Annotated in this window: 45 protein-coding genes (1 of these 45 running past the window's edge); 12 read left to right on the forward strand and 33 right to left on the reverse strand. The window is 69.6% G+C overall.

Translation table 11 applies throughout. The features are described 5' to 3' along the window. Window positions 1-181: 181 nt before the first annotated feature. From AMK18_RS32455 to AMK18_RS32470, 4 genes are all read right to left on the reverse strand, one after another. Window positions 182-388, reverse strand: a complete 207-nt coding sequence (locus AMK18_RS32455) for a hypothetical protein (protein ID WP_073865640.1) — start codon at window positions 386-388, stop codon at window positions 182-184. A gap of 23 nt (window positions 389-411) precedes the next feature. After that, window positions 412-978 carry a mobilome CxxCx(11)CxxC protein gene (locus AMK18_RS32460; RefSeq protein ID WP_073865641.1) on the reverse strand — a complete coding sequence of 189 codons (567 nt, stop codon included), beginning with the start codon at window positions 976-978 and terminating at the stop codon, window positions 412-414. Window positions 979-1,334: 356 nt separating this feature from the next. Then, window positions 1,335-1,754, reverse strand: a complete 420-nt coding sequence (locus tag AMK18_RS32465) for a hypothetical protein (RefSeq protein WP_073865642.1) — start codon at window positions 1,752-1,754, stop codon at window positions 1,335-1,337. Between the two features lie 128 nt (window positions 1,755-1,882). Then, on the reverse strand, window positions 1,883-2,140 hold the full coding sequence (locus AMK18_RS32470; RefSeq protein ID WP_073865643.1) for a hypothetical protein: 258 nt from the start codon (window positions 2,138-2,140) through the stop codon (window positions 1,883-1,885). Window positions 2,141-2,347: 207 nt separating this feature from the next. Between AMK18_RS32470 and AMK18_RS32475 the strand changes: the two genes are divergently transcribed. Both AMK18_RS32475 and AMK18_RS32480 read left to right on the forward strand, forming a co-directional pair. Beyond that, entirely contained in the window at window positions 2,348-3,313 is a 966-nt protein-coding gene (locus tag AMK18_RS32475) for a PIN domain-containing protein (RefSeq protein WP_073865644.1), read from the forward strand. A gap of 537 nt (window positions 3,314-3,850) precedes the next feature. Beyond that, window positions 3,851-4,234 (forward strand): VOC family protein, encoded by a 384-nt coding sequence (locus tag AMK18_RS32480; RefSeq protein WP_073865645.1) that lies wholly within the window; start codon window positions 3,851-3,853, stop codon window positions 4,232-4,234. Window positions 4,235-4,306: 72 nt separating this feature from the next. On the opposite strand, the gene AMK18_RS32485 is transcribed toward AMK18_RS32480, so the two are convergent. The 12 genes from AMK18_RS32485 to AMK18_RS34685 form a co-directional block, all read right to left on the reverse strand. Beyond that, a complete protein-coding gene (locus tag AMK18_RS32485) occupies window positions 4,307-5,398 on the reverse strand; it encodes a branched-chain amino acid aminotransferase (RefSeq protein WP_073865646.1) in 1,092 nt (363 codons plus the stop codon). A 46-nt stretch (window positions 5,399-5,444) separates the two neighbouring features. Further along, a complete protein-coding gene (locus tag AMK18_RS32490) occupies window positions 5,445-5,834 on the reverse strand; it encodes a nuclear transport factor 2 family protein (RefSeq protein ID WP_018106259.1) in 390 nt (129 codons plus the stop codon). A 9-nt stretch (window positions 5,835-5,843) separates the two neighbouring features. Further along, window positions 5,844-9,791 carry a non-ribosomal peptide synthetase gene (locus AMK18_RS32495; protein ID WP_241836703.1) on the reverse strand — a complete coding sequence of 1,316 codons (3,948 nt, stop codon included), beginning with the start codon at window positions 9,789-9,791 and terminating at the stop codon, window positions 5,844-5,846. After that, window positions 9,788-19,303, reverse strand: a complete 9,516-nt coding sequence (locus AMK18_RS32500; protein ID WP_073865647.1) for a non-ribosomal peptide synthetase — start codon at window positions 19,301-19,303, stop codon at window positions 9,788-9,790. Before AMK18_RS32500 ends, AMK18_RS32495 begins: the two co-directional genes overlap by 4 nt. A gap of 73 nt (window positions 19,304-19,376) precedes the next feature. Then, on the reverse strand, window positions 19,377-19,589 hold the full coding sequence (locus AMK18_RS32505) for an MbtH family protein (protein ID WP_073865648.1): 213 nt from the start codon (window positions 19,587-19,589) through the stop codon (window positions 19,377-19,379). 83 nt (window positions 19,590-19,672) lie between these two features. Continuing rightward, window positions 19,673-21,061, reverse strand: a complete 1,389-nt coding sequence (locus AMK18_RS32510; protein WP_073865649.1) for an amidase family protein — start codon at window positions 21,059-21,061, stop codon at window positions 19,673-19,675. Further along, on the reverse strand, window positions 21,054-22,334 hold the full coding sequence (locus AMK18_RS32515) for an MFS transporter (RefSeq protein WP_073865650.1): 1,281 nt from the start codon (window positions 22,332-22,334) through the stop codon (window positions 21,054-21,056). The genes AMK18_RS32510 and AMK18_RS32515 overlap by 8 nt, the downstream gene beginning before the upstream one ends. Continuing rightward, window positions 22,327-23,625, reverse strand: a complete 1,299-nt coding sequence (locus AMK18_RS32520) for a glutamate synthase-related protein (RefSeq protein ID WP_073865651.1) — start codon at window positions 23,623-23,625, stop codon at window positions 22,327-22,329. Before AMK18_RS32520 ends, AMK18_RS32515 begins: the two co-directional genes overlap by 8 nt. Then, on the reverse strand, window positions 23,622-24,638 hold the full coding sequence (locus tag AMK18_RS32525) for an asparagine synthetase A (protein ID WP_073865652.1): 1,017 nt from the start codon (window positions 24,636-24,638) through the stop codon (window positions 23,622-23,624). Before AMK18_RS32525 ends, AMK18_RS32520 begins: the two co-directional genes overlap by 4 nt. Beyond that, a complete protein-coding gene (locus tag AMK18_RS32530) occupies window positions 24,635-26,002 on the reverse strand; it encodes a methylaspartate mutase (protein ID WP_073865653.1) in 1,368 nt (455 codons plus the stop codon). Before AMK18_RS32530 ends, AMK18_RS32525 begins: the two co-directional genes overlap by 4 nt. Then, the gene (locus tag AMK18_RS32535) at window positions 25,999-26,406 is read right to left on the reverse strand and encodes a cobalamin B12-binding domain-containing protein (RefSeq protein WP_018106268.1); all 408 of its coding nucleotides are present in this window, start codon (window positions 26,404-26,406) and stop codon (window positions 25,999-26,001) included. The genes AMK18_RS32530 and AMK18_RS32535 overlap by 4 nt, the downstream gene beginning before the upstream one ends. A gap of 420 nt (window positions 26,407-26,826) precedes the next feature. After that, entirely contained in the window at window positions 26,827-27,012 is a 186-nt protein-coding gene (locus AMK18_RS34685) for a hypothetical protein (RefSeq protein ID WP_143202286.1), read from the reverse strand. Window positions 27,013-27,257: 245 nt separating this feature from the next. Between AMK18_RS34685 and AMK18_RS32540 the strand changes: the two genes are divergently transcribed. After that, entirely contained in the window at window positions 27,258-28,301 is a 1,044-nt protein-coding gene (locus AMK18_RS32540) for a helix-turn-helix transcriptional regulator (RefSeq protein ID WP_073865654.1), read from the forward strand. Window positions 28,302-28,613: 312 nt separating this feature from the next. On the opposite strand, the gene AMK18_RS32545 is transcribed toward AMK18_RS32540, so the two are convergent. Beyond that, window positions 28,614-31,367, reverse strand: a complete 2,754-nt coding sequence (locus AMK18_RS32545; protein ID WP_073865655.1) for an ABC transporter permease — start codon at window positions 31,365-31,367, stop codon at window positions 28,614-28,616. Continuing rightward, the gene (locus AMK18_RS32550; RefSeq protein ID WP_073865656.1) at window positions 31,364-32,155 is read right to left on the reverse strand and encodes an ABC transporter ATP-binding protein; all 792 of its coding nucleotides are present in this window, start codon (window positions 32,153-32,155) and stop codon (window positions 31,364-31,366) included. Before AMK18_RS32550 ends, AMK18_RS32545 begins: the two co-directional genes overlap by 4 nt. A gap of 162 nt (window positions 32,156-32,317) precedes the next feature. On the opposite strand from AMK18_RS32550, the gene AMK18_RS32555 reads away from it, so the two are divergent. Continuing rightward, window positions 32,318-33,478 (forward strand): sensor histidine kinase, encoded by a 1,161-nt coding sequence (locus AMK18_RS32555; RefSeq protein ID WP_073865657.1) that lies wholly within the window; start codon window positions 32,318-32,320, stop codon window positions 33,476-33,478. Further along, the gene (locus tag AMK18_RS32560; RefSeq protein WP_018106274.1) at window positions 33,466-34,137 is read left to right on the forward strand and encodes a response regulator transcription factor; all 672 of its coding nucleotides are present in this window, start codon (window positions 33,466-33,468) and stop codon (window positions 34,135-34,137) included. The genes AMK18_RS32555 and AMK18_RS32560 overlap by 13 nt, the downstream gene beginning before the upstream one ends. A 24-nt stretch (window positions 34,138-34,161) precedes the next feature. On the opposite strand, the gene AMK18_RS32565 is transcribed toward AMK18_RS32560, so the two are convergent. The 4 genes from AMK18_RS32565 to AMK18_RS32580 all read right to left on the reverse strand — a co-directional run bounded on the left by AMK18_RS32565 (window position 34,162) and on the right by AMK18_RS32580 (window position 36,419). Beyond that, window positions 34,162-34,590, reverse strand: a complete 429-nt coding sequence (locus AMK18_RS32565) for a hypothetical protein (protein WP_073865658.1) — start codon at window positions 34,588-34,590, stop codon at window positions 34,162-34,164. 25 nt (window positions 34,591-34,615) lie between these two features. After that, the gene (locus AMK18_RS32570) at window positions 34,616-34,840 is read right to left on the reverse strand and encodes a hypothetical protein (RefSeq protein WP_073865659.1); all 225 of its coding nucleotides are present in this window, start codon (window positions 34,838-34,840) and stop codon (window positions 34,616-34,618) included. 30 nt (window positions 34,841-34,870) lie between these two features. Next, window positions 34,871-35,563 (reverse strand): MerR family transcriptional regulator, encoded by a 693-nt coding sequence (locus tag AMK18_RS32575; RefSeq protein WP_073865660.1) that lies wholly within the window; start codon window positions 35,561-35,563, stop codon window positions 34,871-34,873. 187 nt (window positions 35,564-35,750) lie between these two features. Further along, complete coding sequence (locus tag AMK18_RS32580; RefSeq protein ID WP_073865817.1) at window positions 35,751-36,419, reverse strand: Type 1 glutamine amidotransferase-like domain-containing protein; 669 nt, start codon at window positions 36,417-36,419, stop codon at window positions 35,751-35,753. A gap of 342 nt (window positions 36,420-36,761) precedes the next feature. Here AMK18_RS32580 and pepN point away from each other — a divergent pair, with 342 nt between their 5' ends. Further along, complete coding sequence (gene pepN, locus AMK18_RS32585; protein ID WP_073865661.1) at window positions 36,762-39,332, forward strand: aminopeptidase N; 2,571 nt, start codon at window positions 36,762-36,764, stop codon at window positions 39,330-39,332. Window positions 39,333-39,525: 193 nt separating this feature from the next. Here pepN and AMK18_RS32590 read toward each other — a convergent pair whose 3' ends face one another. From AMK18_RS32590 to AMK18_RS32615, 6 genes are all read right to left on the reverse strand, one after another. Next, window positions 39,526-40,506, reverse strand: a complete 981-nt coding sequence (locus AMK18_RS32590; protein ID WP_073865662.1) for a GNAT family N-acetyltransferase — start codon at window positions 40,504-40,506, stop codon at window positions 39,526-39,528. A 113-nt stretch (window positions 40,507-40,619) separates the two neighbouring features. Next, window positions 40,620-41,588 carry a hypothetical protein gene (locus AMK18_RS32595; RefSeq protein WP_073865663.1) on the reverse strand — a complete coding sequence of 323 codons (969 nt, stop codon included), beginning with the start codon at window positions 41,586-41,588 and terminating at the stop codon, window positions 40,620-40,622. Between the two features lie 123 nt (window positions 41,589-41,711). Next, complete coding sequence (locus AMK18_RS32600; protein WP_073865664.1) at window positions 41,712-42,674, reverse strand: oxidoreductase; 963 nt, start codon at window positions 42,672-42,674, stop codon at window positions 41,712-41,714. A 32-nt stretch (window positions 42,675-42,706) separates the two neighbouring features. Then, window positions 42,707-43,249 (reverse strand): carboxymuconolactone decarboxylase family protein, encoded by a 543-nt coding sequence (locus tag AMK18_RS32605; RefSeq protein WP_018105838.1) that lies wholly within the window; start codon window positions 43,247-43,249, stop codon window positions 42,707-42,709. 7 nt (window positions 43,250-43,256) lie between these two features. Beyond that, entirely contained in the window at window positions 43,257-43,481 is a 225-nt protein-coding gene (locus AMK18_RS35730) for a carotenoid oxygenase family protein (protein ID WP_107422380.1), read from the reverse strand. A 56-nt stretch (window positions 43,482-43,537) separates the two neighbouring features. Further along, the gene (locus AMK18_RS32615; protein WP_234011960.1) at window positions 43,538-44,833 is read right to left on the reverse strand and encodes an MFS transporter; all 1,296 of its coding nucleotides are present in this window, start codon (window positions 44,831-44,833) and stop codon (window positions 43,538-43,540) included. A 254-nt stretch (window positions 44,834-45,087) separates the two neighbouring features. Here AMK18_RS32615 and AMK18_RS32620 point away from each other — a divergent pair, with 254 nt between their 5' ends. The 5 genes from AMK18_RS32620 to AMK18_RS32640 all read left to right on the forward strand — a co-directional run bounded on the left by AMK18_RS32620 (window position 45,088) and on the right by AMK18_RS32640 (window position 50,777). Beyond that, window positions 45,088-46,440, forward strand: a complete 1,353-nt coding sequence (locus AMK18_RS32620) for a condensation domain-containing protein (RefSeq protein ID WP_073865665.1) — start codon at window positions 45,088-45,090, stop codon at window positions 46,438-46,440. Further along, the gene (locus tag AMK18_RS32625) at window positions 46,440-46,706 is read left to right on the forward strand and encodes an acyl carrier protein (RefSeq protein WP_018105841.1); all 267 of its coding nucleotides are present in this window, start codon (window positions 46,440-46,442) and stop codon (window positions 46,704-46,706) included. Before AMK18_RS32620 ends, AMK18_RS32625 begins: the two co-directional genes overlap by 1 nt. Before the next feature lie 54 nt (window positions 46,707-46,760). Further along, window positions 46,761-48,098, forward strand: coding sequence for an ATP-grasp domain-containing protein (locus tag AMK18_RS32630; RefSeq protein ID WP_073865666.1), 1,338 nt, complete (start codon window positions 46,761-46,763; stop codon window positions 48,096-48,098). A gap of 96 nt (window positions 48,099-48,194) precedes the next feature. After that, window positions 48,195-49,844: an AMP-binding protein gene (locus tag AMK18_RS35405; protein WP_241836720.1), complete on the forward strand. Its 1,650-nt coding sequence runs from the start codon at window positions 48,195-48,197 to the stop codon at window positions 49,842-49,844. 69 nt (window positions 49,845-49,913) lie between these two features. Further along, entirely contained in the window at window positions 49,914-50,777 is an 864-nt protein-coding gene (locus tag AMK18_RS32640) for an NAD-dependent epimerase/dehydratase family protein (RefSeq protein WP_073865667.1), read from the forward strand. A gap of 152 nt (window positions 50,778-50,929) precedes the next feature. Here AMK18_RS32640 and AMK18_RS32645 read toward each other — a convergent pair whose 3' ends face one another. From AMK18_RS32645 to AMK18_RS32665, 5 genes are all read right to left on the reverse strand, one after another. Beyond that, window positions 50,930-52,144 carry a cytochrome P450 family protein gene (locus AMK18_RS32645; RefSeq protein ID WP_073865668.1) on the reverse strand — a complete coding sequence of 405 codons (1,215 nt, stop codon included), beginning with the start codon at window positions 52,142-52,144 and terminating at the stop codon, window positions 50,930-50,932. A gap of 170 nt (window positions 52,145-52,314) precedes the next feature. Beyond that, window positions 52,315-53,310, reverse strand: coding sequence for an aldo/keto reductase family protein (locus AMK18_RS32650; protein WP_073865669.1), 996 nt, complete (start codon window positions 53,308-53,310; stop codon window positions 52,315-52,317). A 73-nt stretch (window positions 53,311-53,383) separates the two neighbouring features. Further along, complete coding sequence (locus tag AMK18_RS32655) at window positions 53,384-53,845, reverse strand: SgcJ/EcaC family oxidoreductase (protein ID WP_073865670.1); 462 nt, start codon at window positions 53,843-53,845, stop codon at window positions 53,384-53,386. Between the two features lie 19 nt (window positions 53,846-53,864). After that, entirely contained in the window at window positions 53,865-55,043 is a 1,179-nt protein-coding gene (locus tag AMK18_RS32660; protein WP_073865671.1) for an acyl-CoA dehydrogenase family protein, read from the reverse strand. A 12-nt stretch (window positions 55,044-55,055) separates the two neighbouring features. Then, entirely contained in the window at window positions 55,056-56,237 is a 1,182-nt protein-coding gene (locus AMK18_RS32665) for an epoxide hydrolase family protein (protein ID WP_073865672.1), read from the reverse strand. A gap of 247 nt (window positions 56,238-56,484) precedes the next feature. Between AMK18_RS32665 and AMK18_RS32670 the strand changes: the two genes are divergently transcribed. Further along, on the forward strand, window positions 56,485-57,671 hold the 5' portion of the coding sequence (locus tag AMK18_RS32670; RefSeq protein WP_073865673.1) for an FAD-dependent oxidoreductase. 136 nt of this gene lie beyond the right edge of the window; only the first 1,187 of its 1,323 coding nucleotides appear in the window; it begins with the start codon at window positions 56,485-56,487; the stop codon falls past the right edge of the window.

A 57,671-nucleotide genomic window follows, 5' to 3' on the forward strand; every position in this document is an offset into this window, starting at 1 on the left:
ACAAAACCGAGAGATCGCAGTGGGAGGCATCCCACAAGCTGGCACTTCCCACAACTCGCGTAGGTCGGAGTCCAAGTGGCGGGGTGCTTCACCTGCGGGCCGGGACTTTGGCTGTGCCAGTCGAGCTGGTGCCGCTACAGCCGGGTCTACACATTCCGGGTTAGCGCCCGCTGCCCGACTTCTACTTGCCGCAGTATCGGCAAACCTGGGCAGTGGGGCCTAGATCAACCTTGGTGATACCGAAGTCTCTCCTGGACTCCCTGACGATCCTGTCCTTGGCCATCAGGTCGCCCTCGATGTACCTGTTGATGACCAGGATGAATTCGTTCCGTTGGGCGGGATTGAGCGCGTCGAAACCGAGCAAAAGTTCGGCTACCTTGCTGTCCATTCGGTGCTTTCCTTAACTAATTGTCAGAACTTGCCGCAAACGCCGCAGCCAGAGGGATCCATGGTGGTGGGAACCTGGCTGCAAGCTACGCACGGGCGCTGGTACTGCCGGAGCGCGGCCCGCATACCCCGTCGTCGTTCCTTCTCCGTCACAGCCTTCTCGTTGTCCATGGCTCGCCGGGCATGGTCCTCCACCTCAAGCATGTTGAACTGAGCCTGCATTGCTTGTATGGCAGGAGGGTTTGCAGCGAGTGTGGTAAACCGTCTGGCCAACGATTCGTTGGCGGTGTTCGAAGCCGAGGAGTAGGACAGCTCCCCTGGCCACTGTTTGATCAGGGCCCATAGACTCACGGCCATCTGCGCCACCCCAACCACAGCCGCCACAGCGATGCCGACACTCCAGAGGTCCGCCTGGCCGAATGTTCCCGCCAGCCCGCCGACAAGCACCGGAACTACGAGTCCGACGTAGGACAGTGCATCGTTCTTGCGTTTCAGCGCGACGGCGCGCCTTTGGAAAATGTGGGCAGTCCCGTAAGCGTGCAGGGCCGCTTCCCAGCACTTCTGCTGGAGATCGGTGATGCTCGCCGCCATACGTCACCTCTTCTGCTGATGTCTCGCCCCCAGCAGGAGACGGATATCGAGCAGTCTATGAGCTGCCTCAGCCACCCCATGCCGACGGTCACGAGACCTCAATGGAGGAACCGCACTGGGGCCGCAACAGCGAGGGCCGGCCGATCGCGTGGGTGGGCAGCGCGCCTGACGACTGGTGAGCGGCGGCAGGACCCCGAACACACGGGCGCCCGGGGTCCTTCGCTGTCAGGGGCCAGGGGCACCGAACCCAGGCCCTACACACACTGGGTGCGATGCCCGAAGGTTCTAAGCTGCGACATCACACTGGTGTGCGTGTAAGGCCTGGGATTCTGGACCGCCTGCTGGGTGTAGGGCGGTCAGACGGCGGACGCTATGACTCCCAGCCCTGTGAGCGCGTGGCGGAGATCGTTGTTGAGCCGGTCCATCCGGATGTCTCCATCAGGGGTGAGAATGTGCGGCTGGTGAGCTCCCATGTCGGCCAGCAAGTCTGATGCGAGAGCGCAAGCTACGCCAACAGCTTCCCGTTTGTCGGTGACGAGAGCTGTCAGGTCCGCCGTCACCTCTGCAGGAACTGCGGGGAACGGTAGCGCAGGGGCGCGCTGGAAGTAGCTGTCGGTCACAATCAGCCAGACGAGTTTGTCACTGCCGTCGTAGCGGTGCAGTGCGGCCGACAGCATCAGGTCACCGGCTGCTCCGGTCTCGGCGGCCCAGGCCGCGGCTGCTTGGACCAGCGTCACGACGTCGAGTTCGAAGCTGCGCTGGGACGGCAGCCTCACACACCATAGCCAACAGCACCTAGGAACATCCGTATGGTCGGACCGGCGATCACTCCTCGCCGGTCCGACATCCTCATTCGCCCAGTGTGGCGGCGGGCACCGACAAGCCGGTGAAAAGCGGCAGTAAATCAGGCGTGCCCGGTCGCCTTGGCTGGCCCGAAGAAGTCCCTCCACAGGCCCCTGACCGCCGCGATGATGTCGCGAGCACACCGGTAGGCGGCCTCGGCCTCCTGGGAAGTCCTGAGCGCTCCCCGAACCGTCTTCGTGGTCTTGTCGCCGAACTGGGCCCCACTCTCGAGCAGATTAAGCAGGACACTCCAATTCGAGGCGCGAGCCTTGCCAGCCCTCGTCTGATCGGTGGTACGGCGGGCACGGTTCTGGGCCATGGTCGACTCCTTGTTTTGGGGGTGTAGTGGTCGGCTGCCAGTCATAACTCATGGCGCTGGCGATCGGCCAAGAACCGACAGAAGACCACCCCCACCAGTGAACGGGCGCTCTTCGGGCCTCGGCAGGGCGAGCGGAATCCTGATCATGAGCCGTTGGCCTTGGGAAACGTGGTGAACACCAACCGGCATGCTGACAGGATCGTGAGCATGCTCATCACCCCGAGGCCCGGCGCTCACTCCCAGAACATCCGCGACGCGCTCAGCAGCGCTCACCTCGCAGCAGACAACCTCCGCAGTGCGCACAACACCAGCGCCTACCGCCGGCTCCTGCAGTACCTGGAGTGGGCCACGGATACCTCGGGCACCCTGCGGCACCAGATAAGCGACGGGGACATCAGCCGTCTGATCCTGACCCGGCGGTACGAAGCGCTCCTCGGTAGCTGCGGCACCCTCGCTGGGAGCTCCCAAGAGCGTCTCGTGAACGGTCTGGTGAACCTCGAGCTCGCTGAGCGCGTCGCCGATCTCGGCGCCACCGTACAAGCCTTGGACGACTGGTTGCGCCACTGGTTCGGCCAAGAGGTCTTCGTGGTCGCCGACTCCAGCTTCTACTGCCACAATCCAGAAAAGCTTGAGGACATCGACCTCCACACCATCCTCGACCTGCGTCCCGACAACAACGTCCGGCTGCTGTTCCCCATCGCAGTCGTAGACGAACTCGATGGGCTCAAGGAGACGAGCAAGCAGCATGGCCGCTGGCGGGCCACTCACACGCTCGGCCTTCTGGACGGGCTACTGAACGGTTCAACGTCTGGGGTCTGGCACAGAGCGGCAACGTTCCAGGATGAGAGCGGGCTTCCGAACGTCCGAGGTGACGTGCACGTCGAGATCGTCCTCGACCCGCCCGGGCACGTGCGGCTCCCGATCGCGGACGACGAAATCATCGACCGGGCCGTGCACATTCAGGCGTTGGCGAACCGGAACGTACATCTGCTGACCTGTGACACCGGTCAGCACACTCGCGGCCGGGCCGCCGGCTTGAAAGTCACCAAGGTCCCCACGAAGGACCCGGGACCGGAGCCGGACAGGGAAAGCGCGGGTAGGCCCGCGAACGGTACACGCGCGAAGCGTCGCGAGCGCCAGACCGCCGCAGCCATAGGCGACCGCGAGAGCTGAGCGACACCTATTGTTGGGCTATCGGTGCGGAGGATGTTGGCCAGAACCAAAGCATCGCCTGGGTAGAGCCCGATCCCGGTCGCCATCGAGACGTCTCGCGGAGGTCCACAGACCCTCGATGGGATGCCAACAGCCCTGCGGCCTGTTCGTAGCCGAACCGCTGGTCGGGAACCATCTCGACAACACGCTCCCGGCAGCACACACGTCCAACGCAGGAACGGGTGGTGCGCAGGTCACCCACACGTGCCGGTCGGTCCACTCCCGCGGGCACATCCCACTCGACGTCAGCGTAGACAGACCATAACGGCCAGGACTCTGCGTCCAGGAGCGCCGCGTAAACGACGGCGGCAGAAGCCGATGGGTACGAAGAGGCAGTCAACACAAGGGACGACACCCCCGACAAGGATAGGCCGCGTCTCATCACGATCGTGCCACCAGCTCCAAGGCTTACCCCGGCCACGAGGCTGTCCGGGTTCGGCCTGCTCGCCCATCGGGCACGAATGAGCCCAGGCAGGGGCACTGTGCCATCCTGGCGCGATGGCGCATATCCGTGACGTGGTCGTCGACTGCCGCCACCCTGCCTCGCTCGCCCGGTTCTGGGCCGCCGCGCTGGACGGTTACCAGGTCGCGCCCTACGACGAGCAGGAGCTGGAACGGCTGCGTGGTGAAGGGGTCTTCGATCCCGAGGACGATCCGAGCGTGCTGGTCGAGGCCGGCGCGGGGGTGCGGCCGCGTTTCTTCTTCCAGCTCGTGCCAGAGGCCAAGACCGTGAAGAACCGGCTTCACCTCGGCCTGAGCACGGACGACCGGCCCGCCGAGGTGCGGCGCCTGACTGCGCTCGGCGCCCGGGTCACCGGCGAGCACGAGGGATGGACCACCCTGTCCGACCCCGAGAACAACGAGTTCTGCGTCTTCGGCTGACCACATGCCGGAGCTGGACAGCCGCGACCGATGACCGCACTCCTCCCCGAGGAGGAGTGCGGTGACGAGTGCTCAGCTCCGAGTGCAGGCGTGCAGCCAGCCGTTCGGGTCGTCCGCCACGCCGTGGTGCAGGTCCGTCAGGCCCTTGCGTAGTGCCATGGTGACCTCGCCGGGCGTGCCGTCGCCGATCGTCCAGTCGCCGTCTCGGTCGTGGACCCGGCCGACCGGTGTGACCACGGCGGCGGTGCCGCAGGCGAACACCTCGCTGATGGTGCCGGAGGCGCACTCCGCACGCCACTGCTCCAGTGAGATCCGCTCCTCGCCGGTGCGGTAGCCGAGCCGGCGGGCCAGTGTGAGCATGGTGTCACGGGTGATGCCGGGCAGCAGGGTGCCGGTCAGCTGCGGCGTCACGACCTCGGCGTCCGCGCCCCGGCCGCGGACCAGGAACATGTTCATCCCTCCCATCTCCTCCAGGTAGCGGCCCTCCAGGGCGTCCAGCCAGACCACCTGCTGGCAGCCTGCCGCCTCGGCCTCGCGCTGGGCCAGGAACGACGGTGCGTAGTTGCCGGCGACCTTGACGTTGCCGGTGCCTCCGGGGAAGGCGCGGCTGTACTCGTGGCTGACGAGGACCGAGACCGACTCGACGTCCTCGCCGAAGAAGCCGCCTGCGACGAAGGCCATCAGCAGGAAGCGGTAGGAACGGGATGGCCGCAGCATCAGCGAGGTGTCGGTGCCGAACATCATCGGGCGGATGTAGATGCTGTGCGACGGGTCGGTGGAGAGGCTGCCCTCGTCCGCGTCGATCAGCTGGTCGATCGCCGCGACGAAGGCCTCGGCCGGCAGTTCCGGCATGGCCAGTCGGCGGCAGGAGCGCTGGAATCGCAGTGCGTGGTCGCCGGACCGCCAGACGCCCATCGCGCCGTCGGCACGGCGGTGCGCCTTCAGGCCCTCGAAGGCGACCTGGCCGTAGTGGAGGCCGATCATGCCGGGGTGGATGGAGAGGTTCCGCAGCGGGGTGATCTCCGGTGCGGACCAGCCCTCGCCCTCCGTCCAGTCCATGCTGATCATGTGCTCGGTGAACGCTTCGCCGTGGCCGGGGTCGAGCACAACCCGCGACTCGCGGGCGGCGGTGGTCTCGGCGGGGGCGTCGATGCTTATCGTCATGGTGGGCTCCTTGTGACGGGGTTTCGGTGGGTGGGCTGGGGCCGGATCAGACGAGGGGCGCGAAGAAGTAGGTGTCGCGGTCGGCGAACAGGTCGTCCGGGCGGACGGTGAAGCTGTCGGCGAACCGCAGGTCCACCGGGTCGCCGCTGTGCAGCACTCCGTGGAATTCGCCGAAGACGCCGACGAAGGCGCCGTCCGCCAGCACGTTGGTGAGCGTGTGGTTGCCGGCCCGGATGGTGCGGTCGCGGCCGTAGAAGCCGAGCAGTCCGGCCGGGCCGACCATCGGCGGGTAGCCGGGGCGGCGGTAGAGCGCGTCCGGGGCGAAGAGCGCGGCCACGCCGTCGGCGTCGCCGCTGTCCACCAGGTCGTAGAAGCGGCGCACCAGGCGGACCGCTGCTTCGGCGTCGACCGGGAGGAGTTCGGGGTTCGTGGTCATGGGGACCTCCTAGGGGTGTGGGGTGGGGTTCAGCGCGGCGCCGAGCACCCGCGCGATCCTGGCCAGCGGCTCGGGGCGGGTCATCGCGGCGTGGGCACAGTCGATCTCGTGCAGGTCGAGCCGGCCGCCGAGGTGCGGTAGCCATGCCTGTGGGGCGGGGGTGTCCGGCGTACGGTCGCGAGTGGCCTGGAAGAACAGCAGGTCGCCGTCGAAGCGGCCCGGTTCGAAGCCGGCGAGCAGGTTGAGGTTGGCGGCGAAGGCCCGGGGCAGGGCGGCGAGCAGCTCGGGGTCCAGGCCGGCGAGCGGACCGTCGGCGGCGTCGGCCGCGGCGCGGTACTGCGCCGGGGTCGTCGGGCCCGCCTGGTGGCCGGGCAGGTCGTAGCCGAGGGTGTCGAGCAGGGCGGCCAGGGTTTCGCCGTCCTCCGGATCCCAGTGGCGGGCATGCCCGGCGGCCGGCGGGTAGCCGTCCAGCACCGCCAGCAGCGACACCTGCTCACCGGCGGCCTGCAACTGCGCCGCCATGGTGTGCGCCACCGCTCCGCCGTAGGACCAGCCGAGCAACCGGTACGGACCGTGCGGCTGCACCCGGCGGATTTCGGCCAGGTAGTCCTTCGCCATTTCCTCGACGCTCGCCGGGCCGGATCCGGGCTCGGTGAAACCGCGGGACTGAAGGCCGTACAGCGGCTGCTCCGGGCCGAGGTGGGCCAGCAGGCCCGTATACACCCAGCTGATCCCGGCCGCCGGGTGCACGCAGAACAGCGGGGGTCGGCTGCGGTTGGTGGCGGCGCGCAGCGGCAGCAGCACGGCGAGCGCGTCGGATTCCTCGGGGGTGTCCAGGCGTCGGGCGAGTTCGGCGACCGTGGGCGTCTCGAACAGGGCCCGCAGACCGAGCCGTACGCCGAGCGCGGAGCGGACCCGGCTGACCAGCCTGGTGGCCAGCAGTGAGTGGCCGCCCAGGGCGAAGAAGTCGTGGTCGATGCCGACCGACGGCACGGCCAGCACCTGGGCGAAGATCTCGCAGAGGATCCGTTCGCGGTCGGTGCGCGGTTCCCGGACCGCCGTTTCGGCGCCGGTCCGCTCGGGTGCGGGCAGCGCCGGGCGGTCGAGCTTGCCGTTGGGCGTGAGCGGCAGCGCGTCCAGGGGTACGAAGGCTGCCGGGACCATGTAGTCGGGGAGCCACTCGGCCGCGTGGCGGCGCAGGTCCGCCGGATCGACGGGGCCCGCCGAAGGGACGACGTAGCCGATCAGGTCCTTGCGTTCGCCCGGTCCCTGGTGCACTTGCACAGCGGCCTGGCCCACGCCGGGGTGGCGGGTGAGTACCGCTTCGATCTCGCCGAGCTCGATCCGCAGGCCGCGGATCTTGACCTGGTGGTCGGCCCGGCCACCGTAGACCAGTGCGCCGTCGGGCCGCCGTCGTACCAGGTCGCCGGTGCGGTACATGCGTGCGCCGGGCCCGCCGAAAGGGCAGGCGACGAAGCGTTCGGCGGTCAGGCCCGGCCGGTGCAGGTAGCCGCGGGCCAGGCCGGGGCCTGCCAGATACAGTTCGCCGGTGGCGCCGACGGGCACCGGTGTCAGGTGCTCGTCCAGTACGTAGGCCCGGTTGTTGTCGATGGGCCGGCCGATCTCCGGCAGCGGCGCGCCGGGGGCCGGTTCCGGTGCCACGTCGGCGGATGTCGCGGTGACGGTGAACTCGGTGGGTCCGTACTGGTTGGACATCCGGAACGGGGTGTCACTGTGCGGTCGGCGGCGCAGTGTGTCGCCGCCGCATTGGACCAGCCGCAGTGCGCCGGGTCGGGCCATCAGGTCGTCGAGTGCGGCCTCCAGCCGTGGCGTCGGCATGTAGCAGACGTTGATCCGGGCGTCGGCGATCCAGGCGGCCAGGGCCTCGGCGTCGTCCAGTAGTCCCGGTTCGGGCAGGCAGATGGTGCCACCGGCCGTGAGCACGGACCAGAGTTCCTGCACCGAGCCGTCGAAGCCCGCCGTGGCGAGCTGGCTGGCGCGGTCGGCCGGGGTGAGCCGGTAGTCGCGGCGCAGCCAGCCGATCAGGTTGCGCAGGCCGCCGTGTTCGCAGACCACGCCCTTCGGCCGGCCGGTGGAGCCGGAGGTGTAGATCACGTAGGCCGCGTCGCGCTCGGTCAGGGTGACCGCGGGCGCGGTGGTGGGCCGGGCCGCGACGGCGGCGCGGGCGGTGTCCAGTCGCAGTACGGTGGCGTCGGTCTTCGGTAGCCGGACCGACAGTCGGCTGTCCGTCACCAGGACGGTGAGCCCGGCGTCCTCGGCCATGAAGGCGATGCGCTCGGTCGGATGCGTGGCGTCGAGCGGCAGATAGGCGGCGCCGGTCTTGAGTACGGCGAGCAGGGTGGTGATCTGGTCGGTCCCGCGGTCCAGGCAGACGCCCACCCGGGTGCCCCGGCCGGCGCCGAGGCCGATCAGGTGGTGGGCCAGCCGGTTGGCGCGGGCGTCGAGGTCGGCGTAGCCGAGGGTGGTGCCGCCGGACTCCACCGCGGGGGCGTCCGGGGTGGCGCGGGCCTGGGCGGCGACCGCCTGGTGCACCAGCTGTCCGTCGGCGGAGTCGGTGCCGGCACCGTGCCAGCGGTTGAGCAGCTCCTCGCGTTCGGTGTCGGTGAGCAGCGCCAGGCGGCTGACCGGGTGGCCGGGTTCGGCCAGTGCCGAGTCCAGCAGCCGCAACAGCTGGTCCAGCAGCCGCCGCACCGAGCCGGGGTCCAGCAGGTCGGTGGCGAAGTCGGCGTTGAGCCGCAGTCCGGCCGGTGTGCCGTCGGTCCGGCGCTCGCTGATGGCCAGCGTCAGGTCGAACTTCGCCGCGTCGGTGCCCACCGGCACCGGCACGGCGGCCAGCCCGGGGAACTCCGGGCCGGATCCGTCGCCGGACTGCTGGGTCAGCAGCATGATCTGGAACAGGGGGTGGCGGGAGAGGCTGCGGCTCGGGTTGAGCTCTTCGACCAGCCGCTCGAACGGCACGTCCTGGTTGGCGTACGCGTCCAGGTCCGATTCCCTTACCCGATCGACCAGTTGGCGGAAGGTCGGGTCGCCGGAGACGTCGGTGCGCAGCACCAGGGTGTTGACGAAGAACCCGACCAGGTCCTCCAGCGCCTCCTCGGTCCGGCCTGCGGTGGCGGTGCCGATCGCGATGTCGGTGCCCGCGCCGAGTCGGCTGAGCAGGGCGGCGAAGGCGGCCTGGATCACCATGAAGACGGTGGCCTGCTGCTCGCGGGCGAAGGTGAGCAGCCGGGCGTGCAGCTCGGGGCTGCTGGTTTGGGCGACGGCCGTGCCTTTGTAGGAGGGGGCGGCCGGGCGGGGCCGGTCCAGCGGGAGCGGGATCTCCTCGGGCAGGCCGTCCAAGGTGGTTCGCCAGAAGGCGAGTTGCTGGGCGAGCGGGCTCTGCGGGTCGTCCGCCTCGCCCAGCAGTTCGTGCTGCCAGAGGGTGTAGTCGGTGTACTGGACGGGCAGCGGTTCCCAGTCCGGTGCTGCTCCGGTGCCGGTGCGGGCGGCGTAGGCGGTGGCCAGGTCGCGGACCAGCAGGCCCAGGGACCAGCCGTCGGTGGCGATGTGGTGCATGACCAGCAGCAGCACCTGATCCTGCGGGCCGACCCGGAACAGGTGGGGGCGCAACGGCAGTTCGCTGCCCAGGTCGAAGGTGAGGTTGCAGGCGCCGGCGAGCTCGGCGGTCAGCTCCGCCTCGGCGCACTCGTGCATGGTCCAGACGGGCTGGGCCTCGCCGACGGCGAGCACGTGTTGCAGTGGCTCGCCGTCCACCTCCTGGTAGGTGGTGCGCAGCGCCTCGTGCCGGTCGATCACGTCGGCGAGCGCGTGCCGCAGCGCGGCGGCGTCCAGATCGCCGCGCAGTCGCAGCGCGTAGGGCAGGTTGTAGGCCGAGCTCCGCCCCTCGACCTGCTCGTGGAACCACAGACGGGCCTGGGCGTAGGACAGCGGGATCACGAGCTCTTCTCCTTCGACCGGGCGCGCAGCGCGGGCCGGGCGCGGCCGGCGGTGCCGAGGCGGGTGACCAGGGTGGCGACGGTGGGTGACTCGAAGACGGTCTTGATGGTCAGTTCGGCGCTCATGACCGAGCGCACCCGGCTGATGAGCCGGGTGACCATCAGTGAGTGGCCGCCGAGGTCGAAGAAGTCGTCATCGATGCCGACCGACTCCAGCCCGAGGATCTCGGCGAACAGGCCGCAGAGCTTCTCCTCGCGCTCGTCGCGCGGTGCCCGGCCGGTCTCGCGCGGTGTCGGACCGGGTACGGGCAGGGCGCGGCGGTCGAGCTTGCCGGTCGGCGTGAGCGGCAGCGCGTCGAGGACCACAACCGCGGACGGCACCATGTACTCCGGCAGGCGCTGGGCCACGTGGGCACGTACCGCGGACGCGTCGATCCGGACCCCGGACTCGGCCACCACGTAGCCCACCAGCCGCTTGTCACCCGGCCGGTCCTCACGTACCACCACCGCCGACTGCACCACACCCGGATAACCACCAACGACCGACTGCACCTCGGCAGGCTCGACCCGGAAGCCACGAATCTTCACCTGATCATCGGCCCGGCCCAGGAACTCCAACGTCCCGTCAGCCCGCCAGCGCACCAGATCACCGGTCCGGTACATCCGCTCACCCGGACCACCGAACGGGCAGGCCACAAACCGCTCAGCGGTCAGCCCCGGCTGTGAAACGTAACCATGCGCCAGACCGACACCGGACATGTAGAACTCACCCACCACGCCAGGCGCGACCAGCCCGAGCCTGTCGTCCAGCACCCAGAGCCGCTTGCCGTTCAGCGAGCGGCCGACCGGGATGGAGGGGCGCGAGCCGTCGGCCGGAGTGATCTCGTGCGCGACCGTGAAGATCATCGACTCGGCCGGCGAGTAGCCGTTCACGAGTCGGATTCGGGGGAAGTCCCGCAGCAGTCGCATCACGTGGGCCACCGAGGCGGCCTCACCGCCGGTCATCACCTGGCGCAGACCGGTGAACGCCGCCGGGTACTCGTCCAGCAGGAAGTTCAGCAGGCTGGCCGAGACGTGCATGGTGGTCACCGCGTGCTCGCGAACCAGGGCCGCGATCACTGCCGGTTCGGGGCGCTGGCCGGGTTGCAGCACGCAGGTGCCGCCGGACAGCAGCGGGCCGAAGAGCTCCAGGGCGAAGGCGTCCCAGGAGACCGGGGCGCACTGCAACCACACCTGCGCCTCGTCGAAGTCGGCGAAGTCCTGCCCCAGCAGCGTCCCGACGATCGCCCGGTGCGGCGACACCACCCCCTTCGGCAGTCCTGTGGAACCGGACGTGAACATCACGCACGCCGCGTCATCCGGACCGGCGACCGGGTCCAGACCGTGCGCAGGCCGCGCCGCGATCGCCTCGGCGTCGCGGTCCAGGACCACCTCGGCGACCCCGGGCAGGCGGCCGGACAGGCCGTCGCGGGTGATCAGCAGGCGTGCTCCGGTGTGTCCCAGCACGCTCGCGATGCGCTCGGCCGGGAAGTCCGGATCGAGCATGGTGTAGGCGCCGCCCGCCTTGAGCACGGCGAGCACCGCGACGACCAGGTCGATACCGCGCTCCAGATACACCCCGACCACGTCGCCACGACCGAGACCGGCCTCGGCGAGGTGGTGGCCGAGCCGGTTGGCGCGCTCCTCCAGCTCCGCGTAGGAGACGCGCTGCTCGCCGAAGACCAGCGCGGTCGCGTCGGGCCGTGCCTGCGCCTGCTCCTCGACCAGCCGGTGCACCGGTCGGTCGGCCGGGTGCCGCGCCGGTGCACCACTCCACTGCTCCAGCAGGGTCCGGCGCTCCGCTCCGGTCAGCACGTCGAGTCGGCTCATCGGCGTCTCGGGGGCGGCTGTCGCGCGGTCCAGGAGACGGATCAGACGGTTGGTCAGGTCGAGGACGGTGGACTGTTCGAAGAGGTCGGCGGCGTAGTCGACGGTGAACTGGAGCGCGCCGGTTGCGGGCTGTTCGGTGGCGGCGATGGTCAGGTCGAACTTGACGCTGTCGACGGCCGCGCCGAGCAGTTCGGCCTCCAGGCCGGCCAGGTGAAGCCGGGCGGCGCTGTTGTTCTGCACCACCAGCATGATCTGGAACAGCGGGTGGCGGGAGAGCGTGCGGACCGGGTTGAGCTCCTCGACCAGGCGCTCGAACGGCACGTCCTGGTTGGCGTACGCGTCCAGGTCCGCTTCCCGGACCCGGCCGAGGAGTTCGCGGAAGGTCGGGTCGCCGGACACGTCCGAGCGCAGCACCAGGGTGTTGACGAAGAAGCCCACCAGGTCGTCGGTCGCCTCGTCGGTGCGGCCGGCCACCGGAGTGCCGAGCGGGATGTCGGTGCCGCCGCCGAGCCGGGAGAGCAGCGCCGCCAGGCCGGCCTGGAGCACCATGAACAGCGTGCTCTGGTTCGACCGGGCGAAGGCCAGCAGCCGGTCGTGGAGCTCCGCGGCGACCGGTACGGCGACGGAGCCGCCGCGCTGGGTGGGCGCGGCCGGGCGCGGCCGGTCCGTGGGGATCGCGAGCTCCTCCGGGAGGTCGGCCAGCGCCTCGCGCCAGTGGGCGAGTTGCTGGGAGAGCAGGCTCTGCGGATCGTCCGCCGTGCCCAAGAGGTCCTGCTGCCACAGGGTGTAGTCGGCGTACTGCACCGGCAGCGGCTGCCAGTCGGGGGCCTCGCCGGTGCTGCTGCGGGCGGCGTAGGCGGTGGCCAGGTCGCGGACCAGGGGGTCCAGCGACCATCCGTCGCTCGCGATGTGGTGCATCACCAGGGAGAGCACGTGGTCCTGCTCGCCGAGGCTGAACAGGTGTGCCCGCAGCGGCGGCCGGGCCGAGAGGTCGAAGCCCTGGTTCGCCGCCAGGGCCAGCGCGCCGGCCAGCTCCTCCTCGGTGCAGGCGGCTTCCAGCCAGGGCAGGTCGACCTCGGCGGGTGCCAGGATCCGCTGGTACGGTTCGCCGGCCCATTCCTGGAACACCGTGCGCAGCACCTCGTGCCGGGCGGTGACGTCGGTGACGGCCGACCGCAGCGCCGCGGTGTCCAGTGCTCCGCGCAGCCGCATGGTGACCGGCACGTTGTAGGCCGCGGTCTGCTCCTCCATCTGCCCGAGGAACCAGAGGCGCCGCTGCGCGAAGGAGAGCGGCAGCCGTTCGGGCCGTACCGCCGGGCGCAGCGGCGGGCGGGCGCCGCGGGCCTGCTCGACCAGTGCGCCGAGCCGGGCCACGGTCGGGGCCTGGAACAGGTCGCGGATGCCCATCTCCACGCCGAGCACCGGGCGGATCCGGCTGATGAGCCGGGTGACGAGCAGGGAGTGGCCGCCGAGGTCGAAGAAGTCGTCGTCGATGCCGACCGACTCCAGTCCGAGGACTTCGGCGAACAGGCCGCAGAGCAGTTCCTCCTTGGCGTTGCGCGGCGGGCGGCCGTCTTCGCGCGGCCCGAAGTCCGGTGCGGGCAGGGCGCGGCGGTCGAGCTTGCCGGTCGGCGTGAGTGGCAGTGCGTCCAGGATGACGACGGCGGAGGGCACCATGTACTCGGGCAGGCGCTGGGCCACGTGGGCACGTACCGCGGACGCGTCGATCCGCGCTCCGGACTCGGCCACCACGTAACCGACCAGCCGCTTGTCGCCCGGCCGGTCCTCGCGTACCACCACGGCCGACTGCACCACGCCGGGATAGGCGCCGACGACCGACTGCACCTCGGCGGGCTCGACCCGGAAGCCACGAATCTTGACCTGATCATCGGCCCGGCCCAGGAACTCCAGCGTGCCATCGGCCCGCCAGCGCACCAGGTCACCGGTCCGGTACATCCGCTCACCCGGACCACCGAACGGGCAGGCGACAAACCGCTCGGCGGTCAGGCCGGGCTGTGCAACGTAACCATGTGCCAAGCCGACACCGGACATGTAGAGCTCACCGGCGACTCCGGGGGCGACCAGGCCGAGGCCGTCGTCCAGGACCCAGAGGCGTTTGTTGCCGAGCGGGCGGCCGACCGGGATGGAGGGGTGCGAGCCGTCGGCGGGAGTGATCTCGTGCGAGACGGTGAAGATCATCGACTCTGCGGGGGAATAGCCGTTGATCAGCTTCAGTCCGGGGAACCGCTCGACCAGTCGCATCACGTGGGCCACCGAGGCGGCCTCGCCGCCGGTCATCACCTGGCGCAGACCGGTGAAGGCGGTCGGGTACTCGTCCAGCAGGAAGTTCAGCAGGCTGGCCGAGACGTGAAGCGAGGTGACGTTGCGTTCGGCGACCAGGGCGGCGATGGCGGCGGGTTCGGGGCGCTGGCCGGGTTGCAGTACGCAGGTGCCGCCGGAGAGCAGTGGGCCGAAGAGTTCCAGGGCGAAGGCGTCCCAGGAGACCGGGGCGCACTGCAACCACACCTGCGCCTCGTCGAAGTCGGCGAAGTCCTGGCCTAGCAGCGTCCCGACGATCGCCCGGTGCGGCGAGAGCACGCCCTTCGGCCGACCGGTGGAGCCGGACGTGAACATCACGCACGCGGCGTCATCCGGACCAGCCACCGGGTCCAGGCCGGCTGCGGAGCGCGCCGCGATCAGTGCCGCGTCCGCCGCGATGTCCACCTCGCGGTGGCCGCCCGGCAGCCGTCCGGCGTGCTCGTCAGCGGTGACCACCAGCCGGGCGGAGGTGTGTCCCAGCACGCTCGCGATGCGGTCGGCCGGGAAGTCCGGGTCGAGCATGGTGTAGGTGCCGCCCGCCTTGAGCACGGCGAGCACGGCGACGACCAGGTCGATGCCTCGTTCCAGGTAGACCCCGACCACGTCGCCACGGCCGAGACCGGCCTCGGCGAGGTGGCGGGCGAGCCGGTTGGACCGTGCGTCGACCTCGGCGTAGGTCAGTTCGGTGTCCTGGAACACCAGCGCCGTGGCCTGCGGTGTGCGGGCCGCCTGCTGCTCGAAGAGCTGGTGGATGCAGAGGTCGGCGGGGAAGTCGACGGCGGTGTCGTTCCAGTCGACCAGCAGGGCCTGGCGTTCGGCCGCGGAGAGCACTTCCAGTCTGCTCACCGGGACGTCCGGATCGGCGAGCTGCCCTTCCAGCAGGCGGACCAGGCGGTCCAGGATGACCTCGACCGAGCTGCGGTCGAACAGGTCGGTGGCGAACTCGACCATGGCGGTCAGGCCGGCCGGAGCGCCGTCGGAGCCGAAGGTCTCGGTGAAGCCGAGGGTCAGGTCGAACTTCGCGGTGCCGGTGGTGACCGGGCTGATCTCCGCGTCCAGGCCGGGCAGGTGCAGCTTCGCCTCGGCGTTGTTCTGGACCACCAGCATGATCTGGAACAGCGGGTGGCGGGAGAGCGTGCGGACCGGGTTGAGCTCCTCGACCAGCCGCTCGAACGGCACCTCCTGGTGTGCGTAGGCGTCCAGGTCGGCGTCCCGGACCCGGGCCACCAGTTCGCGGAAGGTCGGGTCGCCGGACACGTCCGAGCGCAGCACCAGGGTGTTGACGAAGAACCCGACCAGGTCCTCCAGCGCGTCGTCGGTACGACCGGCGGTCGGCGTGCCGACGGGGATGTCGGTGCCGGCGCCGAGCCGGTGCAGCAGACCGGCGAGCGCCGCCTGCATCACCATGAACAGGGTGGCCTGGTTGTCGCGGGCGAAGGCCAGCAGCCGCCGGTGCAGGTGCGGGCCGAGCCCGACGGTGGTGACCTGGCCGCGGTAGGACGGGACGGCGGGACGGCTGCGGTCCGACGGGAGCCGCAGCTCCTCCGGGAGGTCGGCCAGCGCTTCGCGCCAGTAGGCCAGTTGCTGGGAGAGCAGGCTCTGCGGATCGTCGGCCGAGCCCAGCAGGTCCTGCTGCCACAGGGTGTAGTCGACGTACTGGACCGGCAGCGGCTCCCACTGCGGCACGGCACCGTCGCAGCGCGCGGTGTAGGCGGTGGCCAGGTCGCGCATCACCGGGCCCAGTGACCAGCCGTCGCTCGCGATGTGGTGCATCACCAGGAGCAGTACGTGCTCCTCGGCGTCGATCGAGAAGATGTGCGCCCGGATCGGCAGCTCCACCTTCAGGTCGAAGGCGTGCCGGGAGGCGGTGTCCAGCTCCAGCGGCAGCTCGGCGACGCCGGTCTCCAGCGTGGTGACCATCGGCCGTGCCACTCCGGGGGGCAGGACCCGCTGGTACGGCTCGCCGTCGATCTCCAGGATCACCGTGCGCAGCGCCTCGTGCCTTCCGACCACGTCGGAGACGGCGCTGTGCAGCGCTGCGACGTCGAGCCGGCCGTGCAGCCGGATCGTGTGCGCCACGTTGTAGGTGCTGTTCGGGCCCTCCATCTTGTTGAGGAACCACAGTCGCCGCTGGGCGTACGACAGCGGGATCTCCTCCGGCCGCTCCATCACGGACGATGCCTTCCTGGCTCGTTGGGCGTTGCGGATGCGGGGAGCGAGGCCCCCCGCGGTGGGTGCTTCGAACAGGTCGCGTACGGACAGCTCGACGCCTGCGGCGGTGCGGGTACGGGCGCTCAGGCGGGCGGCCAGCAGCGAGTGCCCGCCGAGGTCGAAGAAGCTGTCGTCCACACCGACCCGGTCCAGGCCGAGGACTTCGGCGAACAGGCCGCAGAGCAGCTCCTCCTCCGGGTCGCCGGGCGGGCGGTAGGCCGCGCCGGAATCGAGCTCGGGTGCGGGCAGGGCACGGCGGTCGAGCTTGCCGGTCGGGGTCATCGGGAGCGCGTCCAGGGGCACCACGGCGGCGGGCACCAGGTGGTCGGGCAGCCGTTCGGCCAGGAAGGCGCGCACGGCCCTGGGATCGATTCCCGTACCGCCGACCGCGTAGGCGACCAGCCGTTTGTCGCCGGGCCGGTCCTCGCGCACCACCACCGCCGAGCGGACCAGGCCGGGGTAGGCGTCCAGCGCGGCCTGCACCTCGCCGGGCTCGATGCGGAAGCCGCGGATCTTCACCTGGTCGTCCGCCCGGCCCAGGTACTCCAGGGTGCCGTCGGCGCGCCGCCGGGCCAGGTCGCCGGTGCGGTACATGCGGGTGCCCGGTCCGCCGAACGGGCAGGCGAGGAATCGCTCGGCGGTCAGCCCGGGCTGACCGGTATAGCCGTGTGCCAGCCCGGTGCCGGACAGGTACAGCTCTCCGGCGACACCGGGGGGCACCAGGCGCAGCGAGTCGTCCAGCACCCAGGACTGTTCGTTGTTCAGCGGGCGGCCGATCGGGATGGCGGGCCGGTCCCGGTCCGCCTCGGTGATCGGGTGCGTGGCGGCGAAGATCATCGCTTCGGCCGGGCCGTAGCCGTTCACCAGCCGCAGCTTCGGGAACTCCCGTACGAGCCGCAGCACGTGGGGCACCGAGGCCGCCTCGCCGCCGGTGGTGACCTGGGTGAGCGTGCTGAAGACCGCCGGGTACTCGTCGAGCATGAAGTTGAGGAGGCTGGCCGAGAAGAAGACGGAGGTGACGCCCTGCGCGGCGACCAGGGCGGCGATGGTGGCGGGCTCGGGCCGCTGGCCCGGTTGCAGTACGCAGGTGCCGCCGGAGAGCAGCGGGCCGAAGAGCTCCATCGCGAAGGCGTCCCAGGAGACCGGGGCGCACTGCAACCACACATGGCCGGGGCCGAATTCCGCGAAGTCCTGGCCCAGCAGTGTGCCGACGATCGCCCGGTGCGGGGAGACCACCCCCTTCGGCAGTCCCGTGGAGCCGGAGGTGAACATCACGCACGCCGCGTCATCCGGACCGGCGACCGGGTCCAGGCCGTGCGCAGGCCGCGCCGCGATCGCCTCGGCGTCGGCGTCCACGCAGACCACCGTGCGGCCGGGCCAGGCCGGCCGTGCGTCCGCCGTCGCGCGGCTCAGCACCAGCCTCGCGCCGACCCGGTCGACCAGCTGCGCCACACGCTCCGCCGGGAAGTCCGGGTCGAGCACGGTGTAGGCGCCGCCCGCCTTGAGCACGGCGAGCAGGGCCACCACCATCTCGATGCCGCGCTCCAGGTGGACGCCGACCACGTCACCGCGGCGGACCCCTGCCCGCACCAGGTGGTGGCCGAGCCGGTTGGCGCGCTCCTCCAGTTCCGCGTAGTCGACGCGCTGTTCGCCGAGGACCAGGGCGGTCGATGCCGGCGTCCGCCGCGCCTGGCGCTCGAACAACTCGTGCAGCGCCGAGTCGGCCGGGTACTTCTCGGACCGGCCGTTCCAGCTGCCGAGCAGGGCCCGGCGCTCGTCCGCCGAGAGCACTTCCAGGCGCCCCAGCGGGGCCTCGGGCCGGTCCAGGGCAGCGGCCATGAAGGCGAACAGGCGTTCCGTCAGTGCCGCCACCGTCTCCCGGTCCAGCACATCGGTGGCGTACTTCATGGTGACGCCGATGCCGTCCGGCGTGCCGTCCGCTCGGTGGCGCTCGGCGAGCTCCACGATCAGGTCGAACTTGGCGACGTCCAGGTCGATCACCTCGACCTCGGCGTGCAGACCGGGGAAGTCCGGACGGCTCGCCGCGTTGTTCTGCAGCAGCAGGAGGACCTGGAAGAGCGGGTGGCGGGAGAGCGAGCGGTCCGGGTTGAGTTCCTCGACCAGGCGCTCGAACGGCAGGTCCTGGTGTGCGTAGGCGTCCAGGTCGAAGGCCCGGACCCGGCCGAGGAGCTCGCGGAATCCCGGGTCGCCGGAGACGTCGGTGCGCAGCACCAGGGTGTTGACGAAGAAGCCGACCAGGTCGTCCAGCGCCTCGTCGGTGCGGCCGGCCACCGGAGTGCCGAGCGGGATATCGGTGCCGGCGCCGAGGCGGCTGAGCAGCCCGGCCAAGGCAGCCTGCACGACCATGAAGAGGGTCGCGTCGTGGTTCCGGGCGAACTCGGCGAGCCGGTGGTGCAGCTCGGGCTCGATCCGGTGGGTCAGCACCTCGCCGTGGTAGGACGGCGCGGCCGGGCGCGGCCGGTCAAGCGGCAGTTCGAGTTCCTCCGGCAGGCCGGCCAGTGCCTCGCGCCAGAAGTCCAGTTGGCGGGACAGCAGGCTCTGCGGCTGGTCCGCCGAGCCGAGCAGCTCCTGCTGCCAGGCGGCGTAGTCGGCGTACTGCACCGGCAGTGGCTGCCACGTCGGCCGCGCGCCCTCGCACCGCGCCGTGTAGGCGGCGGCCAGGTCGTGCAGCAGCGGGCGCAGCGACCAGCCGTCGGCGGCGATGTGGTGCATCACCAGCAGCAGTGCGTGGTGCTCCGGGCCGACCCGGAACAGCTCCGCGCGCAGGGGCAGTTCGGTCGCCAGGTCGAAGCCGTGGGCCGCGGCGGCGGCCAGCGCCTCGGGCAGCCGCACCTCGGTGACCTCGGTGACCGACCAGGGCACCTCGGCGTCGTGAGGGTCCAGCACCTGCTGCCGGGGACTGTCGTCCAGCTCCGGGTAGACGGTGCGCAGGGCCTCGTGCCGGGCCAGTACGTCTCCGAGCGCGGCGCGCAGGGCGTCGGGGTCGAGCGGGCCGCGCAGTCGGACGGTCAGCGGAACGTTGTAGGTCGGGCTCGGGCCCTCGACCTGGTTGAGGAACCAGAGCCGGGCCTGTGCGAAGGACAGGGGAATCATCGGGCCTCCCGGAGCAAGGGCGTTCGACCGTGCCCGGTCGCCCCCATCGGATGGACTGTCGGTGGTGTCGAGGTCAGTGCTGGGCGGTCTGGGAGATCAGGCCGGCCGGGCGCAGGTCGGTCCAGTGCTGCTCGATGTACGAGAGGCAGGCCGAGCGGGTGTCGCTCTCCTTCACCACGTTCCAGCCGGCCGGCACGTCGATCGCGGCGGGCCAGAGCGAGTGCTGGTTCTCGTGGTTGGTGAGCACCAGGAAGGTGCCGTCCTCGTTGTCGAAGGGGTTGCTCATGGTGACCTCCGTGGGGTGCGTTTCCTCGGGGTGGGATTGCTTGGGGTGGGTTTGCTTGGGGTGGGTTTGCTTGGGGACCGACGTCAGTCCGCCCATGCCTGTTCGATCCGCAGCGCCACCGGCAGCAGCCGGGACGTCTCGGGTGGGCCGAACACCGACACTCCGACCGGCAGCCCCCCGCGGCGGTCGAGCGGCAGCGTGACGTTGGGGTAGCCGGCCAGGGCCGCCGGGGTGGAGCTGCCGGGGGCGCCCGGGTCGCCGAGCTCGTAGTCGATCCGGGGAGCGGGCTCGTTGGTGGCCGCGAGCAGGGCGTCGATCCGGTGTTCGCGCAGTGTGCCGTCGATCAGCGCCCTGGCCTGCCGCTTCGAGCGGCTGCGGGCATGTACGGCGCGCTCGCGCTCCTCCTCGCCGAGCAGCTGGGCCTGCTCGAACAGGTCCTGGCCGAACAGCGAGAGCTCCACCGGATCGGCCCGGTTGCCCTCGATCAGCGCCGCCAGGGTCTGCGGGGCGCCGTCCCGGTCGCGCAGGTACGCCTCCAGGCTGGGACGGAACTCCGCGTACATCGCGAGCAGTCCGTCCTCCAGGGTCTGCCGCTCCACGGCGAAGTCGACCGGCAGGACCGTCGCTCCGGCGGCACGCAGTTCCTCGGCCGCCGACTTGAGTACGGTCTCGGTCTCGCCCGGCATCCGGGGCACCCGCCACAGGCCGAGCCTCAGTCCGTCCGGCGCGTCGTCCTGCGGCAGGGGCCGGCCGGTGAGGACGGCGAGGGTCAGCGCGGCGTCGGACAGCCGGGCGGCGAGCAGGCCGACGGTGTCCTGCACCTGCGAGATCGGCACGATCCCGTCCAGCGGCAGCAGACCGGTCTCGGTCTTCACGCCGACCACTCCGCAGAGCCCGGCCGGTGCGACGACCGAGCCGTCGGTCTCGGTGCCGAGGGCCAGCGGCGCCATCCCGGTGGCGACCGCCACGGCGGATCCCGAGGAGGAGCCGCCGGGGCTGCGGTGGGTGCCGTACGGGTTGCAGGTCTGGCCGCCGACTCCCGACCAGCCCTCGGTGGCCCGGGTGGAGCGGAAGTTGGCCCACTCGGAGAGGTTGGTCTTGCCGAGCATCACGGCACCCGCCGCCCGGAGTCTGCTCACCACCTCGGCGTCGCGCCGCGGCGGGCGCCCGGCCAGCAGCCGCGAGCCGGCGGTGCTGGCCAGCCCGGCGGTGTCGATGTTGTCCTTGACCAGGACCGGGATGCCGTCCAGCGGGCCGAGTCCGGCGCCGGCCGCGTGCCGGCGGTCCGAGGCGGCGGCCTGGTCCAGTGCGGTCTCGTCCACCGCGAGGACGGCCCGCACCAGCGGGTTGACCTCGGTGATCCGGTCCAGACAGCGCCGGGTCAGCGCCACGCTGGTGAGCCGGCCGGTCCTCAGTCCGGCCTGCAGTTCGGGTATGGCGGGGAAGGCCCTGGGGTGTGTGGTGTCAGTCAAGGCGGGCGCTCCTGAGCGGTGTGGTGGTGACGACGACCGCGGTCGCCGCGAGCGCCACGGCCGCGAAGGCGTACATCGCGGCGGCGAAGCCGAGCAGCTGGATCAGCAGGCCGACCAGCACGTTCGCCAGCGGCACGGCGGCGAAGATCATCAGCGACATCACCGACATCACCCGCCCGCGCATCTCCGGATCGGCCCAGCGCTGGATCATCGAGATCAGCACCACGCTGAACTGGCCGGTCACCGCGCCCAGTACGCCGTAGAGGAGCAGGCCGGCCGACAGCGAGCCGATGAGGCCGAAGCAGGCCAGGCAGATCCCGGCGGCCAGGGTGCCGAGGATCAGCGAGAGTCCGGCGCGCCGTTTGGGCGGCCAGGCCATGTTGATCAGCGAGCTGGCCACCGCGCCGACCGTGTACGCGGTGAGCAGCAGGCCCGCGCCGTCGGCGCCGGTGCCGAGCTGCCTGGCGAGCAGCACCAGCCCGATGTTGACGGGCGGCGCGCAGGCCAGCTCGGTCAGTCCGATCACCAGGATGACCGTCCGGACCCGGGAGTCGCGGAGCACGTAGCCGAATCCGCCAAGCAACTGCTTCCGGAAGTTGGGGCGTTCGCCCGTGCCACCGGCCGGGGGCGGTTTGTCCGCCGTGGTGGCCCCGGCCGTCGGCTCGCGCAGGTACCGGACCCGCCAGGAGGCCGCCGCCGAGACCACGTAGCTGACCGCGTTGGCCAGCGCCACCAGGGGCACCCCGCCGGCCACGATCAGCCAGGCGCCGAGCGGCCCACCGGCCGCCTGGCCGCCGCGCAGCCCGAGCACGTACAGCGCGTTGCCGCGGACCAGGTGCTCGTCCTCCAGCAGCAGTGGACGGACCACACCGGACGCCGGGACGAAGAAGGCGCCGAGGAAGGCCAGCAGGGTGGCGGCGACCACCAGGATCGGCACCGGGGCGTCGACCACCAGGGTGAACAGGGCGGCGCCCAGCATCACCGCGCAGCGCAGCAGGTCGGTCAGCACCATGACGCGGCGCGGCCCGTTCCGGTCGGCGATCACGCCGCCTCCGAGCAGCCCCACCAGCCGGGACAGGCTGGACAGGGCGAGCACCGCGCCCGAGGTGGCCGGGCCGGCCTCCCGCACCAGGGTCCAGGTGAGCGCCACGTACCAGGCGGCGTCGCCGAGCTGGGAGAAGCCCATGGCCCCGGTGAAGGAGAGGTAACGCAGGCTCAGGGGGCCCCGGTCGCGGCGGGCTTCGGTCTTCTCGGGAATCAGGGCGTCAACCACGGGCGAGCACCTGCTCGCGGTCGTCGACGGACGGGCCTTCGGCCGTCCGGCCGTTGGCTCCGGGCGTCGGCCAGAGGTCCTCGGTGCCGAGTGCGGCGGGCGCGTACTTGCCGAGCGCGCTGGTGAGCAGCCGCAGTTCCAGTGCGAGGCACTCCACGAGCCGGGTCAGGCCGGCTTCCGGGTCCTCGTCCACGGCGACCAGGGCCGCCCGGCCCAGTCCGACGGCGGTGGCGCCGAGCGCCAGGCTCTTGACCGCCCGGGTGCCCTCCCACATCCGTCCGGAGGCGAGCAGGCACTGTCCTCGGTTGCCGATCCGGGCCAGGCACTCGCCCAGCGGCAGGCCGAGCTGGGCGATCGTGGCGGTCGGCGCCCAGCCGGTGCCGCCCTCCGCGCCGTCCACCGTGACCGCGTCGGCGCCGGCCGCCCAGGCGGTGGCCGCCGCGTGGGCGACGTCCCGGCCGGGGTGCAGCTTGACCCACACCTTGACCCGGGGGAAGTTGTTGCGCATCAGCCGGATCTGCTGGCGCAGGATCTCCTGGGTGAAGGTGCCGGGACTGCCGCTGCGCAGCACCAGGTCGGTGTCGGCGCCGAAGACCGGGTCCAGGGCGAACTGCTCGTCCACCCGGGCGGCGGCGGCGCGGTCCAGCACGGTCATGCCGCCCAGTCCCGGCTTGGCGCCCTGGCCCACTTTGAGCTCGAAGGCGAGCCGGCCGCTCTCCAGCAGCGGCTGCGAGGACGGGTCGCTGTAGACCAGGTTCCAGACCTCGGCGTCGGCGTCCTCGGTGCTCTGCTGCACGGCCACGCCGCCGACCTCGTCCGGCAGTTCGTCCAGGTAGGCGGTGATCCGGCCGAGGACCGAGCGCTGGGTGGTCGCACCGGAGCGGTAGCCGGTCATCGGGACGATGTTCTCGCCGATCACCAGCGGGATGCCCAGCCGGCCGGCCTGCCGGGCGGCCGCGAGGACCTGTTCGGTGCCGGCGGCCCGGGTGGAGCCGAAGGCGGAGAGGTAGACCGGCAGGGTGGAGCGGAGGCCGCCGATCACGGTGTCGAGGGCGACGTCGGTGTGGAGCGGTTCGCGGCCCAGCTCGATCAGCTTCTCCAGCCGTTGCGGCATGAAGATCGGGGGCACCAGTCGCAGTTCGTCCAGCGGGTCGCGGCCGACGGTGCCGGTCTCCGCGCCGAACAGCACGTGGCCGTAGTCCTGGCGGGGTGGGAAGGCGGCCGCCGCACCGAGCCGGGCCCGTTCGCGGACCTGTTCCTCCGGGAAGCCCCTGGTGCTCAGGCCGGTCACGGGGACACCACCCCGGGCAGCTTCGGGAAGGCGTTGGCCTGCCAGGCGCTGTCCAGACCGGCCAGGTAGCGGGTGAAGCGCTCCACACCGATGCCGAACCCGGCGCTGGCCGGGATTCCCTCGCGTACCAGCTGGAGGTACCAGCCGTACTTCGCCGGGTTCTCGCCGGTCTCCCGCATCCGGGTGACGATCCGTGAGTAGTCGAACTCCCGCTCGCTGCCGCTGCACAGCTCGCCGTAGCCGTCGGGGGCGAGCAGATCGAAGTTGCGCAGTACGCCGGGTTCGGTGGCGCTCTCCCGGTCGTAGAAGCCCCGGGAGCCCTTGGGGTAGTCGGTGATGAAGAACGGCTGCGGCGAGCGGCCGGAGAGCAGCGCTTCGCCGGTCCAGTCGATCTCGGCGTCCTCGCTCTGCGGGTGTCCCAGCTCGCGGAGCTCGGCCACCGCCTGGGCGTGGGTGCGGTGACCGAATGCCTGGGTGAGCAGCGCGGTGAAGGCGCTCGTGTCGCGTCCGAGTCGTTCGAACTCGGCCGGCGACTCGGTCACCACCCGCCGCACGATGTGCCGGACCAGCTCCTCCAGCACCTGGGTGATCTGTTCGCGGGAGGCGCCGGCCATCTCCACGTCGATCTGGTGGAACTCGGCCAGGTGACGGCTGGTGCTGGCGGTCTCCAGCGGCTCCAGGCGGACGTTGGGAGCGATGCAGAAGATCTTGTCGAAGGCCAGCAGCGAAGCCTGCTTGTAGAGGATCGCGCTCGTCATCAGCTTGTACTTGTGGCCGTAGTAGTCCACTTCGACCTGCTTGGAGCCGCGGATGCCGGGGTCGGTGACCGGGCCGATGATCGGCGGCAGCATCTCGGCGAACCCGGCCCCGGTGAGGTATTCGCGCGCGGCAGCCAGCATCCGCTGCTGGATCCGCAGCACCGTGGTCGTGGTGGGGGAGGTGAGGTGCAGCCGCGGATCGGCCGGCGGCAGCAGGCCCTGCGTGCCCGGGGTCGGGGGCATGGTGGTGGTCATCGGGTGTACTCCTCTGACGGGTGAATGATCTGCCGGTGAGTCAGTGCGTCCGGGCGGTGATGTACGCGCGGTGCGGTCTCCAGGGCCCTGCGGTCGTAGGTGCGCTCGACGTAGGAGAGCGAGGTCAACAGGTCCGCGGAGGTCATCCGACGGCCGTCGGCGCTCCGGGCTGCGCCCCGGACCGGCATCGCGCCGGTGTCGGACCAGTGCAGGCGTCCGGCGGAGTCCAGGTAGCTGCGGGTGCGGCCGGCGTTGTCGGGGTGCAGGCAGTACGGGACGTCCAGCAGGCCGCGCGCGAAGGCGCTGATCAGGGCCTGCCCGATGTCCGGGTCCAGGTCGAGCACGGTGTCGATCAGGGCCCGCGCCTCGGCGTGGACGCCCGTGTCCTGGACGGGGCCGCCGATCGGGGCGAGCCGTTCGGCGTCGGCCGCGGCCGAGGCCGCCTCCAGCGCGGTGACGTTCTCCGCGATGGTCGGGATCCGGTGCGCCTCGGCGGCGGTCTTGACGATGAGCCGGGCGGCTCCGGTCCGCACCGCCAGCCGGGCGGCCTCGTCCAGGAGCAGTCGTGCGCCGCCGGGTGAGCGCGGATATACGCCCATGTACGTGTAGATGACGATGTGCCAGTCGAGGCCTGCCAGCAGCTCCCCGGCGATCCGGCCGAGCGCGGTGACCGCCTCCTCGTCCTGCCCGGGATGGGTCTGCTGGGCGTAGCTGAGCGAGACGCTGCGCAGTCCGTGCTGCCGGAAGAAGAGCGCCTCCAGCACGCTGATCGCGATCAGCAGCGAGGGCGGGCAGAGCTGTCCCATCATGCAGCCGCCGAAGGTCTCCAGGTGCGGCTCCTCGCCGGACCCGCGCAGCCCGGCCAGCACCTCGCAGCAGCGGCGCCAGTTGGCGACCGACTGCGTCAAGGGGGTGCGGCTGTAGGGCAGGCAGTAGGAGACCGGGCCGCCCTCGGTCGCGGTCAGGCCGACCGCCACCAGGGCCTCGAAGATGTCCTGCGGGGCGGCCGAACCGTGCCGCACCTGCACCGGGAAGCCCGCGCCGGCGATTCCCTCGGTGACCGCGCCGGTGGTGGCGGTGTTGTAGGCGACGATCGGGTAGCCGTTCAGCGCGACCCCGTCGGCCAGTGCCCGGCGGGCCGTCTCATGGGCGCCGACCCGGGTGTAGCTGTCCAGCGTGATGGTGCCGACGGTGGTCGCGGCGGCCTGCCGGGTGGCGAGCAGGCCCTCCCGCATCACCTGCGGATCGCTCATGCCCATCCGGGGCTGCACCACCAGGCGGCCCGAGCTCCGGGCGGCCCCGACGAAACCGCCGAAGCCGTCGCGGGTACGGCTTCGCGTCAGGGCACCGCTCGGGGCGTTCACCGGGGCGCACCGGCGGGCAGCGCGCGGACGAAGTCGCGGAAGCCGACGATCCCGGCGCTCTCCTCGAACACCGCGTCGAACCCGGCCGCCACCAACTCGTCCACGTGCACGTCGTGTTCACCGCCGGTGATGCCGAGCTTGCCGCCGATCACGATGGGCGTGGTGCGCAGCTCGGCGCAGTCACGCAGCCGGCGCACCACGCGCCGCCCGTCGTTGGAGCCGTGGCCGTTGACGGTCGAGATGACGATCAGGTCGGGACGCCGGGTGCGGCACTCGTCGACCATCAGCTGGTCCGGTACGCAGGCGCCGAGGTTGGTCACCCGGTGCCCCGACTCCTCCAGCAGGAGCTGCAGGTAGATCAGGTTCCAGGTGTGCGCGTCGGACGCCACGCTGGTGACCAGCACGTCGAGGCGGGGCGGCGCCTCGGGCGGAGCCTCGGCTGGGGGTGGGCAGGGCGGGGTCGCCAACTCCATGATCGACTCTCACTCGTGGTTTCGGGGCAGGCCGGACCGGCGGATCGCACCGGCGCGGGTGGCTTGGTGGTGTTGCCGGCGCGACGGCCGGAAGGACGGCGTTCGTGTGTCAGCCGGAACGGTGTTCGCGTGTCGGGCGGAACGGCGTTCGCGTGTCGGCCCGAACGGCGGTCGTGTGTCGGCCCAGTGGCGGAGAACCGGACGGAATTCAGGTCGTCATCCGTGTTTCCGCGCTCGCCTGTTCCGGTCCGTCAGTTTCTCCGCGGTGCCCGGCGGCGGCCGGCCGGGCGGTGGGCCCGGCGGTGCGGGGGCGGGCATGGGCCGCTCCCCGGTGGCTGTGGTGCGGGGCTGTCAGCCCCAGCCCAGATCGCCGCTGGGGCTGGGGGTGGCCGTCGGCTGGACGGTGGCGGTGGGGCCGGGAGTGCTGTCGGCGCTGGTCGGGTGCTGACCGGCGAAACCGGCGGAGAAGACGAAACCCAGCACGGCGAATGCGGCGACAATGAATAGGGCGACGGCAACGGACATCCTGCGGTTCATCGTTTCCCCTCGGCTTCTCGGTGGCCGTTCGGCTTGTTCCCGGCACATTTGATTTTTGGCCCGGCCGGAATGCCTGTGAAGGGGAACAGAGGCTCGTGAGTGCGCCATGACGCAGATGCGAGGGCCCCGTAGCACGACAAAACAGACATACTGCTTATTCTTCGTCAACCTGTATAACCGAAGCGTGCGCGATATCATTTGACGCTGCTGCCGCCGCAGCGATTCTCGACGTTGAGTGGGGAGTTATGAAATTCAGCCACGCGGAGTCCGGCGTCACCTCCATACTCCACAAGCTCGGCGCCGAGGCGCTCGAGGTCTTCCAGCACGTGGTGGAACACCAGCAGGTCGACGGCGACGAATTACGCGACCGCTTCGCTCCGGCCGACGGACCGGACGGCGAGGCCGTCGTCGACCGGCTCCTCGAACTCCGACTGCTGAAGCGGTCGGTCACCAGGCCGGGAATGCTGGTCGCCGGCATCCCCGAGGCCGCGTCCGGTGAATTGCTCGCCCCCGTCGTGCGGAAGCTCAACGAGTGCGGCAGCCAGGTGGAGGCGGCCAGGGAACGGCTGGCCGCCTTCCAGCGGATCTACGACCTGGCCCGCCCGGCGGCCGGGGGCTCGGGCGGCGTAAAGGCGCTGAACGACCTCGACGAGGTGCGGGCGGTGATCACCGAACTGGCGGCCGGGGCCAAACACGAGATCCTCACCTCGCAGCCCGGCGGCGCCCGCAAGGACGAGGTGCTGAAGGAGTCGCTGGCCAGGACCGAGAGCGTGCTGGACCGCGGTGTGCGGATGCGCACGCTCTACCAGCACACCGCCCAGTTCAGCACGGTGACGGTCGAGTACGTGGAACACGTCTCGCAGCTCGGCGCCGAGATCCGCACCCTCGGCGACGGCTTCATGCGGATGCTCGCCTTCGACCAGACCGCCGCCGTCATCGCCATGCGCGACAGCGAGGTCGGCGCCCTGCTGCTGACCGACCCCGGCCTGCTGGACTTCGCCATCGGCGCCTTCGAACGCGCCTGGACCAGCGCCACTCCGTTTCCGGAGAGGTACAGCCAGGAACGGGTCCTCGCGATCTCCGACGACATGAAGCTGGCCATCGTCCGCATGCTCATCCAGGGCCTCGAGGACCGTGCCATCGCCCGCCGTATGGGCATCTCGCTGCGCACCTGCCAGCGCCATGTCTCCGACGTCATGGACAAGATCGGCGCCCGCAGCCGCCTCCAGGCCGGCTTCCTTATCAATGAGATGGGGCTGCACCTGGAAGTGCCGTCCGAACAACAATGACGTCCAGTCGCAAGGGATGACCGACCGGGTAATTGATCATTCTCTCCATGGCCTCTACACCCTCTGCCAAAGGAATGCGACGAACCCGCTCTTTCGCCGGTGGAATGGCCGGATGACTCCTGCTCCTTTCCTGGTCGTCCCGCGGAACCAGTTGCTTTCCGGCCATCCGATGGCGGATTCGGCGCGGGGTGAGGGTCGCGGCGAGAATTGCGCAGGCCGGTGAACAGGTCCAACGGCGGCACTTAGCGCGGTTGGCGGCCCTCGCAACAGGGCTGGAACGCGCCGCTGCGGCTCACGCGATGTGACGGTGAGTCAGTTACGTCGCAGGGCTCCCGGACGACGGCGACGCAGCGCCGGACGGGCCGGCAGGAGGACGCCCGCGGCCACGGTCACCACGACGACCAGGACGATGGCCGCCACCTGGACCGGCGGCAGATAGGGCAGCGACCCGGTGACGGACAGGCTGAACGCGGTGAGGGGGATCAGGGCGGCCAGCGCGCCGACCACCAGTCCGGTGACGATCACGATCGCCGCCTCGACCCGCAGCATGCGCCGGACCTGGCCGCGCCCCGCGCCCACCAGCCGGAGCAGGACCAGCTCCTGGCGGCGTCCGATGACGATCAGCACCAGGGTGCTGAGGACGGCGATGACGGTGAACCCGCCGACGACGCCGACGGCCACGGCGGTGAGCACCTGGCTCACGCCCCGGTCCTCGGACCGGAGGTGTTCCAGGCTCGGGTGCGCGGTCACCCGTGCGCCGAGCACGGCACCGGAGAGCGCCTTGTCCACCGCCTCCCGCACGGCCGCCTCGTCGGCGTCCGGGGCGACCCGGGCGAGGATGCGGGTGTCCAGCGGCGTGGACACGTGGGGTGCCAGCGCCTCGCGGGCGAACAGGAAGTCGCCGAGCGCGAGGGACCGTTCGTAGACCGCGACCACCCGCAGGGAGGCGGTGACCCCGTCGCCGTAACGCAGCCGCACCGTCGAGCCGACTCCGGCGTCCAGCGAATCGGCCCGGGCCGCGCCGAGCGCGACGGTGCCCTCGCGCAGGTCCTTCAGGGAGCCGGAGGTGACGTCGGGGTCGAGCGTGGCGGGCAGGGCGCCGGGCGTGACGCCCACCACCGGGAGCCGTTCGAGGACGGGGTCGCCTGCCTCCTTCCTGGCGAGGACGACGGTGCTGTGGAGCGCGCCCGTGGCGGCCTCGACGCCCGGTACGGCGGCCACCCGGCGGGCGGCCCCGGCGGGCAGTCCGGTGTCCTCGGTGGTCACGACGAGGTCCGCGCGCATCGCCTGCCGCGCCTGGGCGCTGCCCTCGTGGTCCATGGTGGCGCCCGCCGCGAGCTGGACGCCCACGAAGGCGACGACCAGGACGACCGGGGTGATGGCCGCCCCCAGCCGTCGCGAGTTCGCGGTGGTGGACGCGGCGGCGAGGTAGCCCCCGGCGCCGCCGAGCTTCCGGGCGGGCGGCGCGAGCAGGCGCATGGCGCCCCGGGCGATCCAGGGGCCGAGGAGCGCGCAGGCGATCACCAGGGCCAGGGCCGCGCTGCCCGCCGCCATCGCCGCCAGCTCGCCCGACTGCAACGCAGCGGTGCCCGCGGAGCTGAGGCCCGCGAAGAGCACGATCAGGCCGGTCACGGTGCGGCCCCGGCCGGGCTGCCCCGGCTCGCTCTGGGCCTCGCCGAGCGCCTGGGCCGGACGGATCTTCGCGATACGACCGCAGGCCAGGGCGGCCGCGACCCGGGCCACGACCAGGGTCAGGACGGCCGTCAGGACCGGGGTCGCGAACATCCAGGGCAGGACCGGGAGGTCGAGCCCGACGGGGACGGCGCCGCGGTCGCGCAGCATCCACAGGAGCATCAGGAACACCGGGACGGCGCCGATCGCGCCCACCACGGCCGCCGTGGTGGCGACGCCGGTCACCTCCCGGCCGACCGTCACCCGCAGCTGCCAGGGGGTCGCGCCGACCGCGCGCAGCAGCGCCAGCTCGCGGGCCCGCTGGTGGACCGCCTGGGTGACCGTGCCGGCCACCACGAGCACGGCGATCATGATGACGGTCGCGCACAGCATGGCCAGCAGGTTGAGCAGGCCGGCCCGGCTCGGCGCCGCGTCCAGGAACTCCGCCTGGCCGCGCCCGTTGCCGGTCAGCACCCGCAGCAGGGAGCTGTCCTGCGGGTCCCGGCTCCCGGCGACGGCGTCCCGGGCCGGTTTCTCACCGGCCAGGGCCTTGCGCAGGGCGGGGTAGAGCTCGTGGACGCTGACGCCGTCGTCGGCGAGCACCCCGATGGCGTCGACGGTGCCGGGGTGGCCGGACAGCCGGGCGGCCTCGCCCTCGGTGAAGAAGACCGCGCCCTGGTGGCCGAGCCCGGTGTCGTCCGCCTCGCCCTTCGGGGCGACGATGCCGGAGACGACGTAATCGGCGGGTGCGCCGAGCATCTGGAGCCGGAGCCGGTCGCCGGGGCGTACGCCCGCGCGTGCGGCCAGATCGCCGTCGACCGCCACCTGGCGGGCCCCCTCGGGCGCCTTGCCGGCGCGCAGGGTGAACGGGGCGAGCGCCGCCGTCGGCCAGCCGTGGCCGTACACGGGCGCGGTCCCGGAGTCGCTGTCCGGTCCGGGCACGCCCCGGCCGCCGGGGCGGGCGAGCGCGACCGGGAAGCTGCTGTCCGGGACGGCGGCGCGCACCCCGGGCACCTCGGCGAGCCGGTCCACGACGGTGGCCGGGACGCGGACGCGTTCGGTGAGCGACTGGGTGACCGTGGTCATCGGGTCGCCCCAGGGCTTGGCCCGGTAGCGGGTGGTCTGGTCGGCGGCGACGACGGCGGTGGTCGCCGCGTACCGCTCGACGTGGGCGTGGCCCACGAACGCCGACAGGGTGGCCAGGGCGAAGCTGCCGAGGAGCAGCGCGGTGAGCACGAGGGCGGCGAAGACGGCGGCCCACGCCTTGCGGTGCAGCCGCATGGAGCGGCGGGCGAGGAAGCGGGCGGTGCGCTGGACGCGCCCGACCGACTCCCCGTGCCGCTTCCGGGACCCGGTGCGGCCGGCGGGCGGCAGGGTGTCGACGGCCACGGTCATCGCTCCCCGAGCCCGGCGAGCCGCCGGGCCACGGTCTCCGGCTCGGGGCGGTCCTCGCGGGCGACGATGTGCCCCGCCTCGATGAAGATCGCCTCGTCGGTCCAGGCGGCGGCCTGCGGGTCGTGGGTCACCATCACCACGGTGTGGCCCGAGCCGTCCACGGCCTCGCGCAGCAGCCGCAGCACCTCGCGGGCGGTGACCGGGTCGAGCGCCCCGGTCGGTTCGTCGGCGAAGATCACGGCGGGGTCGGTGACCAGGGCCCGGGCGATGGCGACGCGCTGCTGCTGGCCGCCCGAAAGACGGAGCGGGGAGTCGTCCGCGCGGTCGCCGAGGCCGACGGCCGCCAGCACCCCGAGGGCGCGCTCGCGCACGGCGGGGTCCTGGGGGTTCATGCCGCGCAGCAGCAGCGGCAGGGCGGTGTTCTCGCCGACGGTGAGCGACGGTACGAGGTTGAGGGACTGGAAGACGAAGCCGATCCGGTCCCTGCGCAGCCGGGTGAGCGCCGCCTCGGAGAGCCGGGAGAGGTCGGTGCCGCCGACCCGTACGGTGCCGGATGTGGGCTGGTCGAGTCCGGCGGCGCACTGCAGGAAGGTGGTCTTGCCGGAGCCGGACCGGCCCATGACGGCCAGGAAACGGCCAGGCGGCACGTCCATGCTCACGTTGTCCAGCGCGTGGAAGTCCCGACCGCCGCGCCGGTAGCGCCGGGTGACGGATTCGAGGGTGAGCGCGCCGGCGCCCGCCGTGGTGCCGGTCGGCGCGGGGGTCCTTCTCCCCATGCGCAGTGCCATTGATCCGCCTTCCGGGGTCGCCTCGCCTCTGTGGCGACGGTAGGTCCACGACCAGGGGCGACACGAGGGAGCGCTCACCCGTGTACGAGTTCAGCCAGCACCACCCGGCCTTGGGCAGTTGGGTCCACCGACCGGGTCCGCGCCGCCAACTACGGTGATTTCATGGCGTATCTCTCCTCCCAGCTCCAGCGGTCCTGGCAGGCGTCCTGCCACCTGTTCTTCGGGCTGCCGGTGGCCATGGCCGCGTTCCTGGGCTGCTTCGCGGTCCCGGCCGGGGTGTTCTTCACGCTGGTCCTGGTGGGCGCGCCGGCCTGGCCGGAGATCGTGCGCATACTGCGCCGGTTCGCCGGATACGAACGGGGGCGGGCCGGCGGGTGGCTGGGCAAGCCGATTCCGGAGCTGTATCTGCCGCTGGACGGCTCGCCGAGCGACCGGGTGCGCCTGGCGCTCACCGATCCCGGCACCTGGCGGGACGCGCTCTGGCTGCCGTACGCGACCCTCAGCATCCTCGGCTTCAGCGCGGTCGTGCTGGTGCTGTGGCCGGTGGCGCTGCTCGTCGACGGGACGGCGACGGCGTTCGGCCACCGGCCCCGCGCGCTGCCCGTGTTCGAGCATCTGGCGGACGCCCAGGCCCGGTGGACGGCCGCGCTGCTGAAGCCGTCGCCATCGGCGAAACTCGGCCAACGTGTGGCGGAGCTCTCCGAGTCCCGGGCCGGGGCCATGGAGTCGCACAGCGCCGAGCTCCGCCGTATCGAGCGGGACCTGCACGACGGGGTGCAGGCCCAGCTCGTGGCGCTGTCCATGCGGGTGGGGCTGGCGCGCCAGCAGGTCAAGAGCGACCCGGACACCGCGACTCGGTGGCTGGACGAGGCGCAGGAGGAGATCGACGCCACGCTCGCGGCGCTGCGGGGCATCGTCCGTACGGTGCATCCCCCGGTGCTCACCGACCGCGGCCTGGCCGGGGCGGTCCGCACGCTCGCGGTCTCCGCGGACATCCCGGTGGAGATGAATCTGGCGGCCGTGGAGATCGGTCACCGGCTGCCGGCGGCTGTGGAGGCCGCTGTCTATTTCGTGATCGCGGAGTGTCTGACGAACATCCGCAAGCACAGTGGGGCGACCCATGCCTCAGTACGCTTCACCAGGGCCGACGGGTCACTTCAGGTAGTCGTCACCGACAACGGGCGCGGCGGCGCCGAGGAACACGGGGGAAGCGGGCTGCTCGGCATACGCCGCCGGGTCGCGGCGCTCGACGGCACGACCGAGATCACCAGCCCTCCCGGGGGGCCGACGAGGATGAAGGTGGAGCTGCCATGCGGATCTTGATCGCGGAGGACAACGCGTTGCTCCGGGAGGGGATGACGCTGCTGCTGACGCACAACGGCCACGAGGTGGTGGCGGCGTGCGTGTCGGGGCCGGAGATCATGCCGATGCTGCGCCGCACCCGGCCGGACACGGCGGTCCTGGACGTGCGGCTGCCGCCGAGCTTCCGCGACGAGGGCCTGCGCGCGGCGGTCGCGGCCCGGCAGGAGTTCCCGGACCTGCCCATTCTCGTACTGTCGCAGTACGTCGAACAGGCTTACGCGGCAGAGCTGCTGGCCCTCGGCGCGCGCGGGATCGGCTATCTGCTCAAGGACCGGGTGGGCCGGGTCGAGCAGTTCCTGGAGGCCCTGGAACGCATCAGCGAGGGCGGCACGGCGCTGGACCCCGAGGTGGTCAACGAGATCATCCAGCAGCGGGCGTCGACGCGGTCGCTGGACGGGCTGACCGCGCGTGAGCAGGAGGTGCTGGAGCTGATGGCCCAGGGGCTGGCCAACGCGGCCATCGCCGAGCGGCTGTTCGTGACGGAGCGGGCAGTCAGCAAACACATCCGGGGGATCTTCGACAAGCTGAACCTGCCGCCGGAGGGCACCAGCGTCCACCGCCGCGTCCTGGCGGTCCTCGCGTATCTGGGCAACGACATCACGGGCGAGCCGTCGCGGTAGACCGCAGACGCCCCTGAGGTGGTGTCAGCCGAAGTCACCGAGGTCGGTGCACGTCTTGCGCAGCGCCTTCAGCCGGCCGCTCTGCTCGGACACGTACTCCGAGACCGACCCGGCCTTCAGGTCCTCGTCGGCGGCGGCGCGCAGTTCCTTCGCGGTCTTCTCCGCCGCGTCGCGCAGTTTGTCGTCGGACGCCTTCCCGGCGATCTCGTCGATCCTGTCGGCCCGGTCCCGTACGTCCTTGCGGGCCTGGTCCACACTCGACGGGTTCGGTTCGAAGAGCGCGACGTCGAGGATGTCGAGGCACAGGTCGCCCCGGTCCAGCGCGTCCTGCGCGGCATCGCAGGCGGTCAGTCCCAGTGCGGCCGGCACGGCGATGATCCCGCCGGCCAGCAGCCCGGTCCACCTCCGGTGCCGTACCGATAAGCGCGTCCGCATGCTCAGCGACGGCTTCATACCGCTTCCCCTCCCTGAGTGATCGTCAGCTCGCGGACCGCTGCCAGCGGACGACCGCCCAGATCACCGCGACCGCGTCGAGGGCGAAGCCCGCGCTCATCACGGCGGTGTAGGCCCCGTCGTCCACGGCGTGCGAGACCACGGAGGTGAGCATGGCGCCCACGAAGAACACCAGCAGCGGCGGCACGTACCATGCCCCCTTGGCCTTCCGGGGAGCGCGGTCCTCGTCGTAGTCGGTCGAACGTGCCATGGAGGACTCCTGTTTCCGGTCCGGTGCTCGTCACGGGGTCCCGTGACGCCTCCTCCATGCTGCCCCGGCCGTGGGGTCCGGGTCAGTGCACCGTGCACCCGAATCGGGGTGGAGCCTGCACCACCAGGCGTCCGCGTGGGCGAGCCTGCGCAGGGCGCTGAACATCGCCTCGCCCAGCACCGTGCCCACGACCACGCGCTCCACCTGCTCCGCGCGCGCCGCCGGCCGCCCGAGGTGGCCGAGATCGGCGCGGGCGACCCGCTCGGCCGCCGCCGCGTAGTCGTCCAGGAGTACGGCGAAGTCCCCGTGGCCCGCCGCGCGCAGGGCGACGAGCACACCGGCCAGCGCCTCGCCCGCCGGCCCGTCCGCGTCCGCCCGCCAGCCCAGGCGCCGTACCAGCCGGGCCACCTCGGCGCGGGCCTCGTCCAGCTCCGGTCCGGACGCGGTCTCCCGGGGCGGGGTCAGGTGGTCCGTGGCGGTGCGGAGCACGTCGGCGGGCGGGCGGTCCGGGTCGTCCACGGCCCGCAGCACGTCACCGATGGCCGCCAGGGAGAGCCCGCCGGCGTCCAGCAGGGCCCGGATCAGGCGCAGCCGGTGCTCGTGGGCGCCGTCGTAACTGGCCCGCGTGGGGCTGGTGAGCCGGCCGGCGGGCAGCAGGCCCAGCCGGATGTAGAACTTGATCGTCGCCACAGGCACTCCGGACCTGCGGCACAGCTCAGCCATGCGCACCAGCGGCTGTCCTTCCTGGGACGGCAGTACGAAGGCGGGCTCTCGCCGGTGCGCAGACGCTAACGAGCGGTCACCCGGCGGCGCCACTCCCAGCGTGCCCTGCACGTTCCCTCGTGCCGCTTGTGCTTCGAGGAGTAGTCGGCCCTGGCGTTACCGACAACGGACACGGCAGCGTGCCGTGTCACGGGTGGTACCGCCACCTGCCTTCGGAGATGACGTCCACCTGATCGTCGCGGACGCGGATGGCTGTCTCGTCGTCGAGAAAGTAGATCGGGAAGTCCGCCTTCGCGACGATGCGATCGGCCCAGGCGTCATCCCGTTCCGGGAAGTGAGGCGAGTACAGATGCGGTTTCAGGTACCAGTCGAAGAGGCCGAAGGGCGGCTCAATGGTTGTCGCGCCAAGCAGATGCAGGTCCGAGGCGTCCCCGATGACATCGGCAGAATGTTCGGTGAGATTCCGGCTGAAGACCATGGATCCGGCGCTCAGTCCCACATAGACGCTGTCTTCCAGAACATCCAGAAAGCCGTCCGCCAAATCATTGCCAACGATGCTGCGGGCGAGATGATACTGGTTGCCACCTCCGGCATAAATGACATCGGCATGACGTAGTCGCTCAAGCACCACCTGCCGCGGCAAGCCATTCAGTTCAAGTACATCGAATTCCTTCCAGCCCAGACTGTGCAGCTGGTTCATGTGCTCAAGGAGCCACCCGTGGTCCCCGGGTACAGCGAGAGATGCCGTGGGGAGGTACACCACGTTGGCAGAGCCCAAAGGCTTTCCCAGCATGTCTCGCAGTGCTTCCAGTATGGACGAATTACACAGACCAGTAGACGTCAACAGAAGATTCATCAGGCAATCCAAGCACGAGTGGGAGATGCGCACAACGCAGGCGCAGTAGTCCTGATCTGATATCGCTTTCGAATCGGGTCAGTTGAGCAACCCGCAAGATGCGACCGGGCCACCCTGGGACCGAAGCTTTGAGTGGACTCTGGACAACAGTCTCCTGGGCATCCGTGGGCCTTGGGGTGAACCGTCCCGAAACCAGGGCCTTGTTGCCCGATGAAGCTGCCGGGCAGCAGTGTGGTGCACCGGGCAAGGGGACCTGTCCCCGAGTGGTGGACGTCTACGATGCGGCACCCAGGACGATCGGTTCCAACCGCCTGAAACGTCACATACGGAGGAGATGACCGCGTGCCTGGCACGAATCTGACCCGCGAAGAGGCACAGGAGCGGGCGCGCCTGCTGACCGTGGACGCGTACGAGATCGATCTCGACCTCTCCGGAGCGCAGGAGGGCGGGACCTACCGGTCCGTCACCGTCGTGCGTTTCGACTCCGCCGAGGCCGGTGCGGAGACCTTCATCGACCTGGTCGCCCCCGCGGTGCACGAGGTCGAGCTGAACGGCAGGGCGCTGGACGTCGCGGCGGTGTTCCGCGACTCGCGTATCACGCTGTCGCACCTGCAGGCCGGGGCCAACGAGCTGAAGGTCGTCGCGGACTGCGCGTACACCAACACCGGTGAGGGCCTGCACCGGTTCGTCGACCCGGTCGACCAGCAGGCGTACCTGTACACCCAGTTCGAGGTGCCGGACGCGCGCCGCGTCTTCGCGAGCTTCGAGCAGCCCGACCTGAAGGCGACGTTCCGGTTCACCGTGAAGGCGCCGTCCGGCTGGACCGTGATCTCCAACTCGCCGACGCCGGAGCCGAAGGACGACGTCTGGTCGTTCGAGCCGACGCCGCGCATCTCCTCGTACATCACCGCGCTGATCGTCGGCCCGTACCACTCGGTGCACAGCAGCTACGAGAAGGACGGCGTGACCGTTCCGCTGGGCATCTACTGCCGGCCCTCGCTCGCCGAGTACCTGGACGCGGACGCGATCTTCGACGTGACCCGGCTGGGCTTCGACTGGTTCCAGGAGAAGTTCGACTACGCGTACCCGTTCGCCAAGTACGACCAGCTCTTCGTGCCGGAGTTCAACGCGGGCGCGATGGAGAACGCGGGCGCGGTCACCATCCGCGACCAGTACGTCTTCCGGTCGAAGGTGACGGACGCGGCGTACGAGGTCCGGGCCGGGACGATCCTGCACGAGCTGGCCCACATGTGGTTCGGCGACCTCGTCACGATGGAGTGGTGGAACGACCTCTGGCTGAACGAGTCGTTCGCCACGTACTGCGCGTTCGCCTGCCAGGCATACGCTCCCGGCTCGAAATGGCCGGGTATCTGGACCGGCTTCGCCAACTTCCTGAAGTCCTGGGCCTACCGCCAGGACCAGCTGCCCTCCACCCACCCGATCATGGCCGACATCCGCGACCTCGACGACGTCATGGTCAACTTCGACGGCATCACGTACGCCAAGGGCGCCTCGGTCCTGAAGCAGCTGGTGGCGTACGTCGGCATGGACGCGTTCTTCAACGGTGTGCAGGCCTATTTCAAGGCCCACGCCTTCGGCAACACCCGCCTGTCCGACCTCCTCAGCGCTCTGGAGGAGACCTCCGGCCGCGACCTGAAGTCCTGGTCGAAGGCGTGGCTGGAGACCGCGGGCATAAACATCCTGCGCCCGCACATCGAGACGGACACCAACGGCACCATCACTTCTTTCGCCGTACGACAGGAGGCCCCCGCGCTGCCCGAGGGCGCCAAGGGCGAGCCGACGTTGAGGCCGCACCGGATCGCGATCGGTCTGTACGATCTTGAGGACGGTGAGCTCGTTCGCACCGCCCGTATCGAACTGGACGTCGACGGTGAACTGACTCCGGTCCCGCATCTGCTGGGCAAGCGCCGCTCGGCCGTCGTCCTGCTCAACGACGACGACCTGTCGTACGCGAAGGTCCGCCTGGACGAGGAGTCGCTGCGGGTCGTCACCGAGCACCTGGGCGACTTCACCGAGTCCCTGCCGCGCGCCCTGTGCTGGGCGTCCGCCTGGGACATGACCCGCGACGGCGAACTGGCCACCCGCGACTACCTCGCGCTGGTCCTGTCGGGCATCGGCAAGGAGTCGGACATCGGCGTCGTGCAGTCGCTGCACCGCCAGGTCAAGACGGCGATCGACCTGTACGCGACGCCGGAATGGCGCGAGGCGGGCCTCACGCGGTGGACGGAAGCCACACTGGAGCAGCTGCGGGCCGCCGAGCCCGGCAGCGACCACCAGCTGGCCTGGGCGCAGGCGTTCGCGGCCACCGCCCGCACCGACGAGCAGCTGGACCTGCTGGGGGCATTGCTCGACGGCAGCCAGACGGTGAAAGGCCTCGCCGTCGACACCGAGCTGCGCTGGGCGTTCGTCGAACGCCTCGCGGCTACCGGGCGGGCCGACGAGAAAGTCATCGAGGCGGAGTACCAGCGGGACAGGACTGCGGCGGGCGAACGGCACGCGGCCACCGCGCGGGCGGCCCGGCCGACCGCTCAGGCCAAGGCGGAGGCCTGGGCCGCGGTCGTCGAGTCCGACACGACGCCGAACGCTGTGCACCAAGCGGTGATCACCGGCTTCGTCCAGTCCGACCAGCGCGAACTGCTCGCCCCGTACACGGAGAAGTACTTCGCGGCGGTCAAGGACATATGGGAGTCCGGGTCCCGTTCGCAGGACATGGTCCAGCAGATCGTGGTCGACCTGTTCCCCTCACTGCAGGTGTCGCGGGCGACCCTGGACGCGACGGATGCGTGGCTGGCCTCCGCAGAACCGAGCGCCGCCCTGCGTCGGCTGGTGTCGGAGTCGCGGTCGGGCGTCGAGCGCGCGCTGAGGGCCCAGGCGGCAGACGCTTCCGCATAAGCGTTGCTTCTGGCCTCCGGCTTTGATGAGGCGCATCGGGTGCTGTCCACGCATCCGTGTCCCGGGCGGTGGCCGCAGGGTGGTGTCCCTCCCGAGCCGGGACCCATTCCGCGGGTTGAGACCGTCCGCGAGGCCTGGCTGGACCAGGTGGTCGGACCGCATCCGGCCTCCTGACGCCGCCATCCGCATACGCTCAGCGTGTGGCATCGCCGCGGGTCTCCTGAGGGTCGGGGACGACGCGATGGCTGACCGGGATGGGGGAGCTCGGGACCCAGGCCGGACACGTCGGGTCGGGCGTCGCCGACAGGAGGACCCCGCGCAGGGGCAGCGAGGCCGGCAGGCCTTCGAACGCCGGCACCGGCCGGTCCTCGTGGTAGGCGATCGACAGTGAGGGCTGCGCCAGCGCCCGCATCCGTACGACGAGCTCCGCTTCGTCCGCAGCGGCCTTGGGCTGCATGGTCTGCATGGGGATCGGGGTGAAGCTGAACCGGGCCTTGAACCCGAAGAGGCCCGGTTGAGCTGTGTGCCCGAGGAGGGAAGGGTCGCTGCCCAGTGAGGCCCAGGTGTAGCCGCGCTCCCGTGCCGCGTCGAAGGCAGCGGTGTACATCAGACGCGAGAGCATGCCATGCCGGGCCGAGTCCGCCGCCGCGGAGAACCTGACGTGAACGAGGGACTGATCGGGCCGCAGCGAGCACAGGCAACCGCCGACGAGGACGCCATCGGCGTGCGCGAACACTCCGAGCAGAGAGGGCAGGTCACGCAGTAGGAGCCGCTCCTGCCGCCTGGCGTAATTGACACCGTGGGGCATCGCGGAGATCTGCCGCTCGTACAATTCGAGGAAGGCCCGCAGGTCCTCCTCCCCCACTTGGTCGAGGACTCCAACCGTAATGCCGCTCGTGACAGCTGCCCGCGCGGCATTGCGGTGGCTCTTGCGCTCGCTGACCGACAGGCGCTGTCGGAACGCGGCCGCCGAATCCGTCAGGGGAGCCAACCAGTTCACCCACGCCGGCTTGACCAGAAAGCCGGCAGCTTCGAGCGCGGAACGCCGATCAAGGTCTGTCAGCCTCACCCTGACGATGTCGACATCGCAGGCTGGGTCGTGCCAGTTCCTCTCCAGGGCTTCTTCCAAGCCCACGTGTGCGATCGTGACCGCTCCCTGCACGTCAACCCGCATGCTCGTCCCTCTGACCCGTCGATTCGTGCCGGTCACGAGCCGGCATGGCGGAAGATGCGTACTGTCCGGGGCAGGCGGACTGCCGCTTGCAGGATGATTTCCGGTCCACGCGCTTACGCGACCCAGGGCGCCATCGGATACCAGATCAGGTCACGGGCCGCGAGAATGCGTACGTCCCAGTAAAGGATCATGAAGATGCCGGCAGCGAGGAACGCCCCCGCCATCAGAGCCGACGCCCGGCCCGGGCGCTTCGTCAGCGCTCGGTGAATCCGGTCCCCGAAGAGACCCGTGACGATCAAGAACACCGTCGCCATGACCGTGATGTTGCCGAGGCTCTGCAGGGCGAACTCCAGCGCTGCGAACAGCGAGTTCCGGCTCTCGGCGGCATCCTGGAACAGCTGCCTGAACAGCGGGAACGGCCGACCGATGAGGAAGGCGCCGATCAGGCCGCCCATGAAGAGCAGGGGAGCACTCGGCAGCACCCGGGACACGTTTGCCAGCGGGTCGCGCACCACGCCCAGCGCGGCCAGCCCGAGGTACGTCATGACCAGGCCGATCAGCCCGAACACCACCATGGCCTGTACGAGTCGCCCGGAAAAGCCACCGCCGCCCTGGCCCTGCTCGAACTGCGGCATCCCCGAGCCCACGAGGCCGACGACCGTGCCGTACAGCGCCGACACGACGACAGCGCCCAGTGCGAGCAGACCGACTGGGCGCAGCGCGGCGGCCATACGACCCCGTCGTGAGGTGGATCCAGCACCGGTCAGTGGCGCCAATGCGCTGAACACGGCGACGTTGCACGCTGTGAACGTTCCTGCGATGCCGGTGGCCAGGGCAAAGGCGAGGCCCGCCAGGGCGCCGGCGATCGGCGTCTCCTTGGCAGGGTGGCCCAAGAGCGTATTCGCCACGTTGTCACCGATGGTCTGGTCGACGAACTTCGCCGACCAGACCACTGTGAGCGCGAAGCCGACCAGCGCGCTGAGGGTCACGATCAGCGCGCGTCGCCGGGGCACGTGGCCGTTGAAGAAGAATGAAGGTGGGCGGGTCGCGGCTTTCGTACCCCGCTGCAGTGTCTGCGTCATGAGGTGTCGCCCTTCCATACAGGGGTGAGAGGGGTGTCGCGCTGGGCAGCGGCTGCTTCGTACACCTCAGCGGCGTATCGAGCACGCGGCAGGAACGTCATGCGTCCGCTTCGAAGGCCGTCCTCACCCCTGCCTGCCAGTACGTGGGCGCACGGCGTCGTCCGGCGCCTCCGCGGTCGTGGGCTCGTACGTGTACTGGACCCCGGACAGTTCCTCGGACAGGGCCCACAACCGTGCCTGCGCTCCCTTGCTTCGGGAAGCCCGGCTGGAGGACGCCGGCCCGGGTTTCCCTCGGTTCCCGAAGAGCCCCGACGGACCGAGATACGCACCGCCCGGCACAGCAGCGTCCGTGGCCGCCCGCAGCGAAGGCAGCGCCGCCTGCTCCGCGGGTTGGGCCAGCCATTGGAGTCCCGCCGCCACCGCTGGGCGTAGCAGCGCAGGCGGGTCTCCGTTCCACAGCTGGGTCGGTGACAGCCCCGGATGCGCAGCGAGGGACGTTGTGGGGGCGCCCACGGTGGTGAGCCGGTGCTGCAACTCCCTCGCGAACAGTAGGTTGGCGAGCTTGGAACGCCCGTACGCGGTCACCGATCTCCGGCCGTCATCGGCCCGGGCGCGGGCGGCATCGTAACCGCCGAAGCCCGCCCGGTGCGCCAGGCTCGCGACCGTGACGATCCGGGAATCAGGCACCGAGATCATCGATTTCAGCAGCAGTCCCGTAAGCGCGAAATGGCCGAGGTGGTTGACTCCGAAGTGGGCCTCGAAGCCGTCCTCGGTGCGCTGGTACGACGGGAACATCACCCCGGCGTTGTTGATCAGCAGGTCCAGCCGATCGTGCCGGTCGAGCACCTCCGCCGCCGCCCGGTGGATGGAGTCCAGGGATGCGAGGTCCAGCAGGACGATCTCCGTGCTGCCGCCGATCCGCGTTGCCGCGGCCCGGCCTCGCTCCAAGCTGCGGCAGGCGAGGATCACATGTGCCCCGCGAGCCGCGAGCGCTCGGGCGGTCTCGAGCCCGATGCCTGCGGACGCGCCGGTCACCAGCGCCGTCCTGCCCTTCTGGCCGGGAGCATGAGCAAGGGACCAGGCCATACACCCTCCTAGAGGCTCACAGGGGCCGAGCGTCAGCGCGCTCCGCTGTATCCACGTACGACGATGACGTCGGCCGCGGCGTCGTAGAACGACGGGTCGGCCGGCAAGGCCGTAGCGAGTCCGCTCACGTAGCGGTTGAACATCGCGAACGCGGCTGCGATCAGTACCGTGTCGTGGATGTGGTCGTCCGTCGCGCCTTCGGCGCGGGCCGCAGCGATCGTTGTGTCGGAGACCGGGGCGGCCTTCGCCTGTACTTCCGCGGCAACCTTCAGCAGTGCCCGGATCAGCGGGGAGATGGGGGCCCGGTCCGCATCCGCGAGTACCGCCGCGACCAACTCGGCGCCGCCTTCCAGCTGTGCTGCCGCGAAGGCGCTGTGCGAGCCCGAGCAGTAGGCCGTGCAGTTCAAATCGCTCACGTACGCGGCGATCAGCTCGCGCTCGCCTCGGCTCAAAGGCGACTCGCCTTCGCGCAGGAGAGTGTCGGCGAGCTGCGACAGAACACCCGCCGTGTCCGGGCGCTGGACGAACAGTCCGCTGATTCCGGGAAGATCATTGGCAATCTCGATGTGGGGCACGGGCGTCCTACTCCTCATCCGGAGTCGATAGCGACGTGCTCATAGTCGGGACACGCGCCCCTGGCAGCAAACTCCCAGAGTGCGGTCCGGCGGCGTCGAGGACGATTGACAGCACCACGCCGTCGTCCTCCGCTGGTGCTCCAGGGGCCGGCGCGAACACGGGTTCGCCCGGACAGGTGCCCGGCGTGTGCCGCGCTGCGGCCTCGAAACATGCCGGACCGTTGCGCAGCAGCGTGCCGCGCGCACGTCACACGGAGCTTCATCGATTCGCTGTCCGGGCGTGGCTCCCTACACCACGTCGGTGGCAGGGGAAGCGCTGCCCGTTGAGGCATCAGTCGCCGCCGTTTGCGCTTCGGTGGTCTCGCCGGACGGCCGGGTGCGCTCTCCCCACCTCGCAATGGCCGGGCCGGTGAGCCCGAGGAGCAGCAGAAAGGCACCGACCCCGATCCAGCCGGTGCTGCCGAGGCTCAGCGCGACTCCGAGCAGCAGGGCGGGTGCCGCAGCCTTCGCAGCTCCGGAGACCGCGCCGGCAACCCCTTGGTACTGGCCCTGCGCGTACGCGGGCGGCATGCCGAACTCGAACGCGAAGGTGCCGCTCACGTAGTAGATCTCGCCGAGTGTCAGCAACACCATGCCGACGACCAGGAGCAGCAGCGCCGCCCATGCGGGCACACCGGCCATCAGGCTCATCGCGGCGCAGCCCAGCAGCAGGGCGAAGCCGGCTCGGCGCAGTGCCGTGCCCCCGTCGGTGATCGACTGAATCTTTGCGCCGATTCTCACCTGGAGCATCACGACAAGTGCTGTATTGAGCACGAAGGCGACGGTGACTGCCCACCCTGGCGCGTCGGTGTAGTTGACGATCCATACAGCGATCATGATTTCCAAGATCATGTTCTGTATCGCCATCGCGCCGCCGACCAGCGAATACGCGAGGAACGCCTTGTCTCTCAGCGCAATCCTCTTCGATGGCGCGCCCTCGGAGCCGTCGGCTTCCTTCTCCGGCCGGGGCAGCGGCTGGTAGTTGGGCAGCCTGAACAGCATCGCGAGGGAAGCGACCTGAGTCAGCGTGAAGGCGAGAGCCAGCACTCGGTAAGAGGTGGCGGTGTCGATCTGAATGCCGACGCCGGCGATCAGGGAACCGAGGGACACTCCCAGGTTCGCCACCACTCTGATCTTGGACCTGATCGTGACCGCTTGGTCGCCGCCGATCCGTCGCAGCATCGCGCCGGAGGCGGGGTAGTTGGCTGCGAGGCTGGCGGCCGAGAGCATCTGGACCGCCAGCAGCATCCAGAAGTTCTGGACGAACAAGTAGGAAACGCCCACCAGGCTATGACCAGCAAAGGTCGCCATCATCACGCGCCGCGGACCGATTCGGTCGGCAAGCGCTCCGGCAGGAACGGAGAGCGGAATCGCCAGCAGCCCGGACACCGTAAAGGCAAGGCCTACTTGTGCCGCCGACAGGCCAACTATTTTGATGAAGTACAGGGTGCTGATGGGCAGGATGATGCCGCCACCGATCGTGGCGACGAATGTCGACACGACAAACGTGCGCTGAACACCTGGCTCGGCGAATGCAGATCCCATCAGGGACAAAAGCTTAAATCTGGACATACCCTGCCTTCTGTGTTCAGCAATGGCTGCACTCGCTGCAACAGCGTAGAGCGCATCTGACGCGGCAGCATCTCTCAGAATGCGATCCATTTCCAGGGATCGCCGGACTCATCGGGTACAGCGACAGGCCAGGGCGCACATCAGCAATCCACGAGTCGTCGGCTTCCCTCTGCAGCGCATACGTTCCCTTCTCGTGCTTGAGCACGAGAAGGGAAGGTAGTTGGCAGATGCCACACATCAAGGGCCCGGTTCGCTACCCGCTCTCCGCCGAGCTGTCCGCGCGCTGCGTCGATCAGCCGGGTGGAGAGGACATGGCGAGGTTCGTCATGCCGCTGGCGTGGCGGATCAAGGGAAGCGTGGACTCAGCTGCCCTGCAGCACGCGTTGGACGACGTGGTGACCAGGCACGAGTCACTGCGCACCACCGTCACCTGCGGCTGCGGGGACGGCGAAGCCGGCTACCAGACAGTGCTGCCGCCCGTGCCAGTGCCGTTGACCGAGCACCGGTTGGCAACCGGTCCGAACCAGTCGCGCGACGATCTCGCCGAGGAGCTCCTCGTCAAGCTTCACTCGGACACCATGTCGATGCACCAGACACCCTTGCTGCGGGCCGCCCTGCATCGGTTCGACGATCAGGATTCCGTGCTCACCATCCTGTTCCACCACATCTCCGGCGACGGGCGGTCAACCCACCTGCTCTGGCGCGATCTGGCCGCCTTCTACCGTGCACGCACAACCGGGACGGAACCGGACCTGCCGCCCATCCGACAGTACGGCGAGTACGCCGAATGGCAGCAGGAGTGGCTGAACAGCCCGAAGACCAAGGAGCTCAAGGAGTTCTGGGGCGGTCAGCTCGCCAACGCGCACATCCTGGCGCCATCGGCAGATCACCCTGACCGGGTCGCCAATGCGCATGACCCTCACTACGGCAGCGTTACCGCGGATGTGACTCCGGACGAGATGGCGGAGGTACGGGCCCGTGCGCGCAGTGGGCGCAGCTCCACCTGGCACGTGCTGATCGCGGCGGGTGCGCTGCTCGCCGCTCAGCTCTCCGGGGAAACCGATGTGGCTCTGATGACCCTCCGGGCTTCGCGTGATCACAAGGATTTCCAGGAGACGATCGGCATGTTCGTCGACACCATGCCGCTGCGGGTCGATCTCAACGGATGCGAGACCTTCCGGGATGTCCTTGTCCGTGCACGCAATACTTGCCTGGAGGCGTATCGCCGCCCGCTGCCGAGCCGCAATATTGCAGAGGAAAGCCCTGATTTCCTACAGCCCTACGTGAGTTCGGAGAACGTACCGGTCCTCTTCACCTACTCGGTGCATGCACGACCGGGCGAGGAAATCAGGATCGCCGACGGAGCCGAGCCGGTGAAACTTCGGCAGGAGGCAGCGCTCAACCGAGGGGGCTTGTGCAACTGGATTATCTGGGACCTCCAGTCGGGCGGCCTGAGGATGCAGCTCGAATATCCCCCCGAGCGGATCGATGAAGGCACCGCAGCGCACTGGACCACACTGTTCCGCGAGCTGATGCTGCGCATCACCAACACTCCCGATCAGAGCTGGAAGGAATTCTAGTGGACGCCACAACCGCCAATGACCTTTCCTCCAAGGTTCTCGCCACGGTGATCACCGCGGTCCAGAGGGTCTATTCCGGGGAAGTCGACGAGAACCTCGACCTGATCGCGGCCGGCTTCGATTCGCTTTCCTCCATGGAGCTGACGACCATCCTGGAGCAGGAACTCGGTGTCGACTGCACGCTCGCGGACATTTTCGACACGACCTCTCTTGTCGAGCTGGCCGACCTTCTGGTCCAGCGCATCAATGAGGCCGGCAACCGGTAGCACCGAGGAATGGTGAGGAGGCAAGGAGCCCGCAGCACCTGATGGAGGCGTCGGATGACTGATGAGAACGAAACCCGCACAGTCGTGGTGTGCAGGTATCAACCGGAGCTGCTCGCGGCGCTCTTGGACCACGATGCCCGGGCTTCCCGAGACATCGACGTCTGTGTCGTGCTGGAACGCGCCGACGTCATGTACAAGTCGACGGACGAACAGCTGCTTGCACGGTGCCGAAAGGTGTACACCGTCGGCAGTTTCGACTCGCTGGCCGAACTGTCGGCTGTAGCTGTCGATCTGCGCCAAGGCTGGCCGCCGGTGAGCCGGGTGTGCAATCAGGACGAGCTGAGCCAGTTCGGCGCGGGCTATCTGAGGTTGCTGCTCCAGGACGCTCAGTCCGAGCCGATCCATCACGTCGCGCTCCGGGACAAGCGTTTGATGAAGCAATTGGTCCGGGACGCAGGTGTGCCCACAGCGGAGTTCCGGTCCCTTCCTGAGCCCGGAGACCGGGCCGCCGCAGCCGCGGCCGCGGGCGAGCTCACTGCTCCGTTGGTCGTGAAGCCGGCCGCCGGCTTCGGCGCCAGCTCCACGGTCAGAGTCGATGACGCCGAGGAACTGGGCCGGGCAGCCGGCGAGGTGACCTTCGATCCGGCGCAGCGCTCCCGGCATCTGATCGTCGAGGAGTTCGTGCCGGGCGATGAGTTGTGCGTCGATGCGCTCTGGTCCGGCGGAGAGGCGCTGACCTTCGTGGTGCACCGTTATCTGCGCCCGCGGATGACAGTCCTGGAGAACGCGCTCGACGGATCGGTGATCCTGCTGCCCGAAGAACATCCTGAGTTGTACCGCCGGCTGCGAGAGATGCATTCCCGGATCAACCCGGCTCTCGGCATCCACGACGGGCCGAGCCACCTCGAGGTCTTCGAGCGTCCGGACGGTGAGCTGGTCTTCTCCGAGGTCGCTTCGCGTGCCGGAGGCGGCTGGGTCCAGGACATGATCAGTGCCTATCACGGCCACTCCACATGGTCACTGGTCGCCGAGACGGTTCTGACCGGTGGCGTTCCAGCCTTCCACCGGGCCTTTCCGCACATTGGCGGGATCAGTATCCGGCCGGCCTCGCCCGGTGTCATCACCGCGGAACCAGCCGACACCGACCTGCGGGCCTTTCCGGGCACGATCGCCTGGCACCGGCGCCGTCGCATCGGTGATCGAGCCCGTCTGATGGGACCGTCGGACTGGTACTTCTTCGTGATCCTCGGTGCGGACACGGCCGAGGGCCTCGTGGAGACCTGCGTCCGAGCTGCCCGGACCTTCACCCTCCGGACAGACGCCGAGGACACATCCGCAGTTGCGTCGAAGCCATCGGACCGCGAGGGGCGTCGGCCGCAGTCGACGAGATGACGGCCTCCACGACGCCCTGGCCCCGAAGAGCTGGTCGACGCCGACCGTCATGCGTGCAATCGAACCACGCAAAAGTGGAGAATGTGGGCTTCTGAAATGAATGCAGATTACTCCGCTGCACCCTGGGCGGACGTGGCATGCAGTCTGTCGAGTCGCCACCCCTGCGGAACCGTTCCGATTCGCGAGTCAATCGCTTATCCGTTCCTGGAACAGGCAACCACACAGCCCCACCGCGAGGCCGTAAGGCATTCTTCCGGAGTATATACGTACGGGCAACTCGCAGAACGAGCACTTTCAGTTGCCGGCGGCCTCCAAGATTTCGGAGTCACACCGGGATCCCGGATCTCCCTGATCGCGAACCGCGACCCCCAGTTGATTGTTTCCGTCATCGCGTGCCTCATGGCAGGTGCAATCATTTCCGTCGTGGATGCATCGTATCCGGTGAGACGCATACATGGAATGGTCACCGCGGCTCGACCCGCCTGCGTACTCGTCGCCGGAACACGCTATCGCCCAGATTCAGGAATCCCCGTCCTCTCCACTGATGAAATAGCCTTCCGTAGCGGAATCGTCGCCGAAAACACCTCCGCCCACGCATATCTTGGACACACATCCGGGACTACCGGACACCCCAAGCTTGTCAATGGAACGCACAGCGCGGTCAGGCACTTCATCCAGTGGTATACACAGAACTTCAAGCTGGACGCCCGTACTCGCTTCGCCATGATCTCCGGCCTGTCACATGACCCGCTGTGGCGGGACATTTTCCTGCCCCTCTCCATCGGCGGCCAGGTCCACATACCTGACGTCCGCACGTGGGCTCACGGAGAAAAGCTCGCAGCCTGGCTGCAGGAAAACGCCATCACTGACCTCAACACCACCCCGACAATGGCGCGAAGATTCCTGACGGGACAAGGGGGCCCTCTGGCCGCATTGCGCCGTGTGGTTCTTGGTGGAGAGCCAACATATTGGGATGACCTTCGCAGCTTCACGAGGAGCGCCCCCGCAGCCACCTTCGTGCCCTCCTACGGTGCAACCGAGACCCCCCAAATTGCCGCCCTGGGAGTGCTTGATCCCGGTGATATCGGGGACCAGTCGGGCATGGTGCCGCTCGGGGCCGCCGCTCCAGGCTTTGAACTGATGCTCGTGGACGAGGCCGGCGTCAGGCTGTCCGGCGAGGGGTTCGGTAAAATAGTTGTCCGCTCTCCGCACATAGCGCACGGATACTTCGATACGGAGAACAGCACTGTCTTCCGCGTATCGGACGGCATTCGCACGTACGCGACCGGCGATATGGCATACCGGACCGCACAAGGAAGTGTGGTATTTCGCGGGCGAGATGACCGGCGCATAAAAATCCGTGGCGTGAGGATCGAGTCGACCGAGATCGAGTCGGCCATCAGGGAACTTCCAGAGGTAGTGGACTCCGTGGTCGTCATGGCACCTCCACAGTTGCCCGGAAAAGGACTGCCGGCCAGCGAGAAGCTATTGGCGTTCGTCGCCACAAGGGAATCGGGCTCCCTTTCCGAAAGGCAGGTCAAGAGCCATCTCGCCAAAGCTCTACCGGCCCCCGCGGTCCCCGAATACGTTTCCGTCACGCGCGAATTCCCCATCGGAACGAACGGAAAAGTCGACCTGCCCGTCATGCTCGATGAATGGAGGAAAGAGGTTCACACCCGAGCCGTTCCTCAAACGATCGGCGCCGCACGCTCGGATCCGCGCTTCCGCACGCCGGCGGATGAATAGAACCACGCCGACCACGTCGTCGGGCCCTCTCCCTGTCGCAGAGAACATCGCTCGGAACGGAGTTTTTCAGTGTCTGACACACCAACGCCGACCGGTACGAAGCGAGTCCTGGTCATAGGCTCCACCGGATATCTCGGCCAGTACGTCGCGCAGTCGTTTGCCGATGCCGGGTACCGTGTCGCCGCCTTGCAGCGCCCCGGTGGCCGACCGGTCGACCCGCGCTTCACCGCAGTACCTGGGGATCTGACGGACCCCGCCTCGTTGCACAGCGCTTCCAAGGGCTTCGACCTGGTCATTCACGCAGGCCGGATTGAGGGCCCCCTGGAGCGCGAGGGTGTCGAGGCGATCCTCGCCTCCGGCACTCGGCTCATCCACACCTCTGGTGGCGACGTGCTCGGCCCTGGCGAAACCTTCGAGGACACGGTTCCCCAGCCACCCGACTGCGTGGCCTGGCGTGGCCCGGTCGAGCACGCGGTGCGCCAGGGCGGCGGCATCCTGGTCCGGCCCGGACTGATCTACGGCAACAATGGCGGCGTCGTCCCGGACCAGCTGCTGCCGGTGACCGTCAAACTGGGTGCGGGACTCTACTTCGAACGGCGTGGCATACGCTGGCCGGCCGTGCACGTTGCCGACCTCGCGGAGCTCTATCTGCTGGTGGCGGAGAAGGCCCAGCCGGGCACCGCGTGGAATGGGGTTGCCGAAACCATCCTGGTCGACGAACTCGCTGCGGCGACGGGTGAGGGAAAGTCGGTGTGCTGGCCGTCGACCGACAATCCCCCGGCGGAGATCGCGGACATCGTCGAGCTGTACGTGATGGACCATACCGTGAGTTCAGAAAGGACTCGGCGTCAGATGGGTTGGGTTCCCAAACACCTGAACGCCATCGAGTATCTTCGCGAGGAGTGCACGAAGGCGCTTCAGGCGCTTTCCTGACCTCGGTTCGTCGCGAACGCGAGTGTCCCGCCCATGAACATGCTGGGCGGGACACTCACGTTATGGACAGGGTTCCCGTGCCGTTGAGGGAGGCGTTCGACGCCTCAACACGGACCGCTCACCTCACCCTGGAGAGACAACGCTGAATACGCTCAGTGAACGACGACCGGGAGGGTTGCGTAGCCGTTCATGATGAACGTGCCCTGCGGCGGGATGTCCTCAGGCGCGGTGGCGAGCCGCATGTTGGGGAAGCGCTCGAAGAGAGCCGGAAGGGCGAGTGTCGCCTGGAGAGTGGCCAGCGAGCGGCCGAGGCACGCGTGTGGTCCGTGGCCGAACGACAGGTTGGTCTTGTCCTCGCGCAGGATGTCAAAGGCATCGGCGGTGTCGCCGTGGACCTTCGGGTCGCGCCCGACGCCCGCGAAGGCAATCATCACCAGGTCGCCCTTCTCGATCCGGACGCCGCCGATCTCGACGTCCTCGGCCGCGTACCGGAAGGGCAGCTGGGCGACCGCGGCGTCCTTGCGGACGGTCTCGGCAAACGCCGTAGCCCAGTCGGCCTTTCCGCTCGTCACCAGCTCCAGCTGGTCGGGGTGGCTCAGCAGGTCGACGACCGCGTGTGCCATGACGTTGCCGAGCGTCTCGGACCCTGCCCCGAGCAGCACGTGGAGGCTGCCGAGGAGTTCGTCGTCGGTCAGGGCGTCGTCCTCTTCACGTGCCTGGATCAGCAGACTGGTGAGGTCGTCACCGGGCTTTGCGCGCTTGGTGGCGACGAGCTCGGCCATGGCCTCGTGCCACTGGCGCAGGTTCTCCTCCGCCTCCTCCGGCGTGATGGTCGTCTTGCTGTTGGCCACCGCGCCCTGCAGCATCCGCTTGCGCGCCTCGACCGGCACCCCGAACATGTCGCAGATGACCCAGGCGGGCAGGGCGTACGTGAACCGGCCCTTGAGGTCGACAGCCTCACCCGGCTCGGTGGTTTCCAGGTCGTCGAGCAGTTCCCCGATGACCTTCTCGATGAGCGGACGGCTGGCTTCGACCTGGCGGGGTGCGAAAGCGTGGGAGACCAGCTTGCGCAGCCGATCGTGCTCTTCGCCGTCCCGGGTGTTGATGTTCTCCATCATCACCCAGGTGATCATTTCCCAGTCCATGGACACGTCGCCGTTGACCAGCGGCGGCCAGTACTTCTTGGCGTTCTTGGGGAACCGCGGGTCGAGAAGCATCTTCTTGGCGATCGCGTAGTCGGTCACCGACCAGCCGAAGTAGCCGCCCGGTAGTTCGACGCGCGTCACCGGCCCCTGCGCACGCAGCGCGCGCGCCTCGGCATGGATGTCCTTGCCCAGGCGGTCAAGGACGATCGGGCACTTACCCATTGAGTCTCCTCCAATGGACCTAGTGATGCCGGCGGTACCCAGCTTCGGAGTCGCCGACGGGCTGTGTGTGAAATCGGTGTTCGCCCACCAGCGGGGGCACCGGACGGAGCGCCCAGGGCTTCCGCGAGTTCCCGGGATCGCCCACCTGGGGCGGTGATGCTCAGGAGTGGCTACGGGCGCTGGTCGTAGCTCTCCGTCAGGGCGGGGTCCTTGACGATGACCGGGGCCAAGGCCTCGTCGATCCTGCGCACGAGTTCCTCGTCCAGCTTCTGGCCCGACGCGGCGACGTTCTCGACGACCTGTTCGGGACGCGAGGCACCAACGATCGCCGCGGACACGGACGGGTTGTGCAGCACCCAGGCGATCGCCAGCTGGGCGAGGGTGAGACCAGCCTCCGCCGCCAGCGGCTTGAGCAGCATCACCCGCTCCAGGAGCTCGTCCTTGAGCAGATGCCCCATGAACATGTCGTTGGCCGGGTCGGCTCCTCGGGCACCTGCGGGTCGCTGCTGTCCGGGTACGTACTTTCCGGTGAGCACGCCCTGCGCCATAGGTGACCAGGCGAACAGTCCAAGCCCTTCCTCGTCCCCCGCCGGCATCACCGCGGACTCGGGGACCCGCCAGATCGCGTTGTACTGCGGCTGGGAGGAGATCAGCGGCAGGCGCAGCTCGCGGGCGAGTGCGGCAGCCGCGTGGATCTGCTCCGAGGTCCACTCCGAAACCCCGATGTAGAGGGCCTTGCCCGCGCGGACCACGTCGGCAAATGCCTCCATGGTCTCCTCGAGCGGGGTGAACTTGTCGAAACGGTGGGCCTGGTAGATGTCGACGTAGTCCGTCCGCAGCCGCCGCAGGGAGCCGTCGATCGACTCGAGCACGTGTTTGCGGGACAGACCGCGATCGTTGCGGCCCGGGCCCGTGGGGAAGTAGACCTTGGTGAGGATCTCCAGGCCTTGCCGACGCTCGCCGTGCAGGGCTTCGCCCAGCACGGACTCCGCACGGGTATCGGCGTACATGTCCGCCGTGTCGAATGTGGTGATCCCGGCATCGAGCGCCGCGCGGACACACGCGCGCGCGGCGTCGGCCTCGATCTGCGACCCGTGGGTGATCCAGTTCCCGTAGGCGATCTCACTTACCATCAGGCCACTGCGGCCGACGAAGCGGTATTCCATCGTTCCGTCCTCTCGGTCCGGCCGATCGACGACGAGGGGTACCGCAGGCACCCCTCGTCGCGGTCCGGCCTGGTCAGCTGCCCGAACCCGGCATCGGCACCACGCCGCCCATCGGGGTGTTCGCGTAGCAGTCCACCAGCCACTCGCCGTCGCGCTCGACGAAGAACCACATGGCGCGGATGGCGTGCTCGGTCGGCACCTCGGTGGCGTCGGGCGGATACGCGCCTCCCTCCGAGAGAAGCAGCACGACCTTCTCGTCCTCGCCGACGTAACGCATTTCCTTCGGCACGCCGAGAACCTGCGTTCCCTTCCACTTGCCGCGGAAGGCTTCGGCCATGTACTCGTGAATGGCCGTGCGGCCCTTGAGCAACGCCCCGGGGAGAATCACGCTGGCGTCCGGTGCGTAGACCAGCGAGAACGCTTCGGCGTCCTGTGCGCGCCAGGCCGCGACGACGCGCTGGATGAGCCCACGGACCGCTGCTGCGTCGTGAGGACGAACCGCGTTGGTCGGCGCGGCTGTTGTGTCGGTGGTCATGGTTCTCCTGTCGGGTCGCTCAGACGAAGAAGGTGTTCGGCTCAAGCCCGCACAGCACCCGGCCGTAGAGCTCGAGGTTGGTGCTGGGCAGGTTGAGCGCATGGATGGTGATGGCCTGGATGTCCCGGCGGATGCGCTGGATGAGCTGGTCGGCGTAGATGGAACTGCCGCCGGATGCGCCGGCGAGCAGGTCCACCGCCTCCGCGGTGAGCTGGCACACCCTGCCGACAGCCACTCGTGCGTAGGCGCGTTCCTGAACCGTCCACTCCTGACCCGCGCCCGCCTTGCCGTCCACCATCGCGGCGAGCTTGCGGGCATGATGCTCGGCCTCGTCGGTCTTCAGCGTCGCCTCGGCGACCTGCAGGTGGGTGACGGGTGCGTCGATCTGCCGCTCATACGACGTGTTGGTTATGGGGCGCTTGGCGATCCGTTCCAGGAAGTCCTCCTGGGCCGCGCGGGCCAGACCGATGAGCTTGCCGCAGGTGGCGGCCCCGACAGCACCGACCACCGGCGCGCGGTACATCGTCGATTCGGCATTGCGCTTCGAGGCGTACTGCTGCTGCAGCAGGGCCGGGATGGGGATGTAGCGTCCCTCCGGGACGAAGACGTCCTGCCCGCTCAGCGTGACGCTGCCGGTGCCACGCAGGCCGGAGACGTCCCAGTCCTCGACGGCGTCGAGCTCGGCGCTCGGAACAAGTCCCATGATCGGCAGCGCACCGTCATCAGTGGGCAGGATGGCCGAGAACACCTTCCAGGAACTGTGCGCGGCGCCGCTGTTGAACGCCCAGGTTCCGGTGACCCGGAGGCCGCCCGTGGTGGGTTCGGCCGTAGCCGTCGGCGCGAGGGTGCCGCAGATGCGCACGTCCGGGTCGGCGAAGACCACGTCCTGCACCTCATCGGGGAAGAGGCCCACATTCCACGACATGATCCACCAAGCGGCGACATCGAAGGCCACGGAACCGTCGCCGCGACCGAGTTCGATGCCCACGTCTATCAGCGTGGCCGCGTCGCACTCGTAGCCGCCGAAGCGCGCGGGGGTCCGCATGCGGAAGATCCCGGCTTCGGTCAGCGCGGCGACCACCTCGTCCGCAAGTTGAGCCTTGTGCTCGGCGCGGGCAGCATGCTCGCGCAGCATCGGCACCAAGCCCCTGGCGCGCTCGACCAGTTCGGCCCGAGTGGGTATGGCTGTGCTCTGCACTTCGGCTCTCCTCTACTGTGACTGTGCCGGCGTCGTGGCGCGCACTGCCGCGGCGAATGACCGCAGGTCGGCGGTGAGCAGGTCAGGCTCTTCCATCGCGGCGAAATGACCGCCGCGATCGTGCTCGGACCACTGCACGATGTTCGGAAAGACTCGCTCGGCGAAGCGGCGGATCGGCTGTGCGGGATCGCGGGGAAAGACCGAGACACCCAGCGGCACCGGCAGCACCGGCGGCGGCGGGGGCAGGTTCGGCGCGGTGGGCAGAAGCGGGCCGTTGTCGCAGTAGAAGTGCGCGGACGACGCTCCGCTGCGGGTCAGCCAGTAGAGCGTGGCGTTGGTCAGCAGCTGATCGCGGTCCACCGCGTCATCGGGCGACTTCTCCGCGTCGGTCCACTCCATGAACTTCTCGACGATCCAGGCGAGTTGGCCTACGGGGGAATCGGTCAGGCTGTACGCCAGCGTCTGTGGCCGGGTGGCCTGGAGCTTCATGTAGCCCGATCCCTCATCGGCGAAGAGCGACAGCAGGCCGAGCCGGCCGAGCTCGATCTCGCTGAGGCCGATGAGGTCGGCGGGGTCAGGGCTCGGCGGGGTGATCAGGAAGTTCAGATGCAGCCCGGCGACGTGCTCGGCATCAAGACCGGCCTGGATCGTTCCGACCCATGTGCCCAGGTCGGCGCCCTGAATCACGTACCGGTCGTAGCCAAGGCGGCCCATCAGCTCGGCCCAGGCGCCTGCCGTCCGGAAGAAGCTCCAGCCGCGGTCGGCCACGGGGTTGGAGAAGCCGAAGCCAGGAAGGCTGGGGATCACCAGGTGGAACGCCTGCGAAGGGTCTCCACCATGTGCGCGAGGATCCGTCAGTGGCCCGATCACATTGGTGAATTCCACGAAGGATCCCGGCCACCCATGCGTCATGATCATCGGTGTCGCGTCCGGCTCGGGCGAGCGGACGTGCAGGAAGTGGATCGGCGTGCCGGCGATCTCCACGCGGAACTGCGGGAACTCGTTGAGCTTGGCCTCTGCGGCGCGCCAGTCGAACTCGGTCCGCCAGTAGGACACCAGATCACGGAGGTAGTCGAGCGGCACACCCCGCTCCCAGTCCATGCCGGGGGACGTCTCCGGCCATCGGGTGGCGGCCAGTCGTCGCTGAAGATCCTCGAGATCGGCCTCGGGGATATTGATACGGAAGGGTTGCATCTGCGCTCCATGACCTTCGGCAGGACGATGACGGCGATGACAGGGAGTTGCCGCGCCCAGCGGAAAGGGGCCGACGTCCGTCACGCTAGGCGGACGACGCAGACCGCCGAAAGTTCCTGGCTGACCAGCGCAATCACGAAGTGGAAGCCTCGCACTACGGAAGAAGAACGAAGGCATGCCCGGGCTTTAGCGTGGACTGAGGATGACAGCGGGTCCGTATGGTTCACACCCAAGGAGATATGAGCTCATGGCAGCACACATCGGCGACCGCGCGGTCGTGCTGGGCGGGGGGATCGCGGGGTTGTTCGCCGCGCGCGTCCTTTCCGAGTCGTACCACGAGGTGACCGTGATCGACCGGGACACCCTCACCGGCGCCTACGGTCCGCGCTCCGCCACCCCACAGGGCCACCACATCCACGCACTGCTCGCCCGTGGGCAGCAGGTCATGGAGGAGCTCTTCCCGGGCATCACGCGCGAGCTGACGGCGTGCGGTGTGCCGGTCGGTGACTTCGGTTCCAGCCTGAGCTGGTACTTCAACGGGCAGATGATACGCAGGACGGAGACCGGTCTGGTCTGCGTTGCCGCCGGTCGTGCACGGCTGGAGGCTCACCTGCGCGAGCGCGTCACCGCGCTTCCCGGCGTGAGCTTGGTCGAGCGCACCGACATCCTCGGACTGGTCACGACCGGGCGGGAGCGGGTCGTCGGCGTACGGATACAGGAGAAGACGCCCGGGTCCGCCGAGAGAAGCCTGGCGGCCGACGTCGTCGTCGACACCACGGGCCGCGGCTCCCGTACCCCGCGGTGGCTCGAGGAACTCGGGTTCGGGCAGGTGCCGCAGGAGCGCGTCGACATGGATCTGACGTACACCACGTGCGACTTCGAGGGGCCGCTGCCCTTCGATCCGATCGGCGACGACATCGCGCTGATTCCCGTGGCGACGCCGGCGATGCCGCGTGGAGCGATCTTCGCCCGCATGCCGGACCGATACTCGCTCTCGCTCAACGGAATCCTCGGCGACAAGCCACCGACGGACCTCGAGGGTTTCCTCCGGTACGCCAGGACGCTGCCCGTCCCGGAGATCTACGAGGCGGTCAAGGACGCCGTGCCGATGGGCAAGCCCCACACCTTCCACTTCCCGGCCAGCGTGCGCCGGCACTACGAACTGCTGCCCGACCTGCCTGAGGGCCTGGTCGTCCTGGGCGACGCGGCGTGCACGTTCAATCCGGTGTACGCGCAGGGCATGACCGTCGCCGCGCTGGGTGCTGCGCTGCTCGCCGAGCATCTGAAGGTCGGATCGCCGCCCAAGCCCACCGCGTTCCAGCGGGACCTGGCCCAGGTGATCGACGCGCCGTGGATGATGGCCGCCGGCGCCGACCTGGGCTTCCCCGGAGTCCAGGGTCTGCGCACGCTTGAGGTTCGGATGGGCAACGGGTA

Origin of the sequence: Streptomyces sp. CB01249, assembly GCF_001905735.1 — a bacterium.
Lineage (GTDB): Bacteria > Actinomycetota > Actinomycetes > Streptomycetales > Streptomycetaceae > Streptomyces.

Excerpts from the sequence above, each read along its gene's own strand:
- AMK18_RS32455 (WP_073865640.1), bottom strand. The coding sequence starts at position 388 with ATGGACAGCAAGGTAGCCGAACTTTTGCTCGGTTTCGACGCGCTCAAT.
- AMK18_RS32460 (WP_073865641.1), bottom strand. The coding sequence starts at position 978 with ATGGCGGCGAGCATCACCGATCTCCAGCAGAAGTGCTGGGAAGCGGCC.
- AMK18_RS32470 (WP_073865643.1), bottom strand. The coding sequence starts at position 2,140 with ATGGCCCAGAACCGTGCCCGCCGTACCACCGATCAGACGAGGGCTGGC.
- AMK18_RS32475 (WP_073865644.1), top strand. The coding sequence starts at position 2,348 with ATGCTCATCACCCCGAGGCCCGGCGCTCACTCCCAGAACATCCGCGAC.
- AMK18_RS32480 (WP_073865645.1), top strand. The coding sequence starts at position 3,851 with ATGGCGCATATCCGTGACGTGGTCGTCGACTGCCGCCACCCTGCCTCG.
- AMK18_RS32485 (WP_073865646.1), bottom strand. The coding sequence starts at position 5,398 with ATGACGATAAGCATCGACGCCCCCGCCGAGACCACCGCCGCCCGCGAG.
- AMK18_RS32490 (WP_018106259.1), bottom strand. The coding sequence starts at position 5,834 with ATGACCACGAACCCCGAACTCCTCCCGGTCGACGCCGAAGCAGCGGTC.
- AMK18_RS32500 (WP_073865647.1), bottom strand. The coding sequence starts at position 19,303 with ATGATTCCCCTGTCCTTCGCACAGGCCCGGCTCTGGTTCCTCAACCAG.
- AMK18_RS32505 (WP_073865648.1), bottom strand. The coding sequence starts at position 19,589 with ATGAGCAACCCCTTCGACAACGAGGACGGCACCTTCCTGGTGCTCACC.
- AMK18_RS32525 (WP_073865652.1), bottom strand. The coding sequence starts at position 24,638 with ATGACCACCACCATGCCCCCGACCCCGGGCACGCAGGGCCTGCTGCCG.
- AMK18_RS34685 (WP_143202286.1), bottom strand. The coding sequence starts at position 27,012 with ATGAACCGCAGGATGTCCGTTGCCGTCGCCCTATTCATTGTCGCCGCA.
- AMK18_RS32540 (WP_073865654.1), top strand. The coding sequence starts at position 27,258 with ATGAAATTCAGCCACGCGGAGTCCGGCGTCACCTCCATACTCCACAAG.
- AMK18_RS32545 (WP_073865655.1), bottom strand. The coding sequence starts at position 31,367 with ATGACCGTGGCCGTCGACACCCTGCCGCCCGCCGGCCGCACCGGGTCC.
- AMK18_RS32550 (WP_073865656.1), bottom strand. The coding sequence starts at position 32,155 with ATGGCACTGCGCATGGGGAGAAGGACCCCCGCGCCGACCGGCACCACG.
- AMK18_RS32555 (WP_073865657.1), top strand. The coding sequence starts at position 32,318 with ATGGCGTATCTCTCCTCCCAGCTCCAGCGGTCCTGGCAGGCGTCCTGC.
- AMK18_RS32560 (WP_018106274.1), top strand. The coding sequence starts at position 33,466 with ATGCGGATCTTGATCGCGGAGGACAACGCGTTGCTCCGGGAGGGGATG.
- AMK18_RS32565 (WP_073865658.1), bottom strand. The coding sequence starts at position 34,590 with ATGAAGCCGTCGCTGAGCATGCGGACGCGCTTATCGGTACGGCACCGG.
- AMK18_RS32570 (WP_073865659.1), bottom strand. The coding sequence starts at position 34,840 with ATGGCACGTTCGACCGACTACGACGAGGACCGCGCTCCCCGGAAGGCC.
- AMK18_RS32575 (WP_073865660.1), bottom strand. The coding sequence starts at position 35,563 with ATGGCTGAGCTGTGCCGCAGGTCCGGAGTGCCTGTGGCGACGATCAAG.
- AMK18_RS32580 (WP_073865817.1), bottom strand. The coding sequence starts at position 36,419 with ATGAATCTTCTGTTGACGTCTACTGGTCTGTGTAATTCGTCCATACTG.
- AMK18_RS32590 (WP_073865662.1), bottom strand. The coding sequence starts at position 40,506 with ATGCGGGTTGACGTGCAGGGAGCGGTCACGATCGCACACGTGGGCTTG.
- AMK18_RS32595 (WP_073865663.1), bottom strand. The coding sequence starts at position 41,588 with ATGACGCAGACACTGCAGCGGGGTACGAAAGCCGCGACCCGCCCACCT.
- AMK18_RS32600 (WP_073865664.1), bottom strand. The coding sequence starts at position 42,674 with ATGGCCTGGTCCCTTGCTCATGCTCCCGGCCAGAAGGGCAGGACGGCG.
- AMK18_RS32615 (WP_234011960.1), bottom strand. The coding sequence starts at position 44,833 with ATGGGATCTGCATTCGCCGAGCCAGGTGTTCAGCGCACGTTTGTCGTG.
- AMK18_RS32620 (WP_073865665.1), top strand. The coding sequence starts at position 45,088 with ATGCCACACATCAAGGGCCCGGTTCGCTACCCGCTCTCCGCCGAGCTG.
- AMK18_RS32630 (WP_073865666.1), top strand. The coding sequence starts at position 46,761 with ATGACTGATGAGAACGAAACCCGCACAGTCGTGGTGTGCAGGTATCAA.
- AMK18_RS35405 (WP_241836720.1), top strand. The coding sequence starts at position 48,195 with ATGAATGCAGATTACTCCGCTGCACCCTGGGCGGACGTGGCATGCAGT.
- AMK18_RS32645 (WP_073865668.1), bottom strand. The coding sequence starts at position 52,144 with ATGGGTAAGTGCCCGATCGTCCTTGACCGCCTGGGCAAGGACATCCAT.
- AMK18_RS32650 (WP_073865669.1), bottom strand. The coding sequence starts at position 53,310 with ATGGAATACCGCTTCGTCGGCCGCAGTGGCCTGATGGTAAGTGAGATC.
- AMK18_RS32655 (WP_073865670.1), bottom strand. The coding sequence starts at position 53,845 with ATGACCACCGACACAACAGCCGCGCCGACCAACGCGGTTCGTCCTCAC.
- AMK18_RS32665 (WP_073865672.1), bottom strand. The coding sequence starts at position 56,237 with ATGCAACCCTTCCGTATCAATATCCCCGAGGCCGATCTCGAGGATCTT.